This is a genomic window from Candidatus Pelagibacter sp. PS_37 (assembly GCF_059417825.1).
Genome location: NZ_CM182067.1, coordinates 456,644 through 514,314 on the forward strand (window position 1 = coordinate 456,644; position 57,671 = coordinate 514,314).

Here is a 57,671-nt window from a genome sequence, read left to right on the forward strand (position 1 = left end):
TAAGTTTAAAAACACTGATAAAGAAAAAATCTGTGGGTTAACTGGTGATTTAGTCAATATGGAAACACTTTATATATTTAAAGAATTTTTTAATAAAACATTAGGTTCTCAAAATATAGAGTCTAGAGATAATTACAGTTATTTAAATCCAGGAAAGCGAGAAAATTATTTATTCAACTCATCAATTAATGGAATTGAAGAAGCTGATTTTATTTTCCTTTTAGGAACAAACCCTAGATTTGAAGCAACAATTTTAAATGCCCGAATTAGAAAATCCTATCTTCAAAACAAAACTAAAATTATTTCGCTAAATGAAGTAGGTGACCTTACATACCCTTACCAGTCTTTAGATGGAAACACTGAAACTGTTAAAAAAATTATCGAAGGTAAACATGAGGTATCTGATTTAATTAAACAAGCAAAGAAACCTATGATTATAATGGGTCAATCTGCACTAAAAAGTAAATCATCTAAATATATTTTTGAATCAATCAAGCAATTTTTAGATGAAAATAATAAACTTTCCAATGATTGGAATGCTTTAAATATAATTTCTGAAAATGCATCCACGGTAGGTGCGTTTGATCTTGGGGTATACAAAACAACTGATGGTGACAATGAAGTTTTGAAAGACTTGGAAGATCACAAGTTTGAAATTGTTTATCTTCTAGGTCTAGACACTATTAATTTTAAAAAAAAAAATGAGTTTATTATTTATCAAGGCTCTCATGGAGATAAAGGAGCGGAAATAGCAGACATTATTTTGCCAGGGGCTGCTTATACAGAACAAAATGGTTATTTTACAAATTTAGAAGGTAAATTACAAAAAGCCTACAAAGCATCTTATCCACCAGAACTTGCAAAAGATGATTGGGTAATAATAAATGAACTTGCAGAGTCCATGAATCATAGAAAATTATTTAATGATAAAGATGAGCTGGATAGCAGTTTAATTAATCAAATAAATCTACATATTGAAAAAAATAACTCTTTAACTTCATCAAAAGTTAAGGAATTAATTTTTGAAAATGAATTGATTAAAATAGATAATGATTATTATTATTCAAATGTAATTGCTAGAGCTTCAAAAACTATGTCTGAGTGTAGACATTTAAAAGCAGATTTAAAGTCTACAGGAACAGAAGGTTAATTTATGGAATATCTTAATATTATTTTTTTACAAACTTACAAAATATTATTCTTATTAGTTCCTGTTTTAGTTTCTGTGGCTATGATTGTGTGGCTTGACCGACGTATTTGGGCCTTTGTACAAAAAAGGCAAGGACCTAATGTTGTTGGACCTTTTGGTTTGCTTCAATCATTAGCTGATGCATTAAAATATATTTTTAAAGAAGTTATAATTCCTTCAAGTTCAAATAAAGTAATCTTTATACTAGCACCAATTGTAACTATGACTTTGGCCTTAGTTTCGTGGGCTGTTATTCCATTCAGTGCAACTCAAGTATTGGCTGATATTAATGTAGGTGTCCTTTATCTATTCGCTGTTTCTTCTTTGGGTGTTTATGGAATTATTATGGGTGGTTGGGCTTCAAATTCAAAATATCCTTTTTTAGGCGCTATTAGATCTGCTGCACAAATGGTTTCCTACGAAGTATCAATTGGAGTTATTATTATAAATGTTTTGCTTTGTGTTGGTTCTTTAAATTTGAACGATATAATTATGGCTCAAGAAAATTTATGGTTTATAATTCCATTATTTCCAATGTTTGTGATTTTCTTTATTTCTGCATTAGCGGAGACAAACAGACCGCCATTTGATTTGCCTGAAGCAGAAGCAGAACTTGTTGCGGGTTATCAAACTGAATATTCAGGCATGATGTATGCAATGTTTTGGCTTGGAGAATATGCAAATATTCTTTTGATGTGCGCTATGGGGTCAATACTTTTTTTAGGCGGGTGGCTATCGCCCATTGATCTTTATCCATTTAACTTAATTCCAGGCGCAATTTGGATGATTTTTAAAATATTATTCTTATTTGTTTTGTTTGCCTTGGTTAAAGCTATTGTTCCAAGATATAGATACGATCAATTAATGAGACTAGGATGGAAGATATTTTTACCATTATCATTAACATGGGTAGTTCTAACAGCTAGCTATTTGTTTTACTTCAACTTATTACCGGTTAATTAATTATGAAAATTTCAAGAATATTTAAAACAATTTTTTTATTAGATTTTTTAGGCGGCTTAAATATTGCTATCAAAGAAATATTTAAATCTAAAAAAACAATAAATTACCCTTTTGAAAAAGGAAAAATAAGCCCAAGATTTAGAGGTGAGCATGCTTTAAGAAGATATCCTAACGGTGAAGAAAGATGTATTGCATGTAAGTTATGTGAAGCTGTGTGTCCAGCTCAAGCAATCACAATTGAATCCTCTGAAAGAGCTGATGGTAGCAGAAAAACTACTAGATATGATATTGATATGATGAAATGTATTTATTGTGGTCTTTGTGAAGAGTCTTGTCCAGTTGATGCTATTGTACAGGGGCCTAATTTTGAATTTTCAACTGAAACAAGAGAAGAGCTTTATTATAATAAAGAAAAATTACTCGATAATGGAGATAGATGGGAAAATGTTTTAGCAGCCAATATTAAAGCTGATAACTCTCACAGATAATTATGTTAGCGCACGCAATATTTTTTTATACGTTTTCTTTTATAGCAATTGTTTCTGCTATAATGGTAACAGTATCTAAAAACACCGTTCATTCTGTTTTCTTTTTAATTTTAGATTTCATAAGCATTTCATGCCTATTTATAATGATCGGCGCTGAATTTTTGGGAATGATCATGTTGATTGTTTATGTAGGTGCGGTTGCTGTTTTATTTTTATTTGTAGTTATGATGTTAAATGTAGCTCAACAAAAAAATCAGTGGTTTAGTGCACAGGAAAGTTCAAAACATATACCTATTGGACTAATAGTAAGTGTTATAATATTTTTCGAATTAATAATCGTAATTGGTGGATGGAAATATAAACCTGATCTTGTCTCGGCAATGTCTTTAACAATAGATAAAAATATAACCAATACTCATTCAATTGGTTACGTTCTATATACAGATTACATTCATGTTTTTCAGTTAAGTGGAATGATTTTATTAGTTGCAATGATAGGTGCTATTGTTCTTACATTTAGACAAAGATCTGGAGTTAAAAGACAAAGTTATTTTAGTCAAATATCTCGTGAAAGATCAGATGGTGTTGAATTAATTGATGTTGAGAACAATAAAGGAGTTAAATCTGATGATTAGTATAGGTTTAGGTCACTATCTTACATTGGCTGCAATAATTTTTACTATCGGCATAGTCGGATTATTTTTAAATAGAAAAAATATTATAGTAATTTTAATGAGTATTGAGCTTATTTTATTAGCTGTAAATATTAATTTAGTTTCATTTTCAATATTTTTAAACGATATTTCTGGTCAAATATTCACTCTTTTTATATTAACTGTTGCAGCGGCAGAGGCGGCAATAGGTTTAGCAATTATTGTTGTCTATTATAGAAACTCATCAACAATTGATGTTGAGAAAATTGACAGTTTAAAAGGATAATATGGAATTAGCTTTAATATTTCTTCCATTATTAGCCTCAATAACTTCAGGTTTTTTTGGTAAATATTTAGGTGATAGGAATTCAGAAATTGTAACTAGTCTTTTTGTGTCAATTTCAGCGTTACTTTCAATTATATTATTCTATCAAGTAATTGTTAACGGATATGAAAGTAATGTAGTTGTAGCAACTTGGATTAACTCTGGAACTTTAGATGTTAATTGGTCTATTAAAGTTGATGCTTTATCATCTGTAATGCTTGTTGTTGTAACTTTAGTTTCAGCTTTAGTGCATATTTACTCAATTGGTTATATGTCTCATGATCCGCATAAGCCAAGATTCATGGCTTATTTGTCACTTTTCACTTTTTCAATGCTAACATTGGTTACCTCTGATAATTTTCTTCAGCTATTTTTTGGATGGGAGGGTGTAGGGCTTTGTTCATATTTCTTGATTGGTTTTTGGTTTAAAAAAGAAACAGCAAATGCAGCTGCAATAAAAGCCTTTGTGGTAAATAGAGTAGGTGATTTTGGCTTTGCTTTAGGAATTTTTTTAATCTTTTATTTATTTGGTACTGTAAACTATGTAGAAGTTTTTAATCAAATTCCACAAATTGTTGAAAAAAAACTTTTATTTTTAGGAATGAATGTTGGAGCAATTGATTTAATTTGTATTCTTTTATTCATAGGTGCAATGGGTAAATCAGCACAAATTTTCTTACACACTTGGTTGCCAGATGCCATGGAAGGCCCCACACCAGTTTCAGCTTTAATTCATGCGGCTACCATGGTTACAGCTGGTGTTTTTTTAGTTGTAAGATGTTCTCCAATTTTTGAATACTCACCTCTTACACTAAATATAATTACTGTTGTTGGAATGACTACAGCTTTTTTTGCTGCAACTGTAGCTTTAGTGCAAACTGATATAAAAAAAATAATTGCATACTCAACTTGTAGTCAGCTTGGTTATATGTTTTTTGCGGCAGGAGTAGGTGCTTATAATGTTGCTATGTTTCACTTATTTACTCATGCCTTTTTCAAAGCTTTACTTTTTTTAGGTTCTGGATCTGTAATTCACTCATTTAAAGATGAGCAAGATATTACTCAGATGGGAGGTGTTTATAAAAAACTTCCATATACCTATTTATTTATGATTATTGGAACATTAGCTCTTACTGGTTTTCCATTCTTATCTGGTTTTTATTCAAAAGATGCAATTATAGAATTTGCGTATCTTAAAGGAAATACAACAGGATATTATGCGGCAGGTGTAGGAATTTTGACTGCTGTTTTAACATCAATTTATTCTTGGAGATTAATTTTTAAAACGTTTCATGGAGATTATAATAATAAAAAAATTAATATTAACGAAATGCACGAATCCCCATTAGTAATGCTTTTACCTTTATTTATACTTGCTATTGGAGCTATTTTTGCTGGTTTTTTATTTAAGGATTTGTTCATTGGTAATAGTAGTGGAAATAGTTTTTGGGGAGATTCAATTAAATTTTTAAATCCATTAAGTACAGAACATCCTCCTTTATGGTTTCTTTTAACTACACCAGCACTTGTATTAACCTCCATTCCAATTGCTTATTATTTATTTGTTAAAGATAAAGATATTCCAAATCGAATTGCTCAATCCAATAAACCATTGCATAATTTTTTAATAAACAAATGGTATTTCGATGAACTTTATGATGTTTTGTTCATTAAATTTTCAAAAAAATTAGGAATATTTTTTTGGAAGGTGGTTGATGTTAAAATTATTGATAAATTTGGACCAGATGGAGTTTCTTCATTGATTAATAGGCTATCTTTAAAAGCAAGTAAATTTCAAAGTGGATTTATCTATCAATATGCATTTATGATATTATTAGGATTTTCTGCGTTATTAACATTTTTAATTTTGAATTAATGAATTTTCCAATTTTATCATCTTTAATTTTACTTCCTGTAGTGGGCTCTTTGTTTCTATTATTTTCCAAAGATAAGAATTCTAATACAGGTAAATATGTTGCTTTATTTACATCGTTTGTTAACTTTTTGATTTCTTTATACCTTTGGTATCAGTTTGACCCAACCACTTCTGATTTTCAGTTTGTTGAAGATAGAGAATGGTTAAAGGGAATTATTAATTATAAGATAGGTATTGATGGAATATCAATCTTATTTATAGTTTTAACTGCGCTAATAACACCACTTTGTATAATCTCAGTTAACAATACTGTTAAAGACAGACTTAGAGATTTCCTGATTGCTATCTTAGTAATGGAAAGTTTAATGATTGGTGTTTTTTGCTCTCTTGATCTTGTTATATTTTATTTATTTTTTGAAGCTGGATTAATACCTATGTTTTTAATAATTGGAATATGGGGTGGAGCAAGAAGAGTATATTCAGCATTTAAATTTTTCTTATACACATTACTTGGTTCTGTTTTAATGCTAATTGCTATAATTTCGATCTACTGGATATCAGGAACCACAGATATAACTCAGCTTTATGAACTTGGTATAGACACCAAATATCAAAATTTATTATGGTTAGCTTTCTTTAGTTCTTTTGCTGTCAAAACTCCAATGTGGCCTGTACACACTTGGTTGCCAGATGCACACGTTGAAGCGCCTACTGCTGGCTCTGTTTTGCTTGCAGCTATATTACTTAAAATGGCTGGTTATGGGTTTATTAGGTTTTCTTTAGGACTTTTCCCAGTAGCTTCTGATTTATTTACGCCTCTAGTCTATGCCTTGAGTTTGATTGCTATTGTATACACATCTCTTGTTGCGCTGATGCAAGAAGACATGAAAAAGTTAATAGCGTATTCTTCAGTTGCACACATGGGATTTGTTACATTAGGTATTTTTACAATTACCCAACAAGGTATTGAAGGAAGTATAGTTCAAATGATAAGTCATGGTTTGGTTTCAGCAGCATTGTTTTTATGTGTTGGAGTTGTTTATGATCGTATGCACTCCAGATTAATAGCAACTTACGGTGGCTTAGTTTCGGTTATGCCTAAATATTCTATATTATTTATGCTTTTCACTTTAGCTGCATTAGGCTTACCCGGTACTAGTGGTTTTATAGGTGAATTTTTAATACTAATGGGGGCATTTAAAGATAATTTCTTAGTAGCAGTTATAGCTAGTTTAGGTGTTATTTTTGGCGCCGCATATATGTTGTGGCTATATAGAAGAGTTGTATTTGGAGAGATTAAAAATAAAGAACTTTTAAAAATGCCTGACCTTAATAATTCAGAAAAATTTATTTTGTGGTGTTTAGCAATACCAGTTTTATTTTTTGGATTTTATCCAGAGCCTCTTATTAATACGATTGAAATTTCTGTAAAAGATTTAATAGAGATGTACAATTTTAACTTAAATATGAATATAACAGAGGTACAAAATTAATGGATAATTTAAATTTTATACTACCTGAAATATTTATATCTTTGTCTATAATGTTTTTATTGCTTCTTGGAGTTTATAAAAAGAATAGCTCAAATATTGTTCATAATCTTGCAGTAGGATCTTTACTTATTACGGGTATTTTAATTTTTAATAATCCGTTAGATCAAAATATTTCACTATTTAATGATGGTTACGTTGTGGATAATCTTTCATCATTTATGAAAATACTCACTATTTTAGGAGGTGCATTTGTTTTATCAATTTCAACAAGATATCTCAAAATATTTAAGATTTTTTTAATAGAATATCCAGTTTTAATTCTTTCTTCAATTTTAGGTATGATGGTAATGATCAGTTCAAATGATCTTATGGTTTTTTATATAGGTCTTGAGTTGCAATCTTTAGCTTTATATGTGTTAGCATCATTTAATCGAGATCAATTAAAGTCTTCAGAGTCTGGACTAAAATATTTTGTTTTGAGTGCTTTATCATCAGGATTATTGTTGTATGGATGTTCTTTGGTTTATGGGTTTTCTGGATCAACTAATTTTAATGTTATTGGTGATTTAATGAATTCATCTCATTATGGTTTAACATTTGGAATTGTTTTTATACTTGTTGGTTTGGCATTTAAGATATCAGCTGTACCATTCCATATGTGGGCACCAGATGTGTATGAAGGCTCACCAACTGCTGTCACATTATTCTTTGCAATTGTACCAAAAGTTGCAGCTCTTACGGTTTTCATAAGATTTTTATATATACCTTTTGTTAATATGATCGATCAATGGCAACCTATATTAATATTTTTATCAATCGCCTCTATGATCTTTGGTGCTATTGCTGCAATTGGTCAAAATAATCTTAAAAGGTTGATTGCATATAGTTCAATAGGTCATATGGGTTATGCTCTAGCTGGTTTGTCTACAGGTTCAAACGAAGGCATTCAAAGCTCTATTGTATATATGTCGATATACTTGGTTATGAATCTTGCCTTTTTTAGTTGCCTATTGATGTTAAAGAGAAATGATGCGTACTATGAAACCATTGATGATTTATCAGGGCTATCAAAAAATCATCCAATTTTATCTTTATCATTACTAGCTATCCTTTTTTCATTAGCAGGCATTCCTCCACTAGCTGGTTTTTTTGCAAAATTTTATATTTTTAAAGCTGTCATAGAGCAGTCAATGTACTTTTTGGCTATTGTAGGTCTTTTATCAACGGTAATAGCTGCATTTTATTATCTCAAAATAATTAAGGTTATTTACTTTGATAAAGAAAAGGAAAGTTATGACACAGATCATAATATTTGGCTAAAAGGATCCCTGACTTTTTCAACATTATTAATTCTCTTATATTTTATTTTTCCAAGCAAATTAGTGGAAATTGTATCTAGAATTAATATTATTTAATGAAATTAAAAAAGTTCAATTTTAAAACTGTAAATAGTACTAACGATCTAGCTATACAAATAATTAAAAAAACCAATAACAAATCTGGAATTATAATTGCTGAAAAGCAAAAAAAGGGAAGGGGTCAATATGGAAAAAAATGGACTTCTTTTAAGGGAAATTTATTTGTTAGTATTTTTTTTAAAATTAACAAAGTCCAATTATCATTGAAAGATTTGACAAAAGTTAACTGTCTTTTAGTTAAAAAATTATTATCAAAATTTTATAATGGTAAAATTATAATTAAAAAACCAAATGATTTGTTAATAAATAAAATGAAAATTTCAGGTATTTTACAAGAAATATTAATCAAATCTGGTGAAAAATTTATTGTTGTTGGAGTGGGTATAAATTTGACCAAGAGTCCAATTATAAAAAACTATTTAACTACAAATTTGTTTGACTTAACTGGAATCAAAATTACATCTAATTATGCCGCTTTAAGGTTAAAAAAAATTTATGAAACTTTTATTCCAATGTTTCCTAAATTTAATATAAAAAACTTAGATAGAAATTTAAAATGATTATTGTTGGTGATATAGGAAATACAGAAACTAAAATTTGTTTGGTAAACTCTAAAAATATTATCATTAAACGTGTTACTTTGTTAACAAAAAAAATAAATCACTCCTCACTTAATAAATCTTTACTTGGCCTAAATTTAAAAAATAAATCAATTAATAAATGTTTATTTTGCAGCGTTGTACCAAAAAAATTTAATGCAGTTAAAATCTTTTTTAACAAAGTTTATAAAATTAAGTGTCAAGAACTGAAAAAACTTAAGTTAAATAAATTGATTAAGATTAAAGTTAATTATAAACAAATTGGTTCAGATAGATTAGCAAATGCAATTAGCATCATTAATAACAAGGATAATTTTATAATTTTAGATTTTGGAACTGCAACCACATTTGATGTTCTGATTAAAAATACTTATCATGGTGGCGTTATAGCGCCTGGTGTTAAACTCTCATTGGATACATTAACCGATAAAGCATCACAAATACCAAAGATCAATTTAAAAAAAACAAATAGAGTAATTGGATTAAACACTATTAGTGCTGTTAGAGCAGGTTTTTTTTGGGGATATGAGGGTTTAATTGACAATATTGTTAATTTAATTAAGAAAGAGACTAAGATGTCCTTTAAAATTATTATTACTGGAGGATTTTCTGGTTTATTCAAAAATTCAATAAAAAAGAAAGTTACATTAAATAAAGACATAACAATTAAAGGCCTAATCAGAGCCACTACTTTAATTAAATAAATATGAAAGATGAATTATTATTTTGCCCTCTAGGAGGGTCCGGTGAAATTGGTATGAATATGAACCTATTTGCCTACGGTAAACCTGGTGAGCATAAATGGATTATGGTTGATATTGGGGTTACATTTGCTGATGATACTTTACCCGGCATTGATCTTATTTACCCAGATCCTGGATTTATTGTTGATAAAAAAGATGACCTTTTAGGAATTATTTTAACTCATGCACATGAAGATCATATTGGTGCGATCGCACATCTTTGGCCTCAACTTAAATGTAAAATCTTTGCAACTCCATTTACTGCAGTTTTAATAAAAGAAAAATTTAAAGAAAAAAATATAGATGTAACCAAGTTTCTCAAAATAGTTCAATTAAATGGAACGGTAAATTTAGATCCATTTAAAATAGAATATATAACTCTAACTCACTCAATCCTTGAACCCAATGGTCTTAGAATTGAAACTCCTGCAGGTGTAATACTGCATACTGGTGATTGGAAGATTGATCCTGAGCCACTTATTGGTGAAAAGATCAATTCAGATAGACTTAAAGAAATTGGTAATGAGGGTGTGCTTGCTATGATTTGTGATTCAACAAATGTATTTAGCATGGGTAAAGCTGGTTCAGAGTTAGATGTTAGAAAAAGCTTATTAAATATCATGGGTAGCCTTAAAAAAAGAATTGTTATGGCTTCTTTTGCATCGAATGTTGCACGTATGGAAACAGCTTTTTATTGTGCAGAAAAAACTGGTAGACAAATATCTTTAGTAGGAAGGTCCATGCATAGAATATTTAAAGCAGCAAGACAATGTGGTTATTTAAAAAATGTTATTGAACCTGTCGATGCGCGTGATGCAAAAAAAATTGCTAGAGAAAAAATAGTTTATCTTTGTACAGGTAGCCAAGGGGAACCTATGGCAGCACTAATGAGAATTTCTAGTAATACTCACCCAGATGTATTCATTGAAAAAGATGATGCTGTTATTTTTTCTTCAAAAATTATTCCAGGTAATGAGAAAAAATTGTATAAATTACAAAATCAACTAGTTAAAGATGGTGTTGAAGTTATTTCAGAAGAAAGCGAATTTGTTCATGTTTCTGGACACCCCAATAGAGATGATCTTAGAGAGATGTACGATTGGGTAAAACCTCAATGTGCAGTTCCTGTTCATGGTGAACACAGACATATGATTGAACATATGAAGTTTGCTAAAGAAATGAAAGTTCCACATCCTGTTCAAGTTGAAAATGGAGATATTGTAAAATTAGCGCCTGGTAAACCACATGTTTTTGATAAAGCACCAAGCGGTAGACTTTATTTGGATGGTAATATGAGTGTAGAAGAAGATGCTCAATCAATCAAAGATAGAAAAAACATTAGTGCAAATGGATATATGGAGGTTACTATTTTAATTACTGCAAAAGGCAATATCCACAAAAGACCCGTATTAACTTTTAGAGGACTGCCTGTTTATGATGTTGATGAGTTTATATACGAATTAGAAGAAGCAATCGAAAAAACAACTAGAACTTTTTCTATAAAAAGTAAAAAGCAAGAATTTAATTTAATTGATGCTTTAAAAATAACATGTAGAAAATGTGCTAAAGATTTCACTGGTAAAAGACCATTTATCAATATCAACCTAGTAAGAATTTAAATGAGTGCAACAGGTCTTGCTATAATTTATATAATAATTTGGTGGATAGTTTTTTTTACAATCCTTCCAATTGATGTAAATAGACAAAAATCTATCAAAATTGATGGTGAAGACGCAGGTTCTCCTGAAAATCCTAAGATGCTAAAAAAATTCATTTATTGTACTGGTATAACAACAGTTATTTTCGTGATAATTTATTTATTGATAAAATATGAATATTTAAATTTAAGATATATAATTAATTAAAATGTACATTTCAAAGTCATTCATTCCAATATTAAAAAATAACCCATCAGAAGCAAAAATTAAATCACATCAGTTAATGCTAAGGGTTGGTATGATTAAACAATCCTCAGCAGGCATTTATTCATGGCTACCTTTAGGTTTTAAGGTGATGAAAAAAATTGAACAAATAGTAAGAGAAGAACAAAATAAAATTGGTGCCCAAGAAATACTTATGCCAACTATACAGCCCAGTGATATTTGGAAAGAAAGTGGTCGTTATGACGATTATGGTGATGAAATGCTTCGTATTAAAGACCGTCAAGGTAGAGAAATGCTTTATGGACCAACCAATGAAGAGTTAGTTACAGATATATTTAGATCAAGTGTAAAATCTTATAAATCACTTCCTCAATTATTATATCATATACAATGGAAATTTAGAGATGAAGTTAGACCAAGATTTGGAATAATGAGAGGTAGGGAGTTTTATATGAAGGATGCATATTCGTTTGACGTTAATGACGAAGATGCAGCATTCTCGTATAATAAATTCTTTTTCTCATATTTAAAAACATTTAAAAGATTAGAACTTTCAGCAATACCAATGGCAGCTGATACGGGACCAATTGGTGGAAATTTATCTCATGAATTTATTATTTTAGCAGATACAGGAGAAAGTAAAATTTTTACAGATAAAAGAGTTTTTGATTTAGGTAGTGAAGGAACTGTATTGGATAGACAATCCTTACAAGACTTAAGAAAAAAATATGAACAATATTACGCTGTAGCCGATGAAAAATTTAATAAAAATGAATTTGAAGAAAAAGTGTCAGAAGAAAATAGGTTAATTACAAAAGGTATAGAGGTAGGTCACATTTTTTATTTTGGAGATAAATATTCAAAAGCTTTAAATGCAGCTGTAGATCTCCCAGGTGGCAAAAAAGATTTTGTTAAAATGGGATCTTATGGAATTGGTGTATCAAGGCTAGTTGGAGCAATTATAGAAGCTAAATATGATCAAAAAGATGAAATAATGAAATGGCCATTTTCTGTAGCACCATACGAACTTGCAATAATACCTATGATTAACAAAAATGATACATCGGCATTAGATAAAGCGAATAAACTTTTTAAACATTTTGAAAGTAAAAATATTGATACAATTATTGATGATATGGATGAAAATCTTTCATCTAAAATCAAAAAATTTAATTTGATAGGTGTGCCTTATCAAATAATTTTAGGAAAAAATTCAGAAGATAATTTATTAGAGTTTAAAGAGATTGGAAAGGATCCTAAAAGTTTAACACTAGATCAAATAACTCAAATTTTAACTGAACAAAAATTAAAAAATTGATTTCTGCATTAGAAAAAGAAATTACACTTAGATATTTAAAAACCAGAAAAAAAGATGGTTTTTTAAATATAATATCCATTTTTTCATTTATTGGAATTAGCCTTGGTGTTGCAGTACTTATTATTGTGATGTCTGTTATGAATGGCTTTAGAAGTGAGTTAATTAATAAGATTGTAGGATTTAATGCTCATGTCACTGTTAAGCCATATGAAACTTCTATTAATTTAGAAAAACTAAATAGTGAAAATCTAAAATTAATTTCAAAAGAATTAATACTTAGTAATTCTGGTGAAGCAATTGTTATTAGCAAAAACTACACAAAGGGTTTAATTTTGAGAGGTTATAGTAGAGAAAACTTTCTAAAACTTGATGTTGTAAAAAAAGGAAACTTAATTGGTAAATCAAACCAATTAACAAAGAATTCAATATCAATAGGTAAAGAATTAAGTTTTAATTTAGATCTTAGTGTAGGAGATAAAGTATCAATAATGTCTCCAGTAGGCATTGAAACAATAATAGGAAGTCTACCCCGGCAAGAAACTTTTATCATTAGATCTATCTTTGATAGTGGTTTAACGGATTTTGATGCAAATATTGCTTTTATAAATTTAGAAACATTGGAAAACTTTTTTAGTTTTAAAAAAGAAGACCGTAACCTAGAAATTTATTTGAACAAACCATCAAATATTGAAGAAGCAAAAAATAAAATTCAAGAAATATTCAAAAATGAATTTGTATATAGTTGGGCTGATATGAATAGCTCATTGTTTTCTGCATTAAAGGTTGAAAGAAATGTAATGTTTATAATCTTATCTTTGATTATTATAGTAGCTGCTTTTAACATTATTTCGGGTCTTACAATTTTAGTTAAAAATAAGACAAGAGATATAGCTATACTCAAGTCCATTGGTGTCTTGAACAAGTCTATTGTTAAAATATTTTTCCTTGTTGGTGTTATTATTGGAACTACAGCAACACTTTTTGGAATTTTTTTAGGTGTAATATTTTCTTTATACATTGAAAACCTGAGAGAATTCTTAAGCAATACATTTAATATTAGCTTGTTTCCTGAAGAGATTTATTTTTTGAGCACAATGCCTTCTGAAATAAACCCAACTTCAATTTTTATAATTTCTCTTTGTTCAATTTTTATAACTATTATCGTTTCAATTTTTCCAGCAATAAAAGCTTCAAAATTAGACCCTGTTAAAGGACTTAAGTATGAATAATTTGATATCATTAAAGAACATATCTAAATCTTTTTCTAACAATAAAAAAATAAATGTTTTAAAAAGAATTAATTATTCATTTACAAAAGGTAAGATTTATTCTCTAGTTGGTCCATCTGGATCTGGAAAGTCTACATTATTAAATGTTTTGTCACTAATAGATAAACCTACCACTGGTTCATTGTTAATTAATAAAACACCGGTAAACTTTAATGAAAATGCAAAAAATGATAAAATTAGATCGAATAAAATTGGTATTATCTATCAACAAAATAATTTACTTCCAGATTTTACAGCATTAGAGAATGTTTATTTAGCTGGTTTAGCTTTAACTAATGATAAAAAAAATTCAATTGAAAGAGCAAAAGAAATTATAAAAACAATGGGCCTTTCATCACGTGAAGCTCATTTTCCATCTGAACTATCAGGAGGTGAAATGCAAAGAATTGCATTGGCTAGAGCACTAATTAATGTACCTGAAATTATATTAGCAGACGAGCCTACTGGCAGCTTAGATCATACTACTGCTAAAGAGGTTTTTAATGTTTTATATAAATTAAAAAATAAAAATAGATTAATAATTTATGCAACTCACAATAGATTTTTTGCTAATATGGCTGATTGCAAATTAGAAATGATTGATGGTAATATAAAAGCTATCAATGCCAGAATTAAATAATCAAAATTTTAATCACTTAAAAATTCATACACAGTATTCAATTTGTGAAGGTGCTATCAAAATTGATAACTTAAAAGATTTTTGTAAAGAAAAAAAAATACCCTGTTTAGGTATTTCAGACACATCTAATTTATGTGGTGCATTAGAGTTCGCTGAAAATATCTCTAAGGTTGGTACACAGCCAATTATTGGCACTCAAATTTATTTTAGATTTGAAGATACAACAGGGCTATTACCCCTAATAGCTCTTAACAAAAATGGATATAAGAGGATTATTGAACTTTCCTCAAGGTCTTACCTTGAAAATGATGCATTATCTGACCCTCATTTAGATGTAAAAGATCTTTTAATAGACACTGAGGGTGTGTCCTTACTTTCTGGAACTATTCAAGGGTTATTCGGTAAACTATTTGAAAAAGGTCGTTTAGATGAAATATCAAAACTATATAGAAGCTTATCATCAAAATTTAATGATAATTTTTACTTAGAAATCCAAAGACATGGTGATCAAAACGAAATTGCTTTTGAAAAATTCAATTTAGAACAATCTTCAAAAATTCAAATACCAATTATAGCTACAAATGAAGTTTATTACTTAACACCTGACATGCACGAAGCTCATGATGCTTTAACGTGCATTGGTTCTAAAACTTATGTTAATGAAAAAAATAGAATTAAATATAGCAATCAGCATTATTTTAAGTCTAATGAAGAAATGTCAAAGCTATTTTCAGATCTTCCTGAAGCTTTAGAAAATAACTTCAATTTACCATTTAAATGTAATTTTAGACCACAGTTTTCAAAACCCGTACTTCCAAATATTAGCTCTGAAAAAGGAGGCAGTGCTGATGAAATACTTAAAAAAGATTCGCTAGACGGATTAAAAGAAAAATTCCTGAAAGTTTTTAAAATTGAAGAAAATAATTTAAAAACAACTGATAAATTTTTGAAATACAAAGACAGACTAGATCATGAGTTAAAAATCATAATCGAAATGAAATATCCAAGTTATTTTTTGATTGTATCTGATTATATTAAATGGGCTAAAAATAACGATATTCCAGTAGGACCTGGTAGAGGTTCTGGAGCTGGCTCACTAGTTGCTTGGTGTTTGTCCATTACGGATGTTGACCCGATTAAATTTAATTTAATATTTGAAAGATTTTTAAACCCTGATCGAGTATCAATGCCTGACTTTGATATAGATTTTTGTGAGGAAAAAAGAGATCTTGTTTTTAAATATTTAACTACAAAATATAAAGATAGTGTTGCTCATATAATTACATTTGGAAAATTAAAAGCAAGAATGGTTATTAGAGATGTTGGTAGAGTATTAGGTCTACCATATGGTTTTGTTGACAGTATTTCAAAAATGATCCCTTTTGATCCTTCTAGACCTCAAAGTCTAACTGAGTGTATTAATAGTGAACCACGACTTCAAAAATTAGTTAATGAAGACCCACGTGTAAAAAAATTAACTGATCTTTCTTTAAAATTAGAAGGTTTAAATAGAAATGTAGCAACACATGCAGCAGGCGTTGTAATAGCTGATAGAAAATTAACAGAAGTTGTACCTTTATACAAAGATGCTGCAGCAGACTTGCTGTTACCATCAACACAATTTGACATGTATTCAGCAGAAAATGCTGGCTTAATCAAGTTTGATTTTTTAGGATTAAAAACTTTAACAGTTATTAATAGAACACAAAAATTGATTAATAAAAAAGTTAAAGATTTCAAAATTGAGGATATTGATTTTGACGATCAAAAAGTTTTTGAACTTTTATCTTCTGGTAACACTGTTGGATTATTTCAAGTTGAAAGCGCTGGTATGCGCGAAGCTTTGTTACAAATGAAACCCAACCATATTGAAGATATTATTGCTCTTGTTGCTCTTTACCGTCCCGGACCTATGAGCAACATACCAATTTACAATGACTGTAAACACGGAAGACAAACACCTGATTATTTGCATCCATTACTTGAGGATATTTTAAAACCTACTTATGGAGTTATTATTTATCAAGAACAAGTGATGCAAATAGCACAAAAACTCTCTGGTTTTACTGCTGGTGAGGCAGATATTTTAAGAAGAGCTATGGGTAAAAAAAAAAGAGCCGAATTAGAAAAGCAGAAACAGGGATTTATTGCTGGTGCTTTGAAAAATGGAATTAATAAAGAAGTTGCAGCTAGTATATTTTTAAAAATTGAACCATTTGCTGAATATGGATTTAACAAAAGTCATGCTGCTGCTTATGCTATAATTTCTTATCAAACAGCTTTTTTAAAAACCTATTATCCTAAAGAGTTTTTTGCAGCATCTATGACAATGGATATTTCAAATCAAAATAAATTGGGCGAATTCCATGAAGAACTAAAAAGAATTAATATTAAAGTTATACGACCCGATATTAATAAGTGCTTTGCAGATTTTCAATTCGATGACAATAATTTTTATTATGCACTTGGTGGAATTAAAAGTGTTGGCTATGAAGCAATATCAAATGTTGTTAAAGAAAGAAATGAAAATGGAGATTTTAAATCTATAAATGATTTTTTAAATAGAGTTAATCCTAAAAATATAAATAAACTTCAATTAGAAGGTTTGGTTAAAGCAGGAGCTTTTGATAATATAGATAACAATCGACAAGCCTTATTTAATTCTATTCCAAATTTTATTTTAAAAACAAAAAATATTTATGAAAACAAAGCAGCAAATCAAATTGATCTTTTTGACTCAGATGAAGAACAAGATAATGAAATAGTTCTAAATATTGAAGATTGGAAGTTTGAGGATCGTTTATCAAGAGAATTTGAAGCTATTGGTTTTTTTATATCTGACCATCCTTTAAATCAATTCAAAGAAATTTTTGATGATTATAAAATTGTCGATTACGCACAATTTAATTTGGATGATACAATAAAAGAGGCAAATATCGCAGCTACACTTTTAAAAATCACTGAAAGAAAAACTGCAAAAGGTAATTCATACGGAGTTATTAAGTTCACTGATTTAACCAGTGTTTTTGAGCTCTTTATTTTTTCAGATATTTTAGAACTTAATAGAGAGGCTTTAGTTGAGGGTAGCTCTTTAATCATAACCTTGATCAAAACCATTTCTAACGATGAAAATAGATTTAAAAGAATAAATGTTCAAAAAATTGCATCTCTCAAGGATCTTTTTAATAAGCCTGTTAACGAAATTGTATTTAATATTAAATCAATTAAAGACATCGATAAAATATCTGATTTAGTGAATGAAGAGGGGACAACTGAGGTAAAAATTAATATAACTGATAAAAACAATGAAATTAGCTTTAAATTGAAAAATAAGCGTCTTATTGACAGGAAAGCTATTAATACTATCAGAAATAAAGATATTTCGACAACTATTCATTAAAAAAGACTTGTTTGTTTTATAAATAATTTGTAAATAACTCTTAAATTAAATTAACACGCACACAGTTTGTGGTTTTATACCTCCGGTCCTTAAATGGAAATTACTGTGGTGGCTTAACCGGGAATAAATATGAAAATACCAAGTCTAACTATCCAACAACTATTAGAAGCAGGCGTTCATTTAGGTCATAAGACCTTAAGATGGAACCCAAAGATGAAAAAATACATTTTTGGAAAAAGAGATTCAATTCACATTATTGATTTAACTCAAACATTAGAATTAACCAATGTAGCTTTAGAAAAAGTTTACAATACGATAGCCAATAATGGCAAAATTCTTTTTGTATCTACAAAAAAACAAGCATCAGAAGCTATTGCTGAAGTTGCAAAAGAAACTGGACAATACTTTGTAAATTACAGATGGTTAGGTGGAATGCTAACCAACTGGGGAACAATCTCAGGATCAATTAAAAAGATGAAAAAATATGAGGCAGATCTTGTAGCTGAAAATAGAGGCTTTACAAAAAAAGAACTATTAAAGATGAGTGTTAAAAAAGATAAATTAGAAAGAGCATTAGGTGGAATTGCAGAAATGAAAAAGGTTCCTGATCTAGTTTTTATTATTGATACTAATTATGAATCTCTAGCTATTGCTGAAGCTTCTAAATTAGGCATTCCAATCTGTGCTATACTTGACAGCAATTCTAATCCTGATGGTATTGATTACCCAATTCCAGGTAACGATGATGCTAGAAGAGCAATTGATTTGTATTGCAATTTAGTAAAAGAAACTATTGAAAATGCAAAAAAAGCTGCTCCATCTAAATCTGAAGAAAAACCAGATGTTGATGATACAAAAACAAAAGAAACTTCATCAAAAACTATTCAAGAGATTGATAGAGAGAAGTTAGATGCTAAATTTTCAAAAAAAGATAAGGAAAAACTAAATTAACATGAGTGATATAGAAAAAGTAAAACAATTACGTGAAGCAACGGGTGCTGGATTTAAAGATTGCAATTTAGCAATCAAAGAATCTGGAGGTGACCTAGATAAAGCTGTTGAAATTTTAAGAGTAAAAGGAATTTCTAAAGCTTCAAAAAAAATGTCAAGAGATGCTAAAGAAGGTGTTATTGCAACTTCAGGTGATGAAAATAAAATATCTGTTATTGAAATTAACTGTGAAACAGACTTTGTTGCTAAAAATGATGACTTCGTATCCTTTGCAAAAGAATTAAGTGAACTGAATAATCAAAATTCATCTGACTTAGAGAAACTCAATAAATCAAAAATGGCAAATGGAGAAACAGTTGAAGATAGCCTTGTTGCATTAATTGCAAAAATGGGAGAAAAGATAACACTTGGTAAAGCTAAAACATTTAGCCAACAAGGTTCTAAAAATTTTAATTATTTACATACTGTAGTTAAAGATAATTTGTCTAAATTATCAGTCATAACTTCACTTGAGACCTCAAACGATAGTGAAGATGTTAAAGCTTTTGGTAAACAACTTTCAATGCATATTGCAGCTTCAAATCCTTTGGCACTAAGTTCAGATTTGATTGATAAAAATCTTCTTCAAAAAGAACAGGATCTTGTTGCAGAAGAGTTAAAAAACTCAGGAAAACCAGAGGAGATTGCACAAAAAATTAGTTTAGGTAAAATGAATAAATTTAAAGAAGAAAATGCATTATTAACACAGGCCTGGGTTATGGAGCCAAAAAAGAAAGTTCAAGATATTATAAAAGAACTAAACATACCCGATTTAAAGATTAACAATTTTCTAAGAATTAAAATAGGTGAATAAATGTTTAATGAAAAAACATATAGCCAAAAGATGGATAAAACCATTGAGGTTTTTCAGAAAGAGTTAACATCATTAAGAACTGGCAGAGCAAATGCCTCGATGTTAGATCTTGTTAAGGTTGATGTTTATGGTCAAGCAATGCCTTTAAATCAAGTATCAAGCATAACAACTCCTGATTCTAGAACTATTAATATTCAAGTTTGGGATCTTAATAATGTGCCACTTGTTGATACTGCAATTAAAAAATCAGAATTAGGTTTAAATCCTCAAATTGATGGTCAATTAATTAGGCTTCCTGTACCAGATTTGAATGAAGAGAGAAGAACAGAGATTAAAAAATTAATCAAATCTATGGGTGAAAAATGTAAAATCTCAATTAGAAATATTAGAAGAGAAGCCAATGATGATTTAAAAAACCTAGTTAAAGACAAAATAATTAGTGAAGACGATGAAAAAATTAATGAGAAATTAGTACAATCATTTACAGATGAACATATTAAAATCATAGATACAAAAGTTGAAGCCAAAGAAAAAGAAATAATGACCATATGAACCCAATTAAACATGTTGCCATCATCATGGATGGAAACGGTAGATGGGGCGTTAAGCATAAACAATCAAGAAATGCAGGTCATAGAGCTGGTTTAAACACAGTCGATCTAATCATTAATCATTGCATTAATCATAAAATTAAGTTTTTAACTCTTTATACTTTCTCTTCTGAAAATTGGAAAAGACCCAAAAATGAAATTTTTTTTTTATTTAAATTATTAGAAAACTTTTTACAAAAAAAGATTAGTAAAATTATTGAAAAAGATATTAAGCTTAAGTTTATTGGTGAATTAAATAAATTACCTACAAAACTTCAAAAATTAGTTAAATTATCAGAAAAAAAAACTTTTAATAAAAAAACGTTACAAGTTAATATTGCTTTAAACTATGGTTCGAAAATTGAATTAGTAAATACCATAAAAAAGATTAAACAAAAAAAAATCACAATAAATGAAAAAAATATAGACAATAATTTGTATACAAAGCGTCTTCCAAATCCTGATATTTTAATAAGAACAGGAAATACCCATAGGCTAAGTAATTTTTTACTTTGGCAACTATCTTACACAGAGATTTTTTTTGAAAAAAAATTATGGCCTGATTTTAAAGGTAAAGATTTTGATAAAATTATAAATAAATTTAAAAATATTAAAAGAAATTTCGGATCAATTTAATGAACTCAAATATTAAAAAAAGAATTTTAACTTCAATACTTCTTATTGCTCTTTTAATAGGAATGTTTTTTTACTCATATATAATGATAATTTCTTTAATTATTATAGCAATAATTTCATGGATTGAATTTTATGCATTAATATCAAAAATTTTTAAAAAAGATATTTTAAAGGATAAATTTTTTAGATTCTCTTATAAAGCTTTATCTTTAATTTATTTATCAGGATTAGTTTATCTAATTTTTACTATTGAATCAGAGAATACTAATCTTAAAATCTACCTTTTATATTCTGTTTTAGTTGCAATATTGTCAGACATAGGAGGGCTTATTTGTGGAAAAATATTTAAAGGAAAAAAACTAACTAAAATAAGCCCAAATAAAACAATTTCTGGATCAATTGGTTCTTTCATGTTCTCTATATTGTTGATCCCCTTTTTTTATAAAGTTCAAATTGATCAATCATTAGTAAATCTTTTTTTAATAACAATCATTATTTCCCTAACATCTCAATTAGGAGATCTATTCATTTCACTTTTAAAGCGCAAAGCAAAAGTTAAAGATACGAGTGATTTGCTGCCTGGCCATGGAGGAGTTTTAGATAGAGTAGATGGAATAATTTTTGCAATACCACTTGGGATTTTTTTGTTTATATTTATTTAGTATGAAAAAAATTGCAATTTTTGGATCTACAGGCTCTATTGGATCATCATTATTAAAGATTATTAAAGATGATCAAAAAAACTTTAAAATTGAATTACTCACAGTAAATAAAAATTATAAAAAATTAATAAAACAAGTTAAATTATTTAATGTTAAAAATGTAATTGTCACTGATTATAATTCTTTTTTAATTACAACCAAACTTTTGAAAAATGCTAAAGTTAAAGTTTTTAATAACTTTGATTCATTGAACAAAATTTTTAATACAAATAATAAAATTGATTATTCAATGTGTGCAATTTCAGGATTTGACGGATTAAAACCAACTTTGGATATTATTAAATTTACCAAAACTATAGCGATAGCAAACAAAGAATCCATCATATGTGGATGGAATTTAATTAAAAAAGATTTAAAAAAATATAAAACATATTTTGTACCAGTAGATTCTGAACATTTTTCTATTTGGTCACTATTAGATAACAATAAAAAAAACAATTTTGAAAAAATTTACATTACAGCTTCTGGAGGTCCCTTTAGAAACTTACCATTAAAAAAATTTAGAAATATTTCAGTTAAAGATGCATTAAAACATCCTAATTGGTCGATGGGAAAAAAAATTACAATCGACTCTGCTACAATGATGAATAAAATTTTTGAAATTATAGAAGCAAAAAAAATCTTTAACTTAAATTATAAACAACTTGAAATATTAATTCATCCAAAGTCATACCTACATGCAATAGTAAAATTTAATAATGGTTTATCTAAACTTTTAGTTCATGATACTGATATGAAAATTCCAATATTTAATTCAATTTATTTTAATACCGACAAAAAACTTAAATCAAAAAATATCAATATTAAAATCTTAAATAATCTAAATCTTAAAAAAATTGATAATATTAGATTCCCAGTAATTAAAATTCTTAATAATTTGAGTAATGAAGATTCTTTATTTGAGACTATAATTGTGAGTGCAAATGATAAATTAGTGAAACTTTTTTTAAATAATAAGATTAAATTTAATGATATATCTAATACATTGATAAAAATTTGTAATACTCCTGAATTCAATAAATTTAAGTCAATGAAGCCCAGAAATATTGATGAAATTCAAAATTTAAGTGATTATGTAAGTTTAAAAATTAGCTCTATGAGTGTATAAACTCGCTATGTTTAGATTTTTTATTCAATTAATTTTACTCTCTATTTTTTTGACATTTTCGTCATACTCAAAAAATTATGAAAAAATCATTATTAATGGTAATGAGAGAATATCTAATGAAACAATATTAGTTTTTTCAGAAATTCAAGATAACATACCTTTAGACGAAAATTCCATAAATGAAATTTTAAAAAAATTATATAAATCTGGTTTTTTTAAAGATGTTACAGTTAAAATTGAAAATAATAATCTTACTATAGATGTATTGGAAAATCCAATAATTCAAACAGTTTTAATAGAAGGAATTAAAAGAAAAAAAACCGAAGAATCTTTATATGAAATTTTATCTTTAAAAAATAGATCTTCTTATAACTCAACTTTAATTAAAAAAGATGAATCAGCTATATTAAGTTTTCTTAAAGATGATGGTTATTACTTTTCTAAAGTCACATCCTCCTATCAAGATTTAGGGGATAATAAAATTGATCTCCTTTACCAAATTGAACTTGGTGAAAAATCAAAAATCTCAAAAATTTCATTTATTGGGGATAAAAAATTTAAAGACAGCACATTAAAAAACATAATTATTAGTGAGGAATATAAATTTTGGAAGTTTCTTTCTGGTAAAAAATACTTGAATGAAAATTTAATTAGTTATGATAAAAGATTGTTAAATAATTTTTATAAAAATAAAGGTTTTTTTAACGTTGTAATTGAGTCGTCATTTGCTAACTATCTTGGTAATGATGAGTTTGAAATAATCTACAATATTTCATCTGGTAATAAATTTTATTTTAATGAATTTAATCTTAATCTTCCATTAGATTATGATCGTGCTAATTTTCAGCAATTAGATAATATTTTTAAAAAGCTTAAAGGAGAAAATTATTCTCTCAACTCCATTGATAAAATTTTAAAAGAAATTGATAAAATTGTTTTGAATGAACAATTTGAGTTTCTAAAATCTACTGTTAACGAGAGTATAGAAGACGATTTAATTAATCTTACATTTGATATAGATGAGTCAGAAAAATTCTATGTAGAAAAAATTAACATATTAGGTAATAATGTTACCCGTGAAGAAGTAATTCGAAATAATCTTCTGGTTGATGAAGGAGATGCTTTTAATGAGTTACTTCAAACCAGAACATTAAATAACTTAAGAGGACTTAATTTTTTTAGTAAAGTTGAGTCTGAAATTTTAGATATTGATAATGAAAATAAAAAAATAATTAATATTACAGTTGAAGAAAAACCTACGGGGGAAATTATGGCTGGAGCTGGTGTTGGTACTGGTGGTGGAACTTTTGCTTTTGGTGTTTCAGAAAATAATTTTCTTGGTAGAGGTATAGAGTTTGCATCTGATATTTCAGTCAGCACTGAAAGTCTTAAAGGAATTATTTCAATGAATAATCCAAACTATAAGGGCTCTAACAGATCATTAAACACCTCATTGGAAAGTACGATCACAGATAGACTTAAAAATTTTGGTTATAAGTCAAATAAAACTGGTTTTTCTGTTGGAAGTGGTTTCGAGTTTTATGATGACCTTTATTGGAATACAGGTGTTTCTTCGTATGTTGAAAAACTAGAAACTGATAGCACAGCTTCCGCTAGTATGAAAAAACAAGAAGGATCATATTTTGATACTTTTTTTAATCATACTTTTAGTTATGATAAGAGAGATCAAAGATACAAAACCTCTGATGGTTATATTAGTAGGTTTTCTCAAAATATTCCTTTAATAAGTGAAAGCTATACTTTAACTAATTCATATGATTATAAAATCTATAATGAATGGTTAGGCGAAAATATTTTTTCGATTGGTTTTTTTGGTAAAACTGCAAATTCTTTAGCTGGTAAAGATATTAAACTTTCTGATAGATTGTTTTTACCGTCAAGCAAACTAAGAGGGTTTGAGTCTGGAAAAGTTGGTCCGAAAGATGGTGCGGATTTTGTTGGTGGAAATTATGCAGCTTCAATAAATATAGCAACAAGTCTATCTCAAATATTACCAAATTCACAAAATACTAATTTTTCTGTTTTTTTTGATGCAGCAAATGTCTGGGGTATAGATTATAGTTCATCATTAAGCGATGAAAGTAAAATTAGATCATCTGTAGGAATAGCTGTAGATTTCCTCACGCCAGTTGGTCCTCTAAACTTTTCTTTAACTGAAGCTATTACTAAAGGTAAAAATGATATAACTGAATCTTTCAGGTTTAATTTAGGTACAACTTTTTAATGAAAAAACTACTCTCATTAATTTTAATTATTTTTTTATTTTCTACGAATACAGTTTTTTCTGAACAAAAAATAGCATTCATAGATATGGATAAAGTTATTTCAACATCTAAAGCAGGCTCTTCAATTTTAAAACAATTAACAGATCTTAATAAAAAAAATTTAAAATTTTTAAATGAGGAAGAAAAAAAATTCAAAGAAAAAGAAACAAAATTGATTTCTCAAAAAAATATTATATCTGAAAATGATTTTAAAAAAAAAGTTAATGAACTGAAATCTGAGATTAATAACTACAATCAAAATAGAAATAAAATGTTATCTGATTTTAATAAATTAAAAGTAGATAATACCAATAATCTTTTAAAATTGATTAATCCAATTTTAATTAAATTTTCAAATGACAAAGAAATAGCTATTATTTTACAAAAAAAAGATTTAGTTGTTGCTAAAACACAACTAGACATTACAGACGAAGTTATTAAAATTGTAAATTCAGAAGTTAAAGAATTTAAGATTAATGAATAAATAAATGCTAGATAAAAAACAAATTGCTAATTTGCTACCTCATAGGGAGCCAATGTTACTAATTGATGAATTGCAAGATATTGAAAAACTATCTTCTGCCACAGCTATTGTTTATGTAAAAAAAGATAGTTTTTTTGTGCAAGGTCATTTTCCAGACAATCCTGTTATGCCAGGAGTTCTAATAGTTGAGGCTTTTGGTCAGGCTGCTGCAGCATTAACAGCTCATGGTTTAGATAAAAAAACATATGAAAATAAGCTAGTTTTTTTAATGGGCATAGAAAAAGCAAGATTTAGAAATCCTGTAATACCAGATTGTAAATTAGAATTAAAAATTCAAGCAATCAGAACCCACGGCAGGGTTTGGAAATATAAAGGAGATGCCTTTGTTGATGGAAAAAAAATGGCTGATGCTCAATGGTCAGCTACTATTGTTGATAAGAAATAATCAGCAACAAATCTTGATAACACAGCTTAATTAGCTTTGGTAAAAAGGATTTGTGATTAATCCTTTTTTTAGAAATAATGGTCCCTTCAAAATATCTGATATTTTACAATTAATAGATCTTGATGATCTTAATATTGATAATGATCAAGAAATTAATGATATTAAAGATTTATTTACATCAAAAAAAAATGACATTACTTTTTTTCATTCTAAAAAATATAAAAATTTTGCAAAAAATACCAAAGCCTCTTTTTGTTTAACAACTGAGATTTTAAAAGACGAATTACCAAAGAGCTGCACACCATTAATTGTTGAGAATGTTTTAGTTTCAACTTCTAAAGTTACATCAAAATTTTATCCCACTTCAATTAATGATAACTTTGATTATACAGCAAGAGATATAGCTGAAACAAAATTTAAAGATAAAGTAAAATGTGGAAAAAATGTTTTAATTGGTAATAATGTTACTCTTGGATCTAATTGCTTAATTGGTCATAATACTATTATTGAACAAAATGTTTCAATTGGTGATAATTGCTCAATAGGATCAAATGTTATTATAAGAAACACATTAATTGATAATAACGTTACAGTTTTAGATAATTGCGTTATTGGTAAGCATGGGTTTGGTTTTTTTCCTGTTAGTAAAAAAAATTTAAGATATCCACATATTGGAATTGTAATAATTGGTGAAAATTCTGAAATCGGTTGTGGTTGCACTATTGATAGAGGCTCTATGTCTAAAACTGTTATTGGAAAAAATTCATTTTTAGATAATCAAATTCACATTGCTCATAATGTTAAAATTGGAGACAATTCAATTATAGCAGGTCAAGTAGGAATTGCTGGTAGCTCTATTATTGGCAATAACGTTCGAATTGGTGGACAAGCTGGGATTTCTGGTCATTTAACTATTGGTAATAATGTTGAAATAGCAGGTGGCAGTGGAGTGATAAAAGATATTAAAGATAATTCAAAAGTAATGGGATATCCTGCAAAAAATATTAGAGATTTTTTAAAAGATAATAAATGATACATAAAACAGCAATTATTGATACAAAAGCAAAAATTAGTACCAATGTTAGTATTGGAGCTTACACTTTAATAGGTCCCAATGTTGAAATAGGAGAAAATTCTATAATACAATCACATGTAAGCATTGTTGGACATACCAAAATTGGAATTAATAATAAGATCTATTCATTTGCATCAATTGGAAATGATCCTCAAGATTTAAAATTTGAAGGTGAAGAAACGAAGCTTGAAATTGGTGACAACAATAAAATTAGAGAATATGTAACCATTAACCCTGGAACGGCTGGTGGTGGTGGAATAACTAAAGTAGGAAATAACTGTTTATTTATGGTTTCTTCACATATAGCACATGATTGTTTAGTCGAAGATAACGTTATTTTAGCTAACAACGTTCCTTTAGGAGGACATGCACATATAGAAAGTAATGTCATAATAGGAGGTAATTCAGCTGTACAGCAGTTTACTAGAGTTGGAAGGTCAGCAATGATAGGAGGAATGTGTGGTGTTGTAAGAGACGTCATACCCTACGGAATTGCTCATGGTAATCGAAGTGTATTACAAGGATTAAATTTAATAGGTTTAAGAAGAAAGAATATTCCAAATAAACAAATTTTAAATTTAAGTGATGCCTATAAAGAAATTTTTAAGGATGAGAATTTAACTCAAAATTTGATCAAACTAGATCAAGATTTTAAAAAGAACGAGCTTGTATTAGAGGTAGTGAATTTTTTAGAGAAAGATAAAAAAAGACCTATTTGTACACCATTTTCAAAATAAAATGATTGGACTATTTTTAGGAGATACAGATTTTTCAGAAGCTGTTCTTAAAAATATAAAAAAATTAAATAAAAGATATTTTATTATTGATTTTTCAAAAAATAATAAATTTAAAAACGATATAAACTCTAATCGAATAAGTATTGGTAAGTTTGGTAAAATAATAAATTTAATTAAAGAAAAAAAATCAAAAAAAGTTTTATTTGCAGGTAAAATTGCAAAACCAAAATTTTCAACATTAAGATTGGACCTTAAAGGTATTTATTATATGCCCAGTATCTTAAAAGCAGCAAAATTAGGTGATGCAGCAATTATTAAAGCTATAATAAAAATTTTAGACAATGAAAAAATAAAAGTTCTTAGTTCTGTCTTTTTTAACCCTGAACTAACGGTTAAAAGAGGAAATTATACTAAATTGAAAGCTAATAAGAGCGACATTAACTCTATTAAAAAAGGAATTACTTACTTTAATAAACTAAAAAGTCTAGACCACGTTCAAGCAATCATTGTTAAAAATGATACTATTATTGCAATAGAAGACCACCAGGGAACAAAGAAAATGTTGTCAAAATTAAAGAAAAAATCTGAAGGAATATTGATTAAGCTACCTAAAAAAAAACAAGATTTAAGAATGGATTTACCAACTATTGGCCTTCAAACTCTAAAGGATTGTAAAAAATATGGCCTAAAAGGAATAGTGTTAAAATCTAAAAAAAATATATTTTTAGATAAGGCTAAATCCATAGCATTTGCCAATAAAAATAAGATCTTTGTTAAGATTATATGAAAAAAATTTTTATTTTAACGGGTGAACCCTCTGGTGATAAACTAGCCTCAACAGTTATTTCTAAACTCAAAACAAATAATTCAAATATTGAATATTTGTCAGTAGGTGGAACGCATATTAAAAAATTAGGAATTAAATCTATATTTGATCTCAAAGAGATTACATATCTTGGTTTTACTAGTGTGCTGTTTAATATCTTTAAAATTAGAAAAAAAATTAACAAAACTGTTGAGGAGATTATAAAATTTAATCCTGATATCTTATTTAGTGTTGATAGTCCTGATTTCACATTAAGAGTTGCTGAAAAAGTAAAAAATATCAATAACAACATAAAGACAATCCATTATGTTGCTCCACAGGTATGGGTTTGGAGAAAAAATAGAGTTAAAAAAATCAAAAAGTTTATTGATCACATACTTTTATTATTTAAATTTGAAAAAAAATATTTTGATGAAGAAAATATTAAAAATACTTTTGTTGGTCATCCCTTAATTGAAAAAAAAGACAATGTAATTACATCATTAGATAATTTAATTTCTAAAGATAAAAAAATTATATCTTTATTCCCAGGTAGTAGAAAATCAGAAACAAGTATTCTTTTACCAATTTTATTTAATTTTATTAAATTGATGAACAAAAAAAACCTTGATCATTTATTCGTTTTTCACGCAACAGACGAAAATAAAGAATTTATAGTCAATAAAGTAAAAAACACTAATTTAGATAATATAGATATAATTTCAGATGAAGATATTAAAGATCAGGTTTTATCTAATTCAATCTTTGCGGTCTCTAAATCAGGTACAATTTCACTCCAAATTTCTAGTGCTAATATTCCTTCAATAATCATTTATAAATTAGGTTTTATAAATTTTATGATATTTAAATTATTAGTTAATGTTAGATTTGCAAACATCATTAATATTATTAATGACAAGGAGGTGATACCTGAATTATTACAAAAAGAATGTAATGCTGATGAGATATATAAAACTGTTACATATTTTCTTAAAAACCCAGAATTAATTGAAAAACAATTAGTTGATTGTAAAAAAACTTTAGAGGGAATTAAGTCAAAATCTTCTTCATCAAGTGAAGCAGCTTTAATCTTAAATAATTATCTTATTTCCTAATCTTCGTACCACTTCCTCTTTACCCAAAGAAATAATTATATCATACAAGCCAGGACCAAATTTTGATCCCGTTAAAGCAATTCTTAGGGGCTGACCCACACCTTTAAAATTAGTTTCATATTTTTTAATTAAATCGTTAACTATTGGTTCAAGTGTTTCTTTGTTTAATGTATTTATTGAAATTAGTTTTTCCTTAAACTCTTTTATGATATTTTTTGCTTTATTATCAATTAATTCTAAATCTTTATCTTCAAATTTCACATCATCAAAAATTATATATCTAGCATTATTAAATATATCTTCTAATGTTTTTGCTTTATTTTTAAGAAAGATTAATGAAGGTTTAATTTTTGTTTCTTTTTCAGGTTTAATTTTTTCCTTATAAATTTCACAATATTTTACAAGATGATCGTAAAGTTCATTTTCATTAATAGTTTTTATATAATGTTCATTCATTGATAATATTCTGCTCATATCTAGCTTTGATGGAGACTTACCAATTCCTTCTAAATTAAAGAGTTCAATGCTTTCTTCTAATGTAAATATTTCTTTATCCTGATAAGACCAGCCTAATCTTAATAAGTAATTTCTTAAAGCATCAGGCATTATTCCTACTTTAGAGTAATCGTCCAATGTTGATGCATTATCTCTTTTTGATAGTTTTTTTCCTTCAATAGTATGGATTAATGGAATATGTGCAAAATTAGGAAGATCCCAACTCATTGCTAAATATATTTGTATTTGTTTGAATGTATTAATTTTATGATCATCACCTCTAATTATATGTGTCATTTTCATTTGATGATCATCCACAGTAGCTGAAAGGTTGTATGTCGGCGTTCCATCATTTCTTAATATTATAAAATCCTCTATTGTAGTATTCTCAATTTCAACATCTCCTTGCACCAAATCTTTTAGTACTGAAGTTCCTTCAATTTTACTTTTAAATCTAATTACTGGTTTGATAATTGTAGGTGCATTAGTCTCTTGAAGATCTCTACATTTTCTATTGTAAACATAAGGAAGTTTTTTTTGTCTTGCTCGTTTTTTTTGCTCTTCTATTTCATCACTTGAACAATAACATTTATAAGCATGTCCATTTTTAAGCAGTTCATTAGCTACATTTACATGATCATTAATTTTAGTTGATTGAATGTATTCATCACCATCATGTTCAATGCCAATCCATTTTAAAGACTTGATAATTTGAATTTTGTGTTCATCTTTAGATCTTTCCTTGTCTGTATCTTCAATTCTTAAATGAAAGGTCCCTTTTTTATTTTTAGAATATAGCCAATTGAATAAAGCAGTTCTTACACCACCGATATGAAGAGCTCCAGTAGGAGAGGGAGCAAATCTTGTTGCTACTTTTGACATCAATGATTTTTAGACTATTTTCTTAGAAGTTTCTATATAAAGATACAAGAACACCTTGAACTTTTACTCTATCTGGACCAAATATTTTGGTTTCATAGTTTCTATTAGCACTTTCAAGCGCTACAGTTTTTCCTTTTCTTCTAATTCTTTTCAACATTGCCTCGTGTTCATCTATTAAAGCTACTACAATTTTACCATTATCAGCAGTGTCAGATCTTTTTATGATAACAGTATCACCTTCATTAATACCAGCTTCAATCATTGAATCACCTTGAACTTTTAGACCAAAATATTGACCGTTTTTTTCAAGATTGCTTGGAAGAGGTATACGAGAAACTTCATTTTGTATTGCCTCCACAGGTGTTCCTGCTGCTATACTACCTAATACAGGTATTTCCATTTCATTTAAGTTAGTATTTTCTGTATCTAGACCACCCTTGATAACACTAGGTGAAAAGCTATTGTAAATATCATTAGCAGAAGCTGTTTCAGGAAGTTTTATAACCTCTAAAGCTCTAGCTTTATGAGCTAACCTTCTAATAAAACCTCTTTCTTCTAAGGCACTTATTAATCTGTGTATTCCTGACTTAGACTTTAAATTTAAAGAGTCTTTCATTTCTTCGTATGAAGGAGATACACCTGAGGCTCTCAACTTTTTGTTGATGAATAAAAGCAGGTTTTTTTGTTTTTTAGTTAGCATAAGAACAAATAAAGTACAAAATCTGTTCTACAAGTGTTCTTTTAATTCTGCAATAGCTAAAAAATGTTTAAAATAAGGGCTTATTTTACTAAAGAACAGAAAAAATAGAATTTTTATTTAAATTTTTTAAAAGTGATTCACCAATTAAAAAAGTTTTTATTTCTGTTTTATTCTCTAAAGAAAGAAGTTCTTCCTTTGTTTTAATGCCGCTTTCAGAAATTAAAGGGGAGGAGTGATTACTTAAGACGTTATAGATATCATAAGTTGTATTAAGATCTGTTTTTAAAGTTTTAAGATTTCTATTATTTATTCCAATTAATGCTTCTTTAAAGTTAAGAGCTTTCTCAGCTTCCTCAATTGTATGGACCTCAACAATTATTGACATATTAAGTCTCATTGCTTCTTCATATAATTCATTAGCAAGGTCGTCAGAGACACCAGCTAATATAATTAATATTGCATCCGCACCATAACTTTTTGCAAGAGGTACTTGAAACTTATCAATAAAAAAATCTTTACATAAAACAGGTAAATTTATTTTTTCTTTCACTTTACTAATGTCACTTAGGCTGCCCAAAAAGAAATCTTCTTCAGTAAGAATTGATAAACATGTTGCTTTATTGTTATTGTAGATTTTTGCTATTTCTATAGGGTTATAATCATCAATTATAATACCAGCAGATGGGCTTGCCTTTTTTATTTCTGCAATTAGAGAGATTTTATTATTATCAATGTTGTTTTGAATTTTATCTTTAAAGTTAATAAATGATTTATTTTGATCTATTTGTTCATTTAAAAAATTTAATGAAATTGATTTTTTTAATAAATCAACTTTTTCAATTTTTTTTTTAATAATTTTCTCTAGTACATCTTTAGACATTTTGAATTTCCTTTAAGTCATTGTATGTTTTTCCTGACAATATATGTGTTCTTGCTTCGTTATAAGCTTCAATAAAAATTGTATATTTTTCTGAAACGATAAGACCTGCTGCAGCATTTAAACAAACAGCCTTTGAAAAATCATTATCCTCACCTTTGAATATATCTAACATTTTATTTGCGTTAAATTTTGCATCATCACCAAGTAAATCTTCAAATTTATTTGCACCTATATTTAGTTTTATAGGATCAATTAATATTTCAGAAATTTTACCATCTTTTAATTGAACAACATTAGTTTTTGAATAGGGTGATATTTCATCTAATCCATCTTCACTATTTACAATCCAGGCAAATTTAATATCTAAATTATTCAAAGCATTAGCAAAAATTTTTAATAGTTTTTTATCAAAAACACCAATTACTTGCCTGTTAACTAGTGCGGGACTACTTAAGGGACCAATCATATTAAAAATTGTTCTTTTTCCTATTTTTTTTCGAGTAGGACCAACAAATCTCATTGCACTGTGATAGTTAGGTGCAAACATAAAACCAAAGTTATTTTTTTCAATTTGTTCCTCAATATTTTTAGGCTCTAAATCTATCTTTATATTTAAAGCTTCCAAAACATCTCCTGAACCACATTTAGAGGAAACAGCTTTATTGCCATGTTTTGCAACTTTTATCCCCATACTAGATAGAAGTAGTGCTGAAGCGGTTGAAATATTAAGTGTGTTCATACCGTCTCCACCCGTTCCACATGTATCAATACAGTCATTAACGTTAACTCTTTTAGATTTATCTCTTAAAACAAAAACCCCTCCAGCAATTTCATCTGAGCTCTCACCTTTAGATGAAAGTAGAGTTAAAAAATCAAATATCTCATCATCTGATGCTTTACCATCCATTAGTATTTCAAAAGCATTTTTGCTTTCATTGAACGATAAGTCTTGTTTATCTTTTAATTTATCTATGAAAACTTTCATTTACTTTTGTAATTAATAAAATTTTTTAATATTTTAATTCCAATGGTAGTTTTTATACTTTCAGGGTGAAATTGAACACCGTGAATATTATATTTTTTATGCATTATGCCCATGATAATTCCATCTTCAGTTTCTGCAGTAATTTCAAGATGATCAGATAACGTTTTTTTATCAACTATAAGACTGTGATACCTTGTAGCTTCAAATTTAGAGGGAAGATTTTTAAGTATACCTATTTTTTTTGATTTTATAAAACTAGTTTTCCCATGCATTAACTTTTTTGCTTGAATAATTTTTGAACCGAAAACTTGGCCAATAATTTGATGACCTAAACATACTCCAAGAATTGGTATTTTTCTATAAAGTGCTTTTACTATTTTAATACAATTTCCTGATTGATTTGGATTACCTGGTCCTGGTGATATAATAATTTTGTCATATTTAATTTTTAGTATTTGTGTATGGGTGATTTTATCATTTCTAACCACATCAACTTTAACGCCTAGTGATGATACATAGTGATATAAGTTAAATGTAAAACTATCATAGTTATCTATTAATAAAATTTTCATTATTTTAATGCATTCATTAAAGCTTTTGCTTTATTTACAGTTTCTTCGTATTCTTTAATTGGATTACTGTCAGCTACTATTCCTGCACCAGCTTGGACATAAAATTTTTTATTTTTTACAACAGCAGTTCTTAATGCAATGCATGTGTCAAACTCACCATTCGCAGAAAAATAACCTATACCCCCAGCATATACTTTTCTTTTAGTGGTTTCTAGCTCATCAATAATTTCCATAGCTCTAATTTTAGGTGCACCAGAAACAGTCCCTGCAGGAAATCCAGCAAGTAGTGATTTAAATTTTGAAATTTTATTATTATAAGCACCCATCACATTAGAAACTATATGCATTACATGAGAGTATTTCTCGATCATAAAACTATCTGTAACTTTAACAGTTCCTATTTTAGAAACTTTACCAGCATCATTTCTGCCCAAGTCAAGTAGCATCAAATGTTCAGAAAGTTCTTTTTTATCTTTAAGCAAATCTTTTGCAAAAAAGTTATCCTCTTTTAAATCTTTACCCCTAGGTCTAGTTCCAGCAATTGGTCTAACAGTAATCTTGTTATCTCTTAGTCTTACTAAAATTTCTGGACTAGCGCCTATAATTTGAAAATCATCAAAATTAAAAAAATACATAAATGGAGATGGGTTAGTAATTCTAAGTTTTTTATAAATTTCTAATGGTCTTTTAGACAATTTAGCTTCAAACCTTTGACTTAAGACGACTTGAAAAATATCTCCAATTTTTATGTATTTTTTAGCTTTGTTTACCATCTTTAAAAACTTATTTTTGGTTGTATTAGATTTAATTTTTATATTTTTGACAATGGCTTTATTAAAATCTTTTTTTTGGAGAGAAGCTTGAATTAATAATTCATTTATTTGTTTTTCAATTTCAAGGTATTTATTCTTATAGTTTGTAATTTTTTCATCCTTAAAGATATTAACAATATAAAAAATCTTTTTTTTCAAGTTATCGTGGACAACTAACACCCTTGGTCTTAAAAGCCTTACATCAGGTAGTTTTAAATCATCTCTACATTTGTTTGGAATTTTTTCTATGTATCTAATTGAATCATAAGAAAAATAACCAGAAATTAATGAACTAATAGGAGGAAGCCCTGATGGTATCTTAAATTTAAATTCTTCAATTATCTTTTCTATAATTTTTTCAGGTTTTCCTTTAATTCTTTTTTTAGTTTTGTTTGTAACTAAATATGAATTATTATTATTGAACTCCCAAATTTTATCAGGGTTTTTACCAAAAATAGTGTATCTACCTCTTATTTTTCCCTTTTCTACGGATTCAAAAACAAAACTATTTTTTTCTATAAGAAAATTATCTATTAGATTTAGGATTTCGTCATCATTTCTTATTTTCCTAGTGGTGTAGAGGATTTGATTTTTGTTTCTTTTATGTTGAAACTTAAAATCATTAAAGTTTCTGTTTAACATTATTTAAAATAATTTTTAACTCGCTCAAGTGTTTTTTCATTCACAACAACTTGGTATCTGTTATTTAAAAATAAATCATATGATTTTAAAATATTATTTTTACTTTGAGCTCCCTCTTCAGAAGATATTTTTCCAAAATTAGCAGAATTTTTGTTAATGTTTTTTTCTTCGTATTTTATAGTCTTTGCAATAAACACATCATTTTCATTGTTTGCAATTAATGTAAAAGAATTAATAGGAAGAGAATAGAGTATTTGAATTGAGTTTGTCTCAAATTTTTTAGTATCATTTATAGAATCTAGCTTAATTTCTTTTATATTGTTTTTACCAAACTCATCAAATGACACTTGATTGAATGTTTTTTTATTAATTTTTTCTAAAATATTTTTATTAAATTCAAACTTTTCTTTTTGAAATAGAAGATTTGTAATTTGTTCTTTAAATATAGGATTTTCAAGATCTGGCAATTTAGAGATTGAATTATTTATATTGTAAAAAATATAAGCACCATTATTTTCAAGAATTTCAATTTTATCTTCTCTTGAATTATAGATCATATTTTCTATTATTTTTTTATTATCAAGATTTATGTATGAGTTAACTTCGGTAGGGGAAATATCCAAATTTTTAACTATAGTTTTAAAGTCAATATTTTTTGATATTTGGTTTTCTATATCGTCAATTTTATCAAAAAATGCTTGATTAAAATCATCAATACCTAGTAAGTTTTTTGGGCTAATTTCAACAAAAGAGAAATCAATATAATCTTGTTTTAATTTTTCTGCATTTTCTTCAACGAAAAACTTAATATCGTTATCTGTAAACATTTCCTTTTTTTTATAAAAGGTACTTAGATCGATATATTCGATATCTAATTTTTTGTTATTTTCTTTATAAAATTTATTAATTAAAAATTCTGGTGATTTTGTTCCACCACTTATGTAGGTAAATAATTGTTTTTGAAGTTCATTATTTTTCAAGCGTATTTCAAACATGGCTGCAGAAGAATTATTTGTTAATAAAAATTTTTCATATAATGTTCTTTGAAATAATCCATTTTCATCATGGAAATTTTTATTATTTTTAATTTTTCTAATCAATACGTCTTCTGTGATTGAAAGATTAAGTTCTTCTATTTCAAGATCAAGAAGAGTCGTGGATACTAATGTAGATAAAAGTTCTTCTATAATATTTTTATCGATATTTTCTTTAATTACCTGTTGGCTTAATCCTGATTCATTTAAATAATCCATAAAATCTTGTGTAGAAATATTAGTATTATTTATCTTAGCTATGTTGTTTTGATTGCCAGTGCTAAATCCTCCACCAAAACCACCAAAACCAAAAGCTACTATAATTACAAAAATTAGTAGTAGACCACCAATTTTCTTTTTAGAAAAATTTTTAAAAGGATTTATCATTACTTCATTAATTTATTGATCTTTAAAATACCAAGCTATAGATTAAATTTTTCATTATGACAAATAAATATATGTATTTTGTAGCTAATTGGAAAATGTATGGGAATTTATCTTCTTTAAATACATTGGATAAAGTTATTAGATTTTCAAAATCTAAAGAAATAAAGGGAGGTAGATTAATTTACTGCCCTCCAAATACTTTAATAAGTTCTTTTGCTAAAAAATTTAATAATTGTCAAATTGGTATTGGTGGACAAAATTGTCATGAAAGCAAAGATTATGGTGCTCACACTGGCCATGTTAATTCCCGTATGTTAAAAAACATTGGTGCGCATTTTGTAATTATTGGTCATTCTGAAAATAGAAAACAAGGTGAGAGTGATAAACTAATTAATCTAAAAATAAAAAGTGCTCTCGAAGCTAAATTAAAAGTTATTTTTTGTATTGGTGAAACTTTAAGTGAAAAAAGAAAAAAAAAGACACGTTCAATTTTATCTAAACAAATTAAAATTGGTCTAAAAAATATTAAAAATAAATCTAATATTTTTATTGCTTATGAGCCTGTTTGGGCTATTGGCAGTGGCATTATACCAAAATCATATGATCTTTTTAAAACTATAGAATTTATTAAAAGTAAATTTAGAGATAAATTGCCAAAAGTTTTATATGGAGGTTCAGTCAACCCTGAAAATATTACAAACTTAAAAAAAATTAATAATATTGATGGTTTTTTGATTGGTGGTGCATCTCAAAGTGCTAAAAAATTTATTGATATAGTCAAAAAAACGTATAGTTAAGCCACATGGAAAATATTTTATTAGTAGTCAACTTAGTGCTAGCAACAATACTTGTACTTTTGATACTTGTACAAAAATCAGAAGGTGGTGCTCTTGGCATAGGTGTCTCTCAGGATAATTTTATGCTTTCCAGATCTGCAGGTAATTTTATGGGGAAGGCTACTGCAGTAGTTGCAACTTTATTTATAATTTGTAGCTTAGCTTTAACAATTATATCTAGAGGTGAGTTAACACCTACTGAATCAGTTTTGGATATCATTGAAGAAAAGTCTAGTGATACACCTTCAATTCCTGAAAATAATTAAAAATTAAAAAAAAGTTTAAGAAATAAATACTTTTTACCTTTAAAACCCCAAACTGGTCACTCAACCTTTATTAGAATATTTCTAATGATTTATAAAGAGTTCGTGTACCAAAAAATTATAAAAATTGTATTAATCTTAAGCCTTAGCTTGTTGGCTTCGTGCGCCAATAGAGGCCCATTGCCATTTTCTTTTGATTTTTTAAAGAAATCTGCTGATGAAGATATTGAAAAAATTTCAAAAATTAGAAAGCAAAATGAAATATTACAAAAAAACTTAGACATTGATTTATATACAGCGATCGCCCTTGCAATCGAAAATAACAAAGATTTAAAAGTAAAATTATTCGAAACCGCATTAGCGGACCGTCAATTGAAAGACGTAAAGTTTGACATGTTACCAACCATGTCAGCTAATGCAGGTTATTCTGGAAGTGACAATTATCAATCATCCACAAGTGCAACTGTTGGAAATAATGATATAGCAGCATCCAAAGGATCTACATATTCAACATCACGAAATAGAGATGTTGTTGATCAAGATATAGGTTTTGCTTGGAACGCACTTGATTTTGGTTTGTCTTATATCAGAGCAGGGCAAACAAGCGATCGATTTTTAATTGCAAAAGAAATAGAAAAAAAATCAGCCAACAATATTGCTAAAGAAGTTATTCGATCTTATTGGAATGCTCTTTCTGCAGATAAGTTAATTCAAAAATACGATCCTTTAATTAAAAAAGTAAAAATAGCTTTAAGCGACTCTCAAAAAATAGAAGAGATGTTGCTACAAAAACCAATGGATGCACTTTTGTATCAAAAAGAATTACTAGATATAAAGAGAGCTCTTATTACACAAAGACAAACTTTAATTAATTCTAAAATTGAATTAGGAACACTAATGGGATTGTTACCCAATCAAAGCTATAAATTGGTAGCAACCAATCAGCCTATCAATATTTTAGACATGGATTTAAAAAACATGGAAAAACATGCTTTGGTTAGCAGAGCAGAGTTATTGGAAAATCGATATCAAGAAAGAATATCCGTTGCTGAAACCAAAGTTGGATTAAGATCATTGTTACCTAATTTTAATATTAACGCAGCTTTCACAAGTTCTTCAAATGATTATCTACAAAATAAATCAAATTTTGAATTTGGTTCTTCAGTTGGCGCAAACTTATTAAACGTCTTTAGAGCACCATCGATCAAGAAAATGAATGAGGCAAATACAGAAATTATTAAAGAACAACGTCTTGCTTTATCTATGGCTATCTTATCACAAGTTCATTTAGCAAATATTGATTTTCAAATGAGCATGGAAGAATATGATACGGCTGAACGTTATTTAAAAGTTTCAACAAAAATTGCCGACCAAGTTCGAAACGCACAAAAAATTGCAAGATTTGGTGAGTTAGAATTAATTAGAGAAGAAGCGGGTACTCTTGTTGCTGAACTAAGAAGAGATATTTCATTCTCTAAAATGCAACATTCAATTGCACAAGTTTATACCTCAGTTGGAATTGATATTACCACCAGAGACACCATAGTAGGGGGAACGGAATTATTTGCATATGAAATTAAGAATAAATTTAGTGGTTTAGGTAAAAAATACATTGCAAAAGTAACAGAACCTATTCAAAAACAAAATCCAGTTGCTAAACAATTTGATGAAAATTATAAAAAATTTGAATTTTCAGATAAAACATTCAAACTTGAAGGTCAAGGTTCTGTACAATATTCGGCAAGATTAGCAAATGATCAACCATTACCTAGTTGGATAGATTTTTTACCAACGCAAAGAGCGTTTTTAATAGACTCGGTACTAAAAGGTGACATTCATGAAATAGATCTTATTGTTAATGCAAAAAATATCAATTCTACAGTTGATGATCAATTTACTTTGATAGTGGATCCAATTTTAAAGAGCCAAAAAGATTTAGCAAAAATAATAGGTACCACATTAAAAGAAAAAGCTGAAATAGTTAAAGCTTCAAAAATCCAATAAATTAAGGAGATCTAATGAAGAAAATTACAAAGAATATTAAGGTTAAAGTTGCCTCGAATAAAAAAAAAGTTTCAGGAAACATATTGAATGCACCTAAAACACATAAATTACCTCGTGTGGTTAAAGCAAGAGCAGGACAAACTATAACAGGTAAAATTGGAGGTATTAGAAAGACACCCAATAAATCAATTGCAAAACCAGGACAAACAATAACTGGTAAAATTAGACGAAGAACCAATTGACCCAAAAACCTAAAAAGAAACAGAAAATATTTATAGAAGCCCTTGAGCAGAGGATAATGCTCGATGGAGCAGGGGCCTCAACCTTTTTAGATTTAATTGATGAACGCAATCAAGAAGAGATAAAAAAAAACTCTAAAATAATCGATACCACTAAAGACAACAATGAAGTTCCTTTTGCAAACACTGCAAGAGACCAAAACAAAAAAAATGTAGTTTTCATTGATAGTGCTGTCTCTGATTATGAAACCATTATTAATTCATTTAAAGAAAACACTGAGTTTTATTTAATCAACTCCAATGAAGATGGATTTAAAAGAATTAGTGAAATTTTAAATGATCGAAAAGATATTGATGGTTTGCACATCATTGGTCACGGTAGTGCTGGAGAAATTTTATTTGGTAATGCTTTTTTAAATAACGATACCATCACTAATTACCAATCAACTTTAGCATCCATTGGTCAATCGTTAACCACAAGTGGAGATATTTTATTTTATGGTTGTAATGTTGCATCCACTGAACAAGGTGAAATTTTAATTAAAAAAATCTCAGAGATTACCAAAGCAGATATTGCAGCGTCAGATGACCTTACTGGTAAAGGTGGAGACTGGGATTTAGAAAAAGAAGAAGGTTTTATTGATGTAAAAGAACTAAGAGTTGAAAATTACGATCACTCATTAGGATCACTATCTACCTCAGGGGTTATAGCAAACTCAGGAGTTACTCATATTGATAGCAATGTAACAATGATGAGCTCTGGTAATGTAGGTCTTGGAAATTCAGGAGCTTATTCATCAATTGGTTCTGATTTTGGTTTAGCTATTGAAAAACAGAATGTTTCAGTTTCATCAGGTAAACATATTTCGGATGTCAATGTTGATACAAGCGACAAGTTAAATGACTCTGGAAATTACACATATGCATATATGAATGGTGGAATTGATGTAGATGCCTCTAGCAATATATCAGTAAATTCATATTTAATGATGCTTGTCCATAATACCAACAAAAGGTCTCCGTCTTCTGCTGGTGAAGTTGTATTTGATGGCGAAATAGTTGGAATACTATTTGATCAACCATATACGCGAGCATCAACTGTAGATGGTGTTACTTATCATAGTTCTAATTTTGTTTATGCGATGGGAAGTAGCGGAGGAAATAGTAATTCTTCTGATACGGACGGTGCTAGAATTATGGAAGGTAAGTCTACAACCAATTCTACTTATACCAATTTTTTCAATTCTTATAAAAGTTCCTTAAGTAGTTCTATGACAAACAGTAATGGTGCTGATTGGGTTTCAGTTTCAGATTATGGAAGTGGAACAAATAATCGTTTACAATTTGGAGCCAAAAATAGCAACACAGCAGCTGGTGACTACATTCGTATTTTAGTTAAACAAATAAACAATGATCCTGTAGCAGATAATGAAACGGGAGCTGTTAATGAAGATGCAACATTAACTGTTACCGATGGAACTTCAGATGTTTTACATGGTGACACTGATGCTGATAGTGGTGATACTTTAACGGTCACAACTTATTCTCATACATCAGCTACTAATGAAAGTGGCGGAAGTGCATCATCAGGAAACGGTAATAGCGGAACAGCAGGATCAAGTGCTGTTGTAGGTTATTATGGTACATTAACTTTAGCAGCAGATGGAACTTATACCTATGCAGCCGATCAAAATATCACTGATACGCTCGATGCAAGTGATACTGCAACAGATGTATTTACCTATACAGTATCGGATGGAACCGCAACGGATACTGCAACAATCACAATTACGATTACGGGTGTAAATGATGTACCAGTTGCAGATAACGAAACAGGTTCAGTTGATACTAATCAAACTTTAACAGTCACCGATGGATCTTCAGATCTTTTATTTGGTGATACCGATGTAGATGATAGTGCATCTTTAACAGTTTCAGCAATTAGAACTGGAGCTGAAGGGGGAAGTGGAACTGCTGGCTCAATTGGTTCAGGTTTAGCGGGTACTTATGGAACTTTAACTCTAGCAGCGGATGGAACGTATACATACGTTGCAGGTTCAAGTGCTGGAACGGATGTTTTTACTTATACTTTATCTGATGGGACAGCTACTGATACTGCTACTTTAACCATTACTGTTAATGCTGTTAGTAATTCAGCTCCCGTTGCAAGAAATGACGTTGGTCATGTAGCTGAAGATGGAACTTTACAAGTTGATAATGGAGATAACGCAAATGTCTCAGGATCTTATGATGCTGCAGGTGAACATTCAGGAGATGTTCTTCAAACATCAAGCGGTACACACCAAGACACTGATGCAAATAGTGATACACTAACTATTACAGGAATTAGAGTAGGGTCTACTGAAGGAGTAGGTACAGCAGGATCCGTTGGTTCAGCTTTAACAGGAACATACGGTCAATTAACTATTGCAGAAAATGGGTCTTATACATACATAGCTAATCAATCAGTAGCTGATGCTTTAGATGTTGGTGATACTGTAACTGATGTTTTTAATTATACAGTTTCAGATGGAAACGGTGGAACAGATATTGCTACAATCACAATAACTATTCATGGTGCTAACGATGCACCAGTTGCAGATAATGAAACTGGATCAGTTGCTGTAGGCAATACTTTAACAGTCACCGATGGATCTTCAGATCTTTTATTTGGAGACACGGATGCAGATGCAAGTGCATCTTTAACAGTTTCAGCAATTAGAACTGGAGCAGAAGGGGGAAGTGGAACTGCTGGCTCAATTGGTTCAGGTTTAGCGGGTACTTATGGAACTTTAACTCTAGCAGCGGATGGAACGTATACATACGTTGCAGGTTCAAGTGCTGGAACGGATGTTTTTACTTATACTTTATCTGATGGGACAGCTACTGATACTGCTACTTTAACTATTACTTTATCTAATACTGATCCAATAGGACGTAATGATATAGGAACAGTAAATGAAGATGGAACGTTAACTGTTGCAGATGGTGATAATGCTAACAGTATTACAACTGCTGCAACCTCATATAGTGCAGATGATGCTGAGAGTATTAGTGTTCAAGAAAATAAAGCTGCTGGACTTGCTTTTAGCAAAGATGGTTTAAAAATGTTTCATGCAGGAAATGATAATGATGATATTCATGAATACACTTTAACATCAGCATTTGATGTATCGTCAGCTTCTTATGTAGATTCTTTAGATGTCTCAGCAAGAGATGCCGAAATTTTTGGTATAACTTTTAATAATGATGGAACTAAGTTGTATTTCACTGGTGCTAACACAGCTGATGCAGTTTTTCAATATAGTTTAGGTACAGCTTACGATATTTCATCAGGAACATACGATAACGTTAGTTTATCTGTTGTAGACAATAGACCTTGTGGAATTCGTTTTAATAATGATGGAACAAAATTATTCGTAACTGGATTTGATAGTCAACGAATTGAAGAATATTCTCTATCAACAGCATTTGATATATCTTCATCTTCAGCTACGTATGCAGGTGATAGTGAAAGGTTAAATACATCGTCTTATGAAACTAATCCTAGAGACATTGAATTTAATAGCGACGGAACAAGATTATTTATTACCGGAGGTACGGGTGATGATATTACGGAATATGAATTATCTACTGCTTTTGATGTTTCTACAGCAACATATCATGGCGAATACGATACGTCATCACAAGACGGAAACACTTTTAGTTTAAGGTTTAATAACGATGGATCTAAAATGTTTATGTTGGGTTATGATTCAGATAAAGTTCATGAATATAATTTAGCTAGTCCTTATAATTTAATAGATATTTCAGGTGAACATTCAGGAGATGTTATTGACTCAAGTAACACTGATACTTCTGATACAGATGCAGACGGTCATTCACTAACCATTAGTGCAATTAGAACTGGTTCAGTTGAGGGTTCAGGTACAGCAGGATCTATTGGCTCAGCTTTAACAGGAACATACGGTCAATTAACCATTGCAGCAGATGGCTCTTATACTTATGTAGCCAATCAAGATGCAGCAGATGCATTAGATGCAGGGGATGTTGTATATGATAGTTTTAATTATACCGTTTCAGACGGAAATAGTGGAACTGATATATCTATTCTTACAATTAGAGTTATTGGTATTAACGATGCACCAACGGCTTCAAATGGAACTGTTAATATCAATGAAAATAATCAAGCATCTACAGCAGGGGATAGAACTCCACTCAATATTACAAAAGTATTTGCAGTAAGCGATTTTAACTTCGCTGACGATGATACAAGTGGAAGTTTATCAAAAGTTAAAATTACTACATTAGAAAGTGCGGGTGCTTTAGAATACAATAATGGATCATCTTGGGCAGATGTTACATTGAACCAAGAAATTTCAGCAACAGATATTAGTAATAATAGATTAAGATTTACCCCAGTTGCAAACTCTGAAAGTAATCCAACGTTTGGTTTCAAAGTTCATGATGGAACAGATTACAGTTCATCAGCTTACACAATGACAGTATCTGTTAATGCTGCACCCAATGTTACAGATGCAACCGTTGGATCAACAGTTGCTGCAGGTGGAACCAGTTCTGGCGATGTTCATGACGGCGTTGCTGACAGCGATGATAATGATAGTGTTTTAGTGGTAACCGGTGTTGCATCTGGAAATGAAAGTTCAAATAATACAATTGTTACAAATAATACTGGAGTTGGTTCAGCAGTATCTGGAACCTATGGTTCTTTAAATATTGCAGCAAACGGTACTTATACTTATACAGCAAGTTCAACAAATAACATTTCCTACGGTTCAACTGCAACAGACATTTTTACATTTACAACTCGTGATGATGAAACTGCTTCTGGATCATTTGCCTACGATGTAGGTACTATTACGTTCACCGTTGCAAGTTCAATTTCTTTAGTAGCTGATACAGATGCTGTTGCTGAAGATGGAACAGTTACTCATTCAACAAATTCAGCAGGTACAGTTATTTCAGATGACGCTGCTGATACTAATGGTTTAGTGGTAACAAATATTTCTCATACAAATGGAAATGCAGATACCATTGAGTCTGGTTCTACATACACAGACTCTAGTGGAGAGCCTGGTAGTGTTGTTGGAACTTATGGAACTTTAAAAATTGGAGCGGATGGAACTTATACTTATACAGCTGATCAAACTGCAGCGGATGCATTAGATTTAAATGATCAAGTAACAGATGTATTTACTTATACTGCAGATGGAGCAACAGCCACTTTAACTATCACAGTTACTGGTATCAATGATAATCCTGCTGCAGTTAATGATACAGGTTACATAAAAGAAGGTGGAACTTTAACTGTTGCAAATAGTGCTGCTGCTAACTCTGGAACAAGTACTGGTAATCATACTGGAGACATGACCGATAATGATACCGATGATGATGCAAGCTCAACTGCAACAATCACAAGTATTACAGCCACCACAGCAAGTGGAAGTGCACAAACAACTTTTTCAAGTGACTCTGAAACGGTTACAGGTCAGTACGGTACTTTAACAATTAACTCCAATGGTTCTTACTCTTATGCTGCAAACTCAAATATATCAGGCCTTGATGCAGGGGATGCAAATATAACAGATGTCTTTACTTATATCGTATCTGATGGCACCGCTACATCTACTGCAACCCTTACAATTAATGTTATTGCTAGCCAAGATCTAACTGCAAGAAATGATACAGGAACAGTCAATGAAGATGCCACCCTTACTGTCAGTGATGATCTTGATGCAAATAGTGCTACAGCACTCTCTTTAGTAAGAACAACAAGTATTAATTCTCAAGAATCGTATCCAAGAGACATTACATTCAATAATGATGGAACGAAGATGTTTACTATTGGTGCTAATGGTGATGATGTTGGATATTATACTTTATCAACGGCATACGACACAAGCACAGCAACTCATCAAGCTGATTATTTAGGAAGTACTTATACTACAGCATGGAGTTTATCATTTAATAATGATGGGAAAAAATTGTTTATAGTAAATGGAGACTCTAGTTATCGTATTTACGAATATTCACTTACAACTGCTTACGATCTATCAACTTTGAGTTTGGAAAGCAATAGAGGACCTTTTAGTTTTAGTTCTTCTTACCCAACAGGACATTCTTTTAATAGTGATGGAACAAAACTATTTTTAGGAAATACAGATGGTGGAATTAGAGAATATTCTCTTTCTGTAGGTTTTGATCTTTCCAGTACTTTTAATCTTGTAGATACTTTAGATGTTTCATCAGACGTTGGTAATAATGTAAAAGGCATAGAATTTAATGATGATGGCACTAAGATGTTTGTATCAAGTGAACCAACAAAAAAACTTTTTCAATATGATCTTTCAACTGGTTTTGATCTAACTGGTGCTACTTTAAAAAAAGAGTTACTTCATGATATGAATTATGTAAATGGCTTCGAATTTAAACCTGATGGTTCTCAAGTATTTTTAGCCAGATCTGGTAATGGAACTATATATACTTACGACATAGAGTCTCCGTATGAATTAAAAGATGTTAATGGCTCACATTCAGGAGATGTCATTAACACAAGTTCAACAGATAATTATGATACAGACCCTGACAGCGATACACTAACCGTTACAGCTATTCGAACAGGTTCAAGTGAGGGATCTGGTACTGCAGGATCTATTGGTTCAGCTTTAACAGGAACATATGGTCAATTAACAATTGCTGCAAATGGATCATATACTTATGTTGCAAATCAAGATGCAGCGGATGCATTGGATCCAGGTGATGTAGTCACTGATACATTTAACTATACAGTTTCAGATGGGCAAGGTGAAACCGATATTGCAGTTTTAACTATTACTGTTAATGGAATTAACGATGCTCCAGTTGCACAAAATGATGTTGGAGTTATTGTTGAAGATGGAACTTTAACAGTTGCAAATGGTGCTAATGCCAATTTATCAGGAAGTTATGATGCAACAGGTGAACATTCTGGTGATGTAATTGATACTAGTTCATCATCACATACAGATAGTGATGCAGATGCTAGCGCATCTCTAACAGTCACTGCAATTAGAGTAGGCTCAAGTGAAGGTTCAGGAACAGCAGGATCTATTGGTTCAGCTTTAACAGGTACTTATGGTCAATTAACCATTGCAGCAAACGGTTCTTATTCTTATGTAGCCAATCAAGCTGCAGCGGATGCATTAGATGTAGGCGACTCGGTTACGGATACTTTCAATTACACATTATCAGATGGAACAGCAACAGATATTGGAGTAATTACAATTACAATTCTTGGAGCAAACGATGATCCAACTGCAGTTAATGATACAGGTTACATTAAAGAAGGTGGAACTTTAACTGTTGCAAATAGTGCGGCTGCTAGTTCTGGAACAAGCACCGGTAATCATACTGGAGACATGACCGATAATGATACCGATGCAGATGCAAGCTCAACTGCAACAATCACCAGTATCACCGCAACGACAGCAAGTGGAAATGCACAAACAACTTTTTCAAGTAACTCAGAAACAGTTTCAGGTTCTTATGGTACTTTAACAATTAACTCTAATGGGTCTTACTCTTATGTTGCAAACTCAAATATATCAGGCCTTGATGCAGGGGACTCAAATATAACAGATGTCTTTACTTATATCGTATCTGATGGCACCGCTACATCTACTGCAACCCTTACAATTAATGTTATTGCTAGCCAAGATCTAACTGCAAGAAATGATACAGGTACTGTAAATGAAGATGCTACGTTAACTGTTGCAGATGGTGATAATTTAACAAGTGTTGCTTCAGCATCTTACGATGATAGCGATAGCCTTACTATTGCAGGTTCAAACTTAAATCCTCCTACTACTCAAGCTGATATTAACGCATTACTTTTTAATCCTGATGGAACAAAAATGTACACATTAGGATATGCTCATGGTTACTCTGGAGATAAAGCCCTTTTTCAATACACATTGTCAACTCCTTTTGATGTATCGACTGCTTCAGTTTCAAGTAGTGATTATATTACTGTTGGAGGCACAAGGTCTATGGACAACGAAGATATGAGATTTAATAACGATGGAACAAAGCTTTTTGTTCTTTATGAGAGAAGTTATGGGACAGATTATATCTATCAATACACTTTAAGCACCCCTTACGATATTACCAGCACTGTAACAGCGGGTAATTCCCTTCAGATAGGGAGTGGGAGTGATTATTTTTACTCATTTCTTTTTAATGACGATGGTTCAAAGATATTTGTTAGTAGAATGGCGGCTATATACGAATATACTTTAAGTACTTCTTTTGATACTTCATCTGCTACAAGAACTGACACATCTTGGTATGCACATCATAACTCTTACGGTATCTCAAACTATGGTTCATACTCCTCTATTACTGGTATGCAATATAATAACGATGGCACAAAGTTATTTACAGTTCATCAAAGAGTAAATTCTGGTTCTACAGCAAAAATAGTAGAGTGGTCATTGTCAACTGCTTATGATCCTAAGACTGCAAGTACAAATGCTGACTTTAACGACACGAGCACCTATTTTGAAACTGGTGAAACTACTGGTTCTGCTGGTAATGGAGTCCCTACTCAATTTATCACTTTTAACAATGATGGATCAAAATTCTTTAGTTTTAATGGTAGTAGTGATCCAGCAAAAATTAAAGAATGGAATCTAGCTTCACCTTTTAATGTAGTAAATGTTAGCGGCGAACATTCAGGAGATGTCATTAATACAAGTTCAACTGCTAATTATGATACAGACCCTGACAGCGATACACTAACCGTTACAGCAATTAGAGTAGGGTCTTCAGAAGGTTCAGGCACAGCAGGATCTATTGGTTCAGCTTTAACAGGAACGTATGGTCAATTAACAATTGCTGCAAATGGATCATATACTTATGTTGCAAATCAAGATGCAGCGGATGCATTGGATCCAGGGGATGTGGTTACTGATACTTTTAATTATACAGTTTCAGATGGACAAGGTGAAACGGATATGGCAGTTTTAACTATTACTGTTAATGGAATTAATGATACGCCTGTTGCAGATGCTGAAACAGGTTCAGTTGATATAAGTCAAACTTTAACAGTCACTGATGGTACTTCAGATCTTTTACATGGGGATACGGATGCAGATGCTAGTGCTTCATTAAGTGTATCGAGTATTGTTGCAACCACAGCAAGTGGAAGTGCAACTGCTGTTAATCCAGGAACTGCTTATAATTCAGGTTACACATCAGTTACTGGTAGCAAGGGAACTTTGAGAGTTGGTGCAGACGGTACTTATCAATACATTGCAGATTCAAGTACTGGAACCGATGTTTTTACTTACACATTATCAGATGGAACAGCAACACATACAGCTACTTTAACAATTACAGTTAATAGTAGTAACAATGCTCCTTCAGCTGTTGCAGATACTGATAGTGTTAATGAAGATGCAACAGTTACTCAAAGCTCAGGTTCAGGTTTATTAAATGCAGATGATTCAGATGCTGATGGTGATAGTTTAACGGTTACTCAAATTAAAAAAGATGGTGGAAGTAATTCATCCGTATCTGGAGGAAGCTCATATAATTCAAGCGGAACATCAGTCACAGGAACCTATGGAACATTAACGGTTGGAGCTGATGGAACTTATACATATGTTGCGGATCAAGCTGCAGCTGATGCTTTAGATGCAAGCGACACTGTTACAGATGTATTTACTTATACTATTTCAGACGGCAATGGTGGAACAGATACTGCAAATTTAACTATTACAGTCACAGGTGTTAATGATGCACCTTCAGCTACAAATGACACAGGGTCAGTTAATGAAGATGCAACTTTAACAGTTTCAACAGCATCAAGTGGTGTAACTCAAGATAATGATACAGATGCGGACGCCGATGATAGCGCATCATCATTGGTTATTACTCAAATTAAAAAAGATGGTGGATCAAATAGTTCAGTTAGTGGAGGAACCAATCATAGCAACGGAACTTCGGTTACAGGAACTTATGGGACATTAGTCATTGGTGCTAATGGAACTTATACTTATGTAGCTGATCAAGATGCAGCGGATGCATTAGATGCAAGCGACACTGTTACAGATGTATTTACTTATACAGTTTCAGATGGAAATGGTGGAACAGATACTGCCAATATTACAATTACTGTTACAGGAGTGAACGATGACCCAATTGGAGTTAATGATACAGATAGTGTTAACGAAGATGCAACTATAACTGAAAGCTCAGGATCAGAATTATTAGTTGCAGATGATTCAGATGCAGATGATAGCTCATCTCTTACAGTTACACAAATTAAAGTCACAGGTGGATCAAATAGTTCTGTTGCTGGAAGTAGTACTTATAATAGTAATTTTACAACAGTTACTGGAACTTATGGAACATTAAAAGTTGGTGCTGATGGATCTTATACTTATGTTGCAGATCAAGCTGCAGCGGATGCACTAGATGTTGGTGATAATGTGACAGATAGTTTTACTTATACAGTCTCAGATGGAACAGCAACATCTACAGCAACATTAATAATTACAGTAACTGGTATCAATGATGTACCAGTTGCAGTTAATGATACAGATGCTGTAAATGAAGATGCAACTATAACTGAAAGCTCAGGATCAGAATTATTAGTTGCTGATGATACAGATGCAGATGATAGTTCATCTCTTACAGTTACACAAATTAAAGTCACAGGTGGATCAAATAGTTCTGTTGCTGGAAGTAGTACTTATAATAGTAATTTTACAACAGTTACTGGAACTTATGGAACATTAAAAGTTGGAGCTGATGGATCTTATACTTATGTTGCAGATCAAGCAGCAGCTGATGCGCTAGATGCAAGTGATACTGTGACAGATAGTTTTACTTATACCGTATCAGATAATACATGGTTTGATACAGCTACATTAATAATTACAGTAACTGGTATCAATGATGCACCAACGGCTTCAAATGGAACTGTTAATATCAATGAAAATAATCAAGCATCTACAGCAGGGGATAGAACTCCACTCAATATTACAAAAGTATTTGCAGTAAGCGATTTTAACTTCGCTGACGATGATACAAGTGGCAGTTTATCAAAAGTTAAAATTACTACATTAGAAAGTGCGGGTGCTTTAGAATACAATAATGGATCATCTTGGGCAGATGTTACATTGAACCAAGAAATTTCAGCAACAGATATTAGTAATAATAGATTAAGATTTACCCCAGTTGCAAACTCTGAAAGTAATCCAACGTTTGGTTTTAAAGTTCACGATGGAACAGATTACAGTTCATCACCTTACACAATGACTATATCGGTTAATGCTGCACCCAATGTAACGGATGCAACAGTTGCAGGAACCGTTGCAGCTGGAGCCACAACATCAAGTGCGGATATCCACACTATAGTTGCTGATAGTGATGATAATGACAGTGTTTTAGTGGTAACCGGTGTTGCATCTGGAAATGAAAGTTCAAATAATACAATTGTTACAAATAATACTGGAGTTGGTTCAGCGGTATCTGGAACCTATGGTTCTTTAAATATTGCAGCAGACGGTACTTATACTTATACAGCAAGTTCAACAAATAATATCGCGTACGGTGCAACTGCAACAGACATTTTTACATTTACAACTCGTGATGATGAAACTGCTTCTGGATCATTTGCCTATGACGTAGGTAGCATTACTTTTACCGTTGCAAGTTCAATTTCTTTAACAGATGACACGGATAGTGTTAATGAAGATGCAACAATTACTAAAACTGGTTCTCAAGACGATGTATTAAATGATGATGCTGCTGATACTAATGGTTTAGTAGTCACCCATATTAAAAAAGATGGTGGATCAAATTCAACAGTTGCTAGTAGTAGTACTTATACATCTAACGGAACTTCTGTTACGGGTATTTATGGTACTTTAGTAATTGGTGCGGATGGTTCTTATACTTATACAGCCGATCAAAGTGCTGCTGATGATTTAGATTTAAATGACGTAGTAACAGATGTATTTGTCTATACGGCAGATGGTGCTACAGCAAATTTAACTATTACAGTGACAGGTATCAATGATGCTCCAGTTGCAACAAATGATGCTGGTTCAGTTAATGAAGATGCTACTTTGTCAGTTAGCAATGGTTCAGGAGATATCATTGATAATAATGATACCGATGCTGATGATAGCGCAAGTTTAGTGGTGTCTGCTGTAAGAATTGGTGGGGTAGAAGGTAGTGGAAATGCAGGAACTGTAGGTCAAGCTTTAACAGGAACGTATGGTCAATTAACTTTAAATGCAAATGGATCCTATTCATATGTTGCAAACCAAGATGCAGCAGATGACCTTGATGCAAGTGATCAGGTAACTGATGTATTTAATTATACATTAAGTGATGGAACAGCAACAGACACTGCAACAATCACAATAACAGTTACAGGGATCAATGACGCACCAGTTGCAGATAATGAAACAGGGGCAGTAAATGAAGATGCAACATTAACAGTCACCGATGGAACTTCAGATGTTTTACATGGAGATACGGATGCTGATGATAGTGCATCTTTAACAGTTTCAGCAATTAGAACTGGGGCTGAAGATGGAAGTGGAACCTCAGGCTCAATTGGCTCTGGTTTAACCGGTACTTATGGAACTTTAACTTTAGCAAGTGATGGAACATATACATATGTAGCCGATCAAAGTGCTGCAGATGATTTAGATGCTTCAGACACTGCAACAGATGTTTTTACCTACACACTATCAGATGGAACCGCAACGGATACTGCAACAATTACAATAACAGTGACAGGTATCAATGATGCTCCAGTTGCAGTTGATGATACTGATGCTGTTAACGAAGATGCGACAGTTACCAGAAGTTCAGGTTCAAGTTTATTAATGGATGATGATAGTGATGCTGATAATGATGATGCATTTACAGTTACACAAATAGCAGTAACGGGTGGATCTAATAACGCAGTTACTGCAAGCAGTACTTATAATTCTGGTTCACCAGAAACGGTAACAGGAACTTACGGTACACTTACTGTTGGAGCTGATGGTACTTATACATATGTAGCCGATCAAAGTGCAGCTGATGATTTAGATGCTTCAGACACTGCAACAGATAGTTTCACTTACACAATATCGGATGGTGATGCCACTGATACAGCTACTTTAATCTTTACGGTTACAGGAATTAACGATGCTCCAGCTGCAGTCAATGATACTGATGCTGTTAACGAAGATGCAACAGTTACCAGAACTTCAGGTGATAATTTATTAATGGCAGATGATAGTGATGCTGATGATGATGATAGTTTTACCGTTACACAAATTGCAGTAACAGGAGCTTCTAATTCTTCAGTTGCAAGCTCAAGTTCTTATAATAGCAATTTTACTTCAATTACTGGAACTTATGGAACATTAAAAGTGGGTGCTGATGGAACATACACTTACGTTGCAGATCAAAGTGCTGCTGATGATTTAGATGCTTCAGACACTGCAACAGATAGTTTCACTTATACAATATCGGATGGAACAGCGACAGACACTGCAACATTAATCTTTACAGTAACTGGTGTTAATGATGTACCAGAAGCTGCAGATAAAACTGTAACTACAAACGAAGATACTCCTTATGTATTTTCAGCATCAGATTTTGGATACACAGACGCAGATGATGACGATGCATTAGTAAGTGTGAAAATTACAACATTAGAAGATGCAGGTGCTTTACAATATTATAATGGTAGCGCTTGGGTAGATGTAACTTTAAATCAGGTGATAACAGCAACAGACATTGCTGCTAATAAATTAAGATTAAATCCTACTGCAGATGAGAATGGATCTCCTTATACAACAATTGGTTTTTCTGTAAATGATGGTGATGCAGATAGCGCAACTCCAAATACAATTACGGTAAACGTTACTGCTGTTAATGATGCTCCAGTAGCTGACAACGAAACTAATTCAGTGAATGAAGATGCAACGGTCACTGTAACTGATGGAGCCTCAGATGTTTTACATGGTGATACTGATGTCGATAGTGGTGATACTTTAACAGTTACAACTTATTCTCATACATCAGCTACAAATCAAAGTGGTGGAAATGCATCATCTGCAAACGGAAACAGTGGAACAGCAGGAACAAATGCTGTCGTAGGTTATTATGGTACATTAACTTTAGCAGCGGATGGAACTTATACTTATGCAGCTGATCAAAGTGCTGCAGATGATTTAGATGCTTCAGATACTGCAACAGATGTCTTTACCTATACACTATCAGATGGAACCGCAACCGATACTGCAACAATTACAATAACAGTGACTGGAGTGAATGATGCTCCAGCTGCAGTCAATGATACTGATGCTGTTAACGAAGATGCCACAGTTACCAGAACTTCAGGTGATAATTTATTAATGGCAGATGATAGTGATGCTGATGATGATGATAGTTTTACCGTTACACAAATTGCAGTAACAGGAGCTTCTAATTCTTCAGTTGCAAGCTCAAGTTCTTATAATAGCAATTTTACTTCAATTACTGGAACTTATGGAACATTAAAAGTGGGTGCTGATGGAACATACACATATGTAGCAGATCAATCAGCGTCAGACGATTTAGATTTAAATGATACTGCAACAGATAGTTTCACTTATACAATATCGGATGGTGATGCCACTGATACAGCTACTTTAATCTTTACGGTTACAGGAATTAACGATGCTCCAGTTGCAGTTGATGATACTGATGCTGTTAACGAAGATGCGACAGTTACCAGAAGTTCAGGTTCAAGTTTATTAATGGATGATGATAGTGATGCTGATAATGATGATGCATTTACAGTTACACAAATAGCAGTAACGGGTGGATCTAATAACGCAGTTACTGCAAGCAGTACTTATAATTCTGGTTCACCAGAAACGGTAACAGGAACTTATGGTACACTTACTGTTGGAGCTGATGGTACTTATACATATGTAGCCGATCAAAGTGCAGCTGATGATTTAGATGCTTCAGACACTGCAACAGATAGTTTCACTTACACAATTTCAGATGGTGATACTACTGACACTGCAACATTAATCTTTACAGTAACTGGTGTTAATGATGTACCAGAAGCTGCAGATAAAACTGTAACTACAAATGAGGATACAGCTTATGTATTTTCAACTTCTGACTTTGGATATACAGATGTAGATGATGATGATGCGTTAGTAAGTGTAAAAATTACAACTTTAGAAGATGCTGGTGCATTACAATATAATAATGGATCAAACTGGGTAGATGTAACTTTAAATCAAGTAATAACAGCAACAGACATTGCTGCTAATAAGTTGAGATTAAATCCAGCTACTAATGAAAATGGTTCGCCTTACACTACTTTTAATTTTACAGTAAATGATGGGGATGCAGATAGCGCAACTCCAAATACAATTACGGTAAATGTTACAAATGTAAATAACGCACCTGTTGCAGATAATGAAACTAATTCAGTTAATGAAGATGCAACAGTCACAGTCACAGATGGAACGTCTGATGTTTTACATGGAGATACGGATGCAGATAGTGGTGATACCTTAACAGTAACTCAAATTGCAGTAACAGGTGGATCAAATAGTTCAGTTGCTGGAAGCAGTGCTTATAACAGCAATTTTACTTCAGTTACTGGAACTTATGGAACATTAAAAATAGGTGCTAATGGAACATATACTTATGTAGCTGATCAATCAGCGTCTGATGATTTAGATGCCTCAGATACTGCAACTGATAGTTTTACTTATACAGTTTCAGATGGAACAGCGACAGACACTGCAACATTAATCTTTACAGTAACAGGAATTAACGATGCTCCAGTTGCAGTCAACGATACTGATGCAGTTAACGAAGATGCAACAGTTACCAGAACTTCAGGTGATAATTTATTAATGGCTGATGACAGCGATGCTGATGATGATGATAGTTTCACAGTAACTCAAATAGCAGTTACTGGTAGCTCTGATAACGCAGTTACTGCAAATAGTACTTATAATTCTGGTTCACCAGAAACAGTAACAGGAACTTATGGTACACTTACTGTTGGTGCTAATGGAACATATACATATGTAGCTGATCAAAATGCTGCTGATGATTTAGATTTAAACGACCAAGTAACAGATAGTTTCACATATACAATATCGGATGGAACAGCAACAGACACTGCAACATTAATCTTTACAGTAACCGGAATTAATGACGCTCCAGTTGCACAAAATGATGTAGGAGTTATTGTCGAAGATGGAACTTTAACAGTTTCAAATGGTGCTAATGCCAATTTATCAGGAAGTTATGATGCAACAGGTGAACACTCTGGTGATATTGTTGATACTAGTTCAAGTTCTCATACAGATAGTGATGCTGATGATAGTGCATCTCTAACTGTTACTGCAATTAGAGTAGGCTCAAGTGAAGGTTCAGGAACAGCAGGATCCATTGGATCTGCTTTAACGGGAACGTATGGTCAATTAACCATTGCAGCAGATGGTTCTTATTCTTATGTAGCCAATCAAGATGCAGCGGATGCATTAGATGCAGGTGACTCAGTCACAGACTCATTTAATTATACATTATCAGATGGAACAGCAACAGATATTGGAGTAATTACAATTACAATTCTTGGAGCAAACGATGCTCCCGTTGCTAATAACGATACTGGTTCAGTAAATGAAGACGCAACCTTGACAGTTTCCTCAGCTTCAAGTGGAGTTACACAAGATAACGATACAGATGTAGATGGTGATGATACAGTTTCATCTTTAACAGTTACACAAATAGCTGTTACTGGAAGTTCAAACTCAAGTGTTACTTCAAGTACTACTTATTCTA

41 protein-coding genes (2 of these 41 running past the window's edge) are annotated in these 57,671 nt (G+C 30.5%); 34 read left to right on the plus strand and 7 right to left on the minus strand.

Annotation, left to right across the window (positions count from 1 at the left end):
- The 29 genes from nuoG to lpxB all read left to right on the plus strand — a co-directional run.
- On the plus strand, positions 1-1,150 hold the 3' portion of the coding sequence (nuoG, locus tag AC5SL9_RS02465; protein WP_494574293.1) for an NADH-quinone oxidoreductase subunit NuoG. The gene continues 890 nt to the left of window position 1, outside the view; the window shows 1,150 of its 2,040 coding nt (coding positions 891-2,040); its start codon lies beyond the left edge, outside the window; it ends in the stop codon at positions 1,148-1,150.
- A gap of 3 nt (positions 1,151-1,153) precedes the next feature.
- Positions 1,154-2,152, plus strand: a complete 999-nt coding sequence (nuoH, locus tag AC5SL9_RS02470) for an NADH-quinone oxidoreductase subunit NuoH (RefSeq protein WP_006997029.1) — start codon at positions 1,154-1,156, stop codon at positions 2,150-2,152.
- 2 nt (positions 2,153-2,154) lie between these two features.
- Positions 2,155-2,640, plus strand: a complete 486-nt coding sequence (gene nuoI / locus AC5SL9_RS02475; RefSeq protein WP_006997028.1) for an NADH-quinone oxidoreductase subunit NuoI — start codon at positions 2,155-2,157, stop codon at positions 2,638-2,640.
- Between the two features lie 2 nt (positions 2,641-2,642).
- Entirely contained in the window at positions 2,643-3,275 is a 633-nt protein-coding gene (locus AC5SL9_RS02480; RefSeq protein WP_006997027.1) for an NADH-quinone oxidoreductase subunit J, read from the plus strand.
- Positions 3,271-3,579 carry an NADH-quinone oxidoreductase subunit NuoK gene (gene nuoK, locus AC5SL9_RS02485; RefSeq protein ID WP_026225064.1) on the plus strand — a complete coding sequence of 103 codons (309 nt, stop codon included), beginning with the start codon at positions 3,271-3,273 and terminating at the stop codon, positions 3,577-3,579. The genes AC5SL9_RS02480 and nuoK overlap by 5 nt, the downstream gene beginning before the upstream one ends.
- A gap of 1 nt (position 3,580) precedes the next feature.
- The gene (gene nuoL / locus AC5SL9_RS02490) at positions 3,581-5,494 is read left to right on the plus strand and encodes an NADH-quinone oxidoreductase subunit L (protein WP_494574294.1); all 1,914 of its coding nucleotides are present in this window, start codon (positions 3,581-3,583) and stop codon (positions 5,492-5,494) included.
- On the plus strand, positions 5,494-6,987 hold the full coding sequence (locus AC5SL9_RS02495; RefSeq protein WP_006997024.1) for an NADH-quinone oxidoreductase subunit M: 1,494 nt from the start codon (positions 5,494-5,496) through the stop codon (positions 6,985-6,987). The genes nuoL and AC5SL9_RS02495 overlap by 1 nt, the downstream gene beginning before the upstream one ends.
- Positions 6,987-8,402, plus strand: a complete 1,416-nt coding sequence (gene nuoN / locus AC5SL9_RS02500; protein ID WP_271564295.1) for an NADH-quinone oxidoreductase subunit NuoN — start codon at positions 6,987-6,989, stop codon at positions 8,400-8,402. Before AC5SL9_RS02495 ends, nuoN begins: the two co-directional genes overlap by 1 nt.
- Positions 8,402-8,965, plus strand: a complete 564-nt coding sequence (locus AC5SL9_RS02505) for a biotin--[acetyl-CoA-carboxylase] ligase (protein WP_494574295.1) — start codon at positions 8,402-8,404, stop codon at positions 8,963-8,965. The genes nuoN and AC5SL9_RS02505 overlap by 1 nt, the downstream gene beginning before the upstream one ends.
- Entirely contained in the window at positions 8,962-9,708 is a 747-nt protein-coding gene (locus AC5SL9_RS02510) for a type III pantothenate kinase (RefSeq protein WP_494574296.1), read from the plus strand. Before AC5SL9_RS02505 ends, AC5SL9_RS02510 begins: the two co-directional genes overlap by 4 nt.
- 2 nt (positions 9,709-9,710) lie before the next feature.
- Entirely contained in the window at positions 9,711-11,366 is a 1,656-nt protein-coding gene (locus AC5SL9_RS02515) for a ribonuclease J (protein WP_006997020.1), read from the plus strand.
- On the plus strand, positions 11,367-11,612 hold the full coding sequence (locus AC5SL9_RS02520) for a DUF1467 family protein (protein ID WP_011282023.1): 246 nt from the start codon (positions 11,367-11,369) through the stop codon (positions 11,610-11,612). It begins immediately after the preceding gene.
- Between the two features lies 1 nt (position 11,613).
- Positions 11,614-12,948, plus strand: coding sequence for a proline--tRNA ligase (gene proS, locus AC5SL9_RS02525; protein ID WP_494574297.1), 1,335 nt, complete (start codon positions 11,614-11,616; stop codon positions 12,946-12,948).
- Complete coding sequence (locus AC5SL9_RS02530; protein ID WP_494574298.1) at positions 12,945-14,177, plus strand: FtsX-like permease family protein; 1,233 nt, start codon at positions 12,945-12,947, stop codon at positions 14,175-14,177. Before proS ends, AC5SL9_RS02530 begins: the two co-directional genes overlap by 4 nt.
- A complete protein-coding gene (locus tag AC5SL9_RS02535; protein WP_494574299.1) occupies positions 14,170-14,856 on the plus strand; it encodes an ABC transporter ATP-binding protein in 687 nt (228 codons plus the stop codon). Before AC5SL9_RS02530 ends, AC5SL9_RS02535 begins: the two co-directional genes overlap by 8 nt.
- Positions 14,840-18,256 (plus strand): DNA polymerase III subunit alpha, encoded by a 3,417-nt coding sequence (gene dnaE, locus AC5SL9_RS02540; RefSeq protein ID WP_494574300.1) that lies wholly within the window; start codon positions 14,840-14,842, stop codon positions 18,254-18,256. Before AC5SL9_RS02535 ends, dnaE begins: the two co-directional genes overlap by 17 nt.
- Before the next feature lie 129 nt (positions 18,257-18,385).
- A complete protein-coding gene (rpsB, locus tag AC5SL9_RS02545) occupies positions 18,386-19,207 on the plus strand; it encodes a 30S ribosomal protein S2 (protein WP_006997014.1) in 822 nt (273 codons plus the stop codon).
- 1 nt (position 19,208) lies between these two features.
- Complete coding sequence (gene tsf, locus AC5SL9_RS02550; RefSeq protein WP_494574301.1) at positions 19,209-20,060, plus strand: translation elongation factor Ts; 852 nt, start codon at positions 19,209-19,211, stop codon at positions 20,058-20,060.
- Positions 20,061-20,612, plus strand: a complete 552-nt coding sequence (gene frr / locus AC5SL9_RS02555) for a ribosome recycling factor (protein ID WP_494574302.1) — start codon at positions 20,061-20,063, stop codon at positions 20,610-20,612.
- A complete protein-coding gene (gene uppS, locus AC5SL9_RS02560; protein WP_494574303.1) occupies positions 20,609-21,286 on the plus strand; it encodes a polyprenyl diphosphate synthase in 678 nt (225 codons plus the stop codon). The genes frr and uppS overlap by 4 nt, the downstream gene beginning before the upstream one ends.
- On the plus strand, positions 21,286-21,948 hold the full coding sequence (locus tag AC5SL9_RS02565; protein ID WP_494574304.1) for a phosphatidate cytidylyltransferase: 663 nt from the start codon (positions 21,286-21,288) through the stop codon (positions 21,946-21,948). The genes uppS and AC5SL9_RS02565 overlap by 1 nt, the downstream gene beginning before the upstream one ends.
- Position 21,949: 1 nt before the next feature.
- Complete coding sequence (locus AC5SL9_RS02570) at positions 21,950-23,116, plus strand: 1-deoxy-D-xylulose-5-phosphate reductoisomerase (RefSeq protein WP_494574305.1); 1,167 nt, start codon at positions 21,950-21,952, stop codon at positions 23,114-23,116.
- 49 nt (positions 23,117-23,165) lie between these two features.
- Positions 23,166-25,361, plus strand: a complete 2,196-nt coding sequence (bamA, locus tag AC5SL9_RS02575; RefSeq protein ID WP_494574306.1) for an outer membrane protein assembly factor BamA — start codon at positions 23,166-23,168, stop codon at positions 25,359-25,361.
- Entirely contained in the window at positions 25,361-25,885 is a 525-nt protein-coding gene (locus AC5SL9_RS02580; RefSeq protein WP_494574307.1) for an OmpH family outer membrane protein, read from the plus strand. The genes bamA and AC5SL9_RS02580 overlap by 1 nt, the downstream gene beginning before the upstream one ends.
- 4 nt (positions 25,886-25,889) lie before the next feature.
- Entirely contained in the window at positions 25,890-26,330 is a 441-nt protein-coding gene (fabZ, locus tag AC5SL9_RS02585) for a 3-hydroxyacyl-ACP dehydratase FabZ (protein WP_006997006.1), read from the plus strand.
- Positions 26,331-26,382: 52 nt separating this feature from the next.
- Complete coding sequence (lpxD, locus tag AC5SL9_RS02590) at positions 26,383-27,363, plus strand: UDP-3-O-(3-hydroxymyristoyl)glucosamine N-acyltransferase (protein ID WP_494574308.1); 981 nt, start codon at positions 26,383-26,385, stop codon at positions 27,361-27,363.
- Positions 27,360-28,142, plus strand: coding sequence for an acyl-ACP--UDP-N-acetylglucosamine O-acyltransferase (lpxA, locus tag AC5SL9_RS02595; RefSeq protein ID WP_494574309.1), 783 nt, complete (start codon positions 27,360-27,362; stop codon positions 28,140-28,142). The genes lpxD and lpxA overlap by 4 nt, the downstream gene beginning before the upstream one ends.
- Before the next feature lies 1 nt (position 28,143).
- The gene (lpxI, locus tag AC5SL9_RS02600; protein ID WP_494574310.1) at positions 28,144-28,929 is read left to right on the plus strand and encodes a UDP-2,3-diacylglucosamine diphosphatase LpxI domain-containing protein; all 786 of its coding nucleotides are present in this window, start codon (positions 28,144-28,146) and stop codon (positions 28,927-28,929) included.
- On the plus strand, positions 28,926-30,062 hold the full coding sequence (gene lpxB, locus AC5SL9_RS02605) for a lipid-A-disaccharide synthase (RefSeq protein WP_006997002.1): 1,137 nt from the start codon (positions 28,926-28,928) through the stop codon (positions 30,060-30,062). Before lpxI ends, lpxB begins: the two co-directional genes overlap by 4 nt.
- Here the strand turns inward: lpxB and gltX are convergent.
- The 7 genes from gltX to AC5SL9_RS02640 all read right to left on the minus strand — a co-directional run bounded on the left by gltX (position 30,039) and on the right by AC5SL9_RS02640 (position 37,451).
- Positions 30,039-31,439 carry a glutamate--tRNA ligase gene (gltX, locus tag AC5SL9_RS02610; RefSeq protein WP_006997001.1) on the minus strand — a complete coding sequence of 467 codons (1,401 nt, stop codon included), beginning with the start codon at positions 31,437-31,439 and terminating at the stop codon, positions 30,039-30,041. The two genes, lpxB and gltX, sit on opposite strands and share 24 nt — an antisense overlap.
- Positions 31,440-31,461: 22 nt before the next feature.
- Positions 31,462-32,139 carry a transcriptional repressor LexA gene (gene lexA / locus AC5SL9_RS02615; protein ID WP_006997000.1) on the minus strand — a complete coding sequence of 226 codons (678 nt, stop codon included), beginning with the start codon at positions 32,137-32,139 and terminating at the stop codon, positions 31,462-31,464.
- An 88-nt stretch (positions 32,140-32,227) separates the two neighbouring features.
- On the minus strand, positions 32,228-33,019 hold the full coding sequence (locus AC5SL9_RS02620) for an indole-3-glycerol phosphate synthase TrpC (protein ID WP_494574311.1): 792 nt from the start codon (positions 33,017-33,019) through the stop codon (positions 32,228-32,230).
- Complete coding sequence (trpD, locus tag AC5SL9_RS02625) at positions 33,012-34,004, minus strand: anthranilate phosphoribosyltransferase (protein WP_018414083.1); 993 nt, start codon at positions 34,002-34,004, stop codon at positions 33,012-33,014. Before trpD ends, AC5SL9_RS02620 begins: the two co-directional genes overlap by 8 nt.
- A complete protein-coding gene (locus AC5SL9_RS02630; protein WP_018414084.1) occupies positions 34,001-34,576 on the minus strand; it encodes an aminodeoxychorismate/anthranilate synthase component II in 576 nt (191 codons plus the stop codon). The genes trpD and AC5SL9_RS02630 overlap by 4 nt, the downstream gene beginning before the upstream one ends.
- Positions 34,576-36,030: an anthranilate synthase component I gene (gene trpE / locus AC5SL9_RS02635; protein WP_027306561.1), complete on the minus strand. Its 1,455-nt coding sequence runs from the start codon at positions 36,028-36,030 to the stop codon at positions 34,576-34,578. The genes AC5SL9_RS02630 and trpE overlap by 1 nt, the downstream gene beginning before the upstream one ends.
- Complete coding sequence (locus AC5SL9_RS02640) at positions 36,030-37,451, minus strand: SurA N-terminal domain-containing protein (RefSeq protein ID WP_006996995.1); 1,422 nt, start codon at positions 37,449-37,451, stop codon at positions 36,030-36,032. The genes trpE and AC5SL9_RS02640 overlap by 1 nt, the downstream gene beginning before the upstream one ends.
- Positions 37,452-37,507: 56 nt before the next feature.
- On the opposite strand from AC5SL9_RS02640, the gene AC5SL9_RS02645 reads away from it, so the two are divergent.
- The 5 genes from AC5SL9_RS02645 to AC5SL9_RS02665 all read left to right on the plus strand — a co-directional run.
- Positions 37,508-38,248, plus strand: a complete 741-nt coding sequence (locus AC5SL9_RS02645) for a triose-phosphate isomerase (RefSeq protein ID WP_006996994.1) — start codon at positions 37,508-37,510, stop codon at positions 38,246-38,248.
- Positions 38,249-38,253: 5 nt separating this feature from the next.
- Positions 38,254-38,553, plus strand: coding sequence for a preprotein translocase subunit SecG (gene secG / locus AC5SL9_RS02650; RefSeq protein WP_006996993.1), 300 nt, complete (start codon positions 38,254-38,256; stop codon positions 38,551-38,553).
- Between the two features lie 84 nt (positions 38,554-38,637).
- Complete coding sequence (locus tag AC5SL9_RS02655; protein WP_494574312.1) at positions 38,638-40,554, plus strand: TolC family protein; 1,917 nt, start codon at positions 38,638-38,640, stop codon at positions 40,552-40,554.
- Positions 40,555-40,568: 14 nt separating this feature from the next.
- Positions 40,569-40,796 (plus strand): hypothetical protein, encoded by a 228-nt coding sequence (locus tag AC5SL9_RS02660; RefSeq protein WP_011282048.1) that lies wholly within the window; start codon positions 40,569-40,571, stop codon positions 40,794-40,796.
- Positions 40,793-57,671: the 5' portion of a cadherin-like domain-containing protein gene (locus tag AC5SL9_RS02665; protein WP_494574313.1), read on the plus strand. Its footprint extends 7,244 nt past the window's final position; the window shows 16,879 of its 24,123 coding nt (coding positions 1-16,879); the start codon lies at positions 40,793-40,795; its stop codon lies beyond the right edge, outside the window. Before AC5SL9_RS02660 ends, AC5SL9_RS02665 begins: the two co-directional genes overlap by 4 nt.

Bases quoted from the DNA above. Each gene is read 5' to 3' on its own strand.
- AC5SL9_RS02515 (WP_006997020.1), top strand. From the start codon at position 9,711: ATGAAAGATGAATTATTATTTTGCCCTCTAGGAGGGTCCGGTGAAATT.
- secG (WP_006996993.1), top strand. From the start codon at position 38,254: ATGGAAAATATTTTATTAGTAGTCAACTTAGTGCTAGCAACAATACTT.
- gltX (WP_006997001.1), bottom strand. From the start codon at position 31,439: ATGTCAAAAGTAGCAACAAGATTTGCTCCCTCTCCTACTGGAGCTCTT.
- dnaE (WP_494574300.1), top strand. From the start codon at position 14,840: ATGCCAGAATTAAATAATCAAAATTTTAATCACTTAAAAATTCATACA.
- frr (WP_494574302.1), top strand. From the start codon at position 20,061: ATGTTTAATGAAAAAACATATAGCCAAAAGATGGATAAAACCATTGAG.
- lpxA (WP_494574309.1), top strand. From the start codon at position 27,360: ATGATACATAAAACAGCAATTATTGATACAAAAGCAAAAATTAGTACC.
- AC5SL9_RS02480 (WP_006997027.1), top strand. From the start codon at position 2,643: ATGTTAGCGCACGCAATATTTTTTTATACGTTTTCTTTTATAGCAATT.
- trpE (WP_027306561.1), bottom strand. From the start codon at position 36,030: ATGTTAAACAGAAACTTTAATGATTTTAAGTTTCAACATAAAAGAAAC.
- lexA (WP_006997000.1), bottom strand. From the start codon at position 32,139: ATGCTAACTAAAAAACAAAAAAACCTGCTTTTATTCATCAACAAAAAG.
- nuoH (WP_006997029.1), top strand. From the start codon at position 1,154: ATGGAATATCTTAATATTATTTTTTTACAAACTTACAAAATATTATTC.
- AC5SL9_RS02510 (WP_494574296.1), top strand. From the start codon at position 8,962: ATGATTATTGTTGGTGATATAGGAAATACAGAAACTAAAATTTGTTTG.
- proS (WP_494574297.1), top strand. From the start codon at position 11,614: ATGTACATTTCAAAGTCATTCATTCCAATATTAAAAAATAACCCATCA.
- rpsB (WP_006997014.1), top strand. From the start codon at position 18,386: ATGAAAATACCAAGTCTAACTATCCAACAACTATTAGAAGCAGGCGTT.
- tsf (WP_494574301.1), top strand. From the start codon at position 19,209: ATGAGTGATATAGAAAAAGTAAAACAATTACGTGAAGCAACGGGTGCT.
- AC5SL9_RS02535 (WP_494574299.1), top strand. From the start codon at position 14,170: ATGAATAATTTGATATCATTAAAGAACATATCTAAATCTTTTTCTAAC.
- AC5SL9_RS02520 (WP_011282023.1), top strand. From the start codon at position 11,367: ATGAGTGCAACAGGTCTTGCTATAATTTATATAATAATTTGGTGGATA.
- AC5SL9_RS02580 (WP_494574307.1), top strand. From the start codon at position 25,361: ATGAAAAAACTACTCTCATTAATTTTAATTATTTTTTTATTTTCTACG.
- AC5SL9_RS02495 (WP_006997024.1), top strand. From the start codon at position 5,494: ATGAATTTTCCAATTTTATCATCTTTAATTTTACTTCCTGTAGTGGGC.
- lpxB (WP_006997002.1), top strand. From the start codon at position 28,926: ATGAAAAAAATTTTTATTTTAACGGGTGAACCCTCTGGTGATAAACTA.
- AC5SL9_RS02645 (WP_006996994.1), top strand. From the start codon at position 37,508: ATGACAAATAAATATATGTATTTTGTAGCTAATTGGAAAATGTATGGG.
- nuoL (WP_494574294.1), top strand. From the start codon at position 3,581: ATGGAATTAGCTTTAATATTTCTTCCATTATTAGCCTCAATAACTTCA.
- AC5SL9_RS02640 (WP_006996995.1), bottom strand. From the start codon at position 37,451: ATGATAAATCCTTTTAAAAATTTTTCTAAAAAGAAAATTGGTGGTCTA.
- nuoI (WP_006997028.1), top strand. From the start codon at position 2,155: ATGAAAATTTCAAGAATATTTAAAACAATTTTTTTATTAGATTTTTTA.
- nuoN (WP_271564295.1), top strand. From the start codon at position 6,987: ATGGATAATTTAAATTTTATACTACCTGAAATATTTATATCTTTGTCT.
- lpxI (WP_494574310.1), top strand. From the start codon at position 28,144: ATGATTGGACTATTTTTAGGAGATACAGATTTTTCAGAAGCTGTTCTT.
- AC5SL9_RS02655 (WP_494574312.1), top strand. From the start codon at position 38,638: ATGATTTATAAAGAGTTCGTGTACCAAAAAATTATAAAAATTGTATTA.
- AC5SL9_RS02505 (WP_494574295.1), top strand. From the start codon at position 8,402: ATGAAATTAAAAAAGTTCAATTTTAAAACTGTAAATAGTACTAACGAT.
- AC5SL9_RS02620 (WP_494574311.1), bottom strand. From the start codon at position 33,019: ATGTCTAAAGATGTACTAGAGAAAATTATTAAAAAAAAAATTGAAAAA.
- AC5SL9_RS02630 (WP_018414084.1), bottom strand. From the start codon at position 34,576: ATGAAAATTTTATTAATAGATAACTATGATAGTTTTACATTTAACTTA.
- uppS (WP_494574303.1), top strand. From the start codon at position 20,609: ATGAACCCAATTAAACATGTTGCCATCATCATGGATGGAAACGGTAGA.
- AC5SL9_RS02660 (WP_011282048.1), top strand. From the start codon at position 40,569: ATGAAGAAAATTACAAAGAATATTAAGGTTAAAGTTGCCTCGAATAAA.
- AC5SL9_RS02570 (WP_494574305.1), top strand. From the start codon at position 21,950: ATGAAAAAAATTGCAATTTTTGGATCTACAGGCTCTATTGGATCATCA.
- fabZ (WP_006997006.1), top strand. From the start codon at position 25,890: ATGCTAGATAAAAAACAAATTGCTAATTTGCTACCTCATAGGGAGCCA.
- trpD (WP_018414083.1), bottom strand. From the start codon at position 34,004: ATGAAAGTTTTCATAGATAAATTAAAAGATAAACAAGACTTATCGTTC.
- AC5SL9_RS02565 (WP_494574304.1), top strand. From the start codon at position 21,286: ATGAACTCAAATATTAAAAAAAGAATTTTAACTTCAATACTTCTTATT.